This is a genomic window from Nocardioides sp. cx-169, from assembly GCF_021083605.1.
In the GTDB taxonomy this organism is placed as follows: Bacteria; Actinomycetota; Actinomycetes; order Propionibacteriales; family Nocardioidaceae; genus Nocardioides.
The window spans coordinates 1-56,525 of sequence record NZ_JAJNRO010000003.1; the positions used below are offsets into that span (position 1 = coordinate 1).

The 56,525-nt window shown below is 72.3% G+C and carries 50 protein-coding genes (1 of these 50 running past the window's edge); 27 read left to right on the forward strand and 23 right to left on the reverse strand.

Annotated features, from left to right (window positions below):
* Nucleotides 1-72: 72 nt before the first annotated feature.
* The 4 genes from LRP67_RS04530 to LRP67_RS04545 form a co-directional block, all read right to left on the reverse strand.
* Entirely contained in the window at nt 73-3,459 is a 3,387-nt protein-coding gene (locus LRP67_RS04530; RefSeq protein ID WP_231269008.1) for a heterodisulfide reductase-related iron-sulfur binding cluster, read from the reverse strand.
* Nucleotides 3,460-3,589: 130 nt separating this feature from the next.
* Nucleotides 3,590-6,163 (reverse strand): hypothetical protein, encoded by a 2,574-nt coding sequence (locus LRP67_RS04535; protein WP_231269009.1) that lies wholly within the window; start codon nt 6,161-6,163, stop codon nt 3,590-3,592.
* A gap of 29 nt (nt 6,164-6,192) precedes the next feature.
* Nucleotides 6,193-6,984 (reverse strand): IclR family transcriptional regulator, encoded by a 792-nt coding sequence (locus LRP67_RS04540; protein WP_231269010.1) that lies wholly within the window; start codon nt 6,982-6,984, stop codon nt 6,193-6,195.
* A gap of 47 nt (nt 6,985-7,031) precedes the next feature.
* Complete coding sequence (locus LRP67_RS04545; protein ID WP_231269011.1) at nt 7,032-8,297, reverse strand: choice-of-anchor P family protein; 1,266 nt, start codon at nt 8,295-8,297, stop codon at nt 7,032-7,034.
* A gap of 193 nt (nt 8,298-8,490) precedes the next feature.
* Here LRP67_RS04545 and hutH point away from each other — a divergent pair, with 193 nt between their 5' ends.
* The 3 genes from hutH to LRP67_RS04560 are packed head-to-tail and all read left to right on the forward strand — an operon-like array spanning nt 8,491 to nt 12,753.
* Nucleotides 8,491-10,050 carry a histidine ammonia-lyase gene (gene hutH / locus LRP67_RS04550; RefSeq protein ID WP_231269012.1) on the forward strand — a complete coding sequence of 520 codons (1,560 nt, stop codon included), beginning with the start codon at nt 8,491-8,493 and terminating at the stop codon, nt 10,048-10,050.
* The gene (hutU, locus tag LRP67_RS04555) at nt 10,047-11,735 is read left to right on the forward strand and encodes a urocanate hydratase (protein ID WP_231269013.1); all 1,689 of its coding nucleotides are present in this window, start codon (nt 10,047-10,049) and stop codon (nt 11,733-11,735) included. The genes hutH and hutU overlap by 4 nt, the downstream gene beginning before the upstream one ends.
* A gap of 4 nt (nt 11,736-11,739) precedes the next feature.
* Nucleotides 11,740-12,753 carry a M48 family metallopeptidase gene (locus LRP67_RS04560; protein ID WP_231269014.1) on the forward strand — a complete coding sequence of 338 codons (1,014 nt, stop codon included), beginning with the start codon at nt 11,740-11,742 and terminating at the stop codon, nt 12,751-12,753.
* 79 nt (nt 12,754-12,832) lie between these two features.
* On the opposite strand, the gene LRP67_RS04565 is transcribed toward LRP67_RS04560, so the two are convergent.
* From LRP67_RS04565 to LRP67_RS04580, 4 genes are all read right to left on the reverse strand, one after another.
* A complete protein-coding gene (locus tag LRP67_RS04565) occupies nt 12,833-12,976 on the reverse strand; it encodes a hypothetical protein (protein WP_231241831.1) in 144 nt (47 codons plus the stop codon).
* A gap of 131 nt (nt 12,977-13,107) precedes the next feature.
* Nucleotides 13,108-13,986, reverse strand: coding sequence for a CoA ester lyase (locus LRP67_RS04570; RefSeq protein ID WP_231269015.1), 879 nt, complete (start codon nt 13,984-13,986; stop codon nt 13,108-13,110).
* Nucleotide 13,987: 1 nt separating this feature from the next.
* A complete protein-coding gene (locus LRP67_RS04575) occupies nt 13,988-15,091 on the reverse strand; it encodes a CoA ester lyase (RefSeq protein WP_231269016.1) in 1,104 nt (367 codons plus the stop codon).
* Nucleotides 15,092-15,336: 245 nt separating this feature from the next.
* Nucleotides 15,337-15,873, reverse strand: a complete 537-nt coding sequence (locus tag LRP67_RS04580) for a DUF1992 domain-containing protein (protein ID WP_231269017.1) — start codon at nt 15,871-15,873, stop codon at nt 15,337-15,339.
* A gap of 56 nt (nt 15,874-15,929) precedes the next feature.
* On the opposite strand from LRP67_RS04580, the gene LRP67_RS04585 reads away from it, so the two are divergent.
* The gene (locus LRP67_RS04585; RefSeq protein WP_231269018.1) at nt 15,930-16,673 is read left to right on the forward strand and encodes a dienelactone hydrolase family protein; all 744 of its coding nucleotides are present in this window, start codon (nt 15,930-15,932) and stop codon (nt 16,671-16,673) included.
* On the opposite strand, the gene LRP67_RS04590 is transcribed toward LRP67_RS04585, so the two are convergent.
* The 3 genes from LRP67_RS04590 to LRP67_RS04600 all read right to left on the reverse strand — a co-directional run bounded on the left by LRP67_RS04590 (nt 16,630) and on the right by LRP67_RS04600 (nt 20,170).
* On the reverse strand, nt 16,630-18,129 hold the full coding sequence (locus LRP67_RS04590) for an MFS transporter (protein ID WP_231269019.1): 1,500 nt from the start codon (nt 18,127-18,129) through the stop codon (nt 16,630-16,632). The two genes, LRP67_RS04585 and LRP67_RS04590, sit on opposite strands and share 44 nt — an antisense overlap.
* The gene (locus LRP67_RS04595; RefSeq protein ID WP_231269020.1) at nt 18,126-19,466 is read right to left on the reverse strand and encodes a M20 family peptidase; all 1,341 of its coding nucleotides are present in this window, start codon (nt 19,464-19,466) and stop codon (nt 18,126-18,128) included. Before LRP67_RS04595 ends, LRP67_RS04590 begins: the two co-directional genes overlap by 4 nt.
* A gap of 95 nt (nt 19,467-19,561) precedes the next feature.
* The gene (locus LRP67_RS04600; RefSeq protein WP_231269021.1) at nt 19,562-20,170 is read right to left on the reverse strand and encodes a nitroreductase family protein; all 609 of its coding nucleotides are present in this window, start codon (nt 20,168-20,170) and stop codon (nt 19,562-19,564) included.
* Nucleotides 20,171-20,192: 22 nt separating this feature from the next.
* Here LRP67_RS04600 and LRP67_RS04605 point away from each other — a divergent pair, with 22 nt between their 5' ends.
* From LRP67_RS04605 to LRP67_RS04630, 6 genes are all read left to right on the forward strand, one after another.
* Entirely contained in the window at nt 20,193-21,389 is a 1,197-nt protein-coding gene (locus tag LRP67_RS04605) for an allantoate amidohydrolase (RefSeq protein WP_231269022.1), read from the forward strand.
* Nucleotides 21,386-22,753, forward strand: coding sequence for a formimidoylglutamate deiminase (locus LRP67_RS04610; protein ID WP_308189698.1), 1,368 nt, complete (start codon nt 21,386-21,388; stop codon nt 22,751-22,753). The genes LRP67_RS04605 and LRP67_RS04610 overlap by 4 nt, the downstream gene beginning before the upstream one ends.
* The gene (hutI, locus tag LRP67_RS04615; RefSeq protein WP_231269023.1) at nt 22,750-23,907 is read left to right on the forward strand and encodes an imidazolonepropionase; all 1,158 of its coding nucleotides are present in this window, start codon (nt 22,750-22,752) and stop codon (nt 23,905-23,907) included. The genes LRP67_RS04610 and hutI overlap by 4 nt, the downstream gene beginning before the upstream one ends.
* Nucleotides 23,908-23,919: 12 nt before the next feature.
* A complete protein-coding gene (locus tag LRP67_RS04620) occupies nt 23,920-24,657 on the forward strand; it encodes a phosphatidylcholine/phosphatidylserine synthase (protein WP_231269024.1) in 738 nt (245 codons plus the stop codon).
* A gap of 83 nt (nt 24,658-24,740) precedes the next feature.
* Nucleotides 24,741-24,881 carry a hypothetical protein gene (locus LRP67_RS04625; RefSeq protein WP_231269025.1) on the forward strand — a complete coding sequence of 47 codons (141 nt, stop codon included), beginning with the start codon at nt 24,741-24,743 and terminating at the stop codon, nt 24,879-24,881.
* Nucleotides 24,882-24,912: 31 nt separating this feature from the next.
* Nucleotides 24,913-27,858, forward strand: coding sequence for a helix-turn-helix transcriptional regulator (locus LRP67_RS04630; RefSeq protein WP_231269026.1), 2,946 nt, complete (start codon nt 24,913-24,915; stop codon nt 27,856-27,858).
* On the opposite strand, the gene LRP67_RS04635 is transcribed toward LRP67_RS04630, so the two are convergent.
* Nucleotides 27,855-29,264 (reverse strand): M1 family metallopeptidase, encoded by a 1,410-nt coding sequence (locus LRP67_RS04635; protein WP_231269027.1) that lies wholly within the window; start codon nt 29,262-29,264, stop codon nt 27,855-27,857. The two genes, LRP67_RS04630 and LRP67_RS04635, sit on opposite strands and share 4 nt — an antisense overlap.
* 55 nt (nt 29,265-29,319) lie before the next feature.
* On the opposite strand from LRP67_RS04635, the gene LRP67_RS04640 reads away from it, so the two are divergent.
* Both LRP67_RS04640 and LRP67_RS04645 read left to right on the forward strand, forming a co-directional pair.
* Nucleotides 29,320-30,183 (forward strand): hypothetical protein, encoded by an 864-nt coding sequence (locus LRP67_RS04640; protein ID WP_231269028.1) that lies wholly within the window; start codon nt 29,320-29,322, stop codon nt 30,181-30,183.
* A 21-nt stretch (nt 30,184-30,204) separates the two neighbouring features.
* A complete protein-coding gene (locus LRP67_RS04645) occupies nt 30,205-31,611 on the forward strand; it encodes a cytochrome P450 (protein ID WP_231269029.1) in 1,407 nt (468 codons plus the stop codon).
* Here LRP67_RS04645 and LRP67_RS04650 read toward each other — a convergent pair.
* From LRP67_RS04650 to LRP67_RS04670, 5 genes are all read right to left on the reverse strand, one after another.
* Complete coding sequence (locus LRP67_RS04650) at nt 31,592-32,032, reverse strand: hypothetical protein (RefSeq protein ID WP_231269030.1); 441 nt, start codon at nt 32,030-32,032, stop codon at nt 31,592-31,594. The genes LRP67_RS04645 and LRP67_RS04650 overlap by 20 nt on opposite strands.
* Before the next feature lie 91 nt (nt 32,033-32,123).
* The gene (locus tag LRP67_RS04655; protein ID WP_231269031.1) at nt 32,124-33,281 is read right to left on the reverse strand and encodes a sulfotransferase; all 1,158 of its coding nucleotides are present in this window, start codon (nt 33,279-33,281) and stop codon (nt 32,124-32,126) included.
* A 1-nt stretch (nt 33,282) separates the two neighbouring features.
* Nucleotides 33,283-34,125 carry an SDR family oxidoreductase gene (locus LRP67_RS04660; protein ID WP_231269032.1) on the reverse strand — a complete coding sequence of 281 codons (843 nt, stop codon included), beginning with the start codon at nt 34,123-34,125 and terminating at the stop codon, nt 33,283-33,285.
* Nucleotides 34,122-35,285 (reverse strand): hypothetical protein, encoded by a 1,164-nt coding sequence (locus LRP67_RS04665; protein WP_231269033.1) that lies wholly within the window; start codon nt 35,283-35,285, stop codon nt 34,122-34,124. Before LRP67_RS04665 ends, LRP67_RS04660 begins: the two co-directional genes overlap by 4 nt.
* Nucleotides 35,278-36,159: a TIGR03619 family F420-dependent LLM class oxidoreductase gene (locus LRP67_RS04670; protein WP_231269034.1), complete on the reverse strand. Its 882-nt coding sequence runs from the start codon at nt 36,157-36,159 to the stop codon at nt 35,278-35,280. Before LRP67_RS04670 ends, LRP67_RS04665 begins: the two co-directional genes overlap by 8 nt.
* A 46-nt stretch (nt 36,160-36,205) precedes the next feature.
* On the opposite strand from LRP67_RS04670, the gene LRP67_RS04675 reads away from it, so the two are divergent.
* Complete coding sequence (locus LRP67_RS04675) at nt 36,206-36,631, forward strand: nuclear transport factor 2 family protein (RefSeq protein ID WP_231269035.1); 426 nt, start codon at nt 36,206-36,208, stop codon at nt 36,629-36,631.
* 99 nt (nt 36,632-36,730) lie between these two features.
* The gene (locus LRP67_RS04680) at nt 36,731-37,303 is read left to right on the forward strand and encodes a hypothetical protein (RefSeq protein WP_231269036.1); all 573 of its coding nucleotides are present in this window, start codon (nt 36,731-36,733) and stop codon (nt 37,301-37,303) included.
* A 16-nt stretch (nt 37,304-37,319) separates the two neighbouring features.
* Here LRP67_RS04680 and LRP67_RS04685 read toward each other — a convergent pair whose 3' ends face one another.
* On the reverse strand, nt 37,320-38,165 hold the full coding sequence (locus LRP67_RS04685; protein ID WP_231269037.1) for an aldo/keto reductase: 846 nt from the start codon (nt 38,163-38,165) through the stop codon (nt 37,320-37,322).
* A 47-nt stretch (nt 38,166-38,212) separates the two neighbouring features.
* On the opposite strand from LRP67_RS04685, the gene LRP67_RS04690 reads away from it, so the two are divergent.
* Nucleotides 38,213-38,653 carry an NUDIX hydrolase gene (locus tag LRP67_RS04690; RefSeq protein WP_231269038.1) on the forward strand — a complete coding sequence of 147 codons (441 nt, stop codon included), beginning with the start codon at nt 38,213-38,215 and terminating at the stop codon, nt 38,651-38,653.
* 4 nt (nt 38,654-38,657) lie between these two features.
* Here the strand turns inward: LRP67_RS04690 and LRP67_RS04695 are convergent, their stop codons facing one another.
* On the reverse strand, nt 38,658-39,623 hold the full coding sequence (locus LRP67_RS04695; protein ID WP_231269039.1) for a M28 family metallopeptidase: 966 nt from the start codon (nt 39,621-39,623) through the stop codon (nt 38,658-38,660).
* 97 nt (nt 39,624-39,720) lie between these two features.
* Between LRP67_RS04695 and LRP67_RS04700 the strand changes: the two genes are divergently transcribed.
* The 8 genes from LRP67_RS04700 to LRP67_RS04735 all read left to right on the forward strand — a co-directional run bounded on the left by LRP67_RS04700 (nt 39,721) and on the right by LRP67_RS04735 (nt 49,803).
* Nucleotides 39,721-41,082, forward strand: coding sequence for an HNH endonuclease signature motif containing protein (locus LRP67_RS04700; protein ID WP_231269040.1), 1,362 nt, complete (start codon nt 39,721-39,723; stop codon nt 41,080-41,082).
* A gap of 364 nt (nt 41,083-41,446) precedes the next feature.
* The gene (gene dnaK / locus LRP67_RS04705) at nt 41,447-43,303 is read left to right on the forward strand and encodes a molecular chaperone DnaK (protein ID WP_231269041.1); all 1,857 of its coding nucleotides are present in this window, start codon (nt 41,447-41,449) and stop codon (nt 43,301-43,303) included.
* Nucleotides 43,300-43,938, forward strand: coding sequence for a nucleotide exchange factor GrpE (grpE, locus tag LRP67_RS04710; protein ID WP_231269042.1), 639 nt, complete (start codon nt 43,300-43,302; stop codon nt 43,936-43,938). Before dnaK ends, grpE begins: the two co-directional genes overlap by 4 nt.
* A 15-nt stretch (nt 43,939-43,953) precedes the next feature.
* Entirely contained in the window at nt 43,954-45,111 is a 1,158-nt protein-coding gene (gene dnaJ, locus LRP67_RS04715) for a molecular chaperone DnaJ (protein WP_231269043.1), read from the forward strand.
* Nucleotides 45,111-45,548, forward strand: coding sequence for a heat shock protein transcriptional repressor HspR (locus LRP67_RS04720; RefSeq protein ID WP_231269218.1), 438 nt, complete (start codon nt 45,111-45,113; stop codon nt 45,546-45,548). The genes dnaJ and LRP67_RS04720 overlap by 1 nt, the downstream gene beginning before the upstream one ends.
* Before the next feature lie 24 nt (nt 45,549-45,572).
* Nucleotides 45,573-48,167 (forward strand): ATP-dependent chaperone ClpB, encoded by a 2,595-nt coding sequence (gene clpB, locus LRP67_RS04725; RefSeq protein ID WP_231269044.1) that lies wholly within the window; start codon nt 45,573-45,575, stop codon nt 48,165-48,167.
* 24 nt (nt 48,168-48,191) lie between these two features.
* Complete coding sequence (locus tag LRP67_RS04730; RefSeq protein ID WP_231269045.1) at nt 48,192-49,217, forward strand: hypothetical protein; 1,026 nt, start codon at nt 48,192-48,194, stop codon at nt 49,215-49,217.
* Between the two features lie 28 nt (nt 49,218-49,245).
* Nucleotides 49,246-49,803 (forward strand): DUF4064 domain-containing protein, encoded by a 558-nt coding sequence (locus tag LRP67_RS04735; protein ID WP_231269046.1) that lies wholly within the window; start codon nt 49,246-49,248, stop codon nt 49,801-49,803.
* On the opposite strand, the gene LRP67_RS04740 is transcribed toward LRP67_RS04735, so the two are convergent.
* Nucleotides 49,804-50,973, reverse strand: coding sequence for a pyridoxal phosphate-dependent aminotransferase (locus LRP67_RS04740; protein ID WP_231269047.1), 1,170 nt, complete (start codon nt 50,971-50,973; stop codon nt 49,804-49,806).
* Between the two features lie 45 nt (nt 50,974-51,018).
* Here LRP67_RS04740 and pyrE point away from each other — a divergent pair, with 45 nt between their 5' ends.
* Nucleotides 51,019-51,555, forward strand: a complete 537-nt coding sequence (gene pyrE, locus LRP67_RS04745; protein ID WP_231269219.1) for an orotate phosphoribosyltransferase — start codon at nt 51,019-51,021, stop codon at nt 51,553-51,555.
* A 1-nt stretch (nt 51,556) separates the two neighbouring features.
* Here the strand turns inward: pyrE and LRP67_RS04750 are convergent, their stop codons facing one another.
* The gene (locus LRP67_RS04750) at nt 51,557-52,249 is read right to left on the reverse strand and encodes a DedA family protein (protein WP_231269048.1); all 693 of its coding nucleotides are present in this window, start codon (nt 52,247-52,249) and stop codon (nt 51,557-51,559) included.
* A 93-nt stretch (nt 52,250-52,342) separates the two neighbouring features.
* Here LRP67_RS04750 and LRP67_RS04755 point away from each other — a divergent pair, with 93 nt between their 5' ends.
* Nucleotides 52,343-52,981 carry a TrmH family RNA methyltransferase gene (locus tag LRP67_RS04755; protein WP_231269220.1) on the forward strand — a complete coding sequence of 213 codons (639 nt, stop codon included), beginning with the start codon at nt 52,343-52,345 and terminating at the stop codon, nt 52,979-52,981.
* Between the two features lie 46 nt (nt 52,982-53,027).
* Nucleotides 53,028-54,062, forward strand: a complete 1,035-nt coding sequence (fbaA, locus tag LRP67_RS04760; RefSeq protein ID WP_231269049.1) for a class II fructose-bisphosphate aldolase — start codon at nt 53,028-53,030, stop codon at nt 54,060-54,062.
* Here fbaA and LRP67_RS04765 read toward each other — a convergent pair.
* Nucleotides 54,052-55,548, reverse strand: coding sequence for a DHA2 family efflux MFS transporter permease subunit (locus tag LRP67_RS04765; protein ID WP_308189699.1), 1,497 nt, complete (start codon nt 55,546-55,548; stop codon nt 54,052-54,054). The genes fbaA and LRP67_RS04765 overlap by 11 nt on opposite strands.
* A gap of 37 nt (nt 55,549-55,585) precedes the next feature.
* On the opposite strand from LRP67_RS04765, the gene LRP67_RS04770 reads away from it, so the two are divergent.
* Nucleotides 55,586-55,996, forward strand: coding sequence for a DUF3151 domain-containing protein (locus LRP67_RS04770; protein WP_231269050.1), 411 nt, complete (start codon nt 55,586-55,588; stop codon nt 55,994-55,996).
* A 101-nt stretch (nt 55,997-56,097) separates the two neighbouring features.
* On the opposite strand, the gene LRP67_RS04775 is transcribed toward LRP67_RS04770, so the two are convergent.
* Nucleotides 56,098-56,525: the end of a type IV toxin-antitoxin system AbiEi family antitoxin domain-containing protein gene (locus tag LRP67_RS04775; RefSeq protein ID WP_231269051.1), read on the reverse strand. It continues 595 nt past the right edge of the window; 428 of the gene's 1,023 nt are visible here — the last part of the coding sequence; its start codon lies off the right edge, out of view; its stop codon occupies nt 56,098-56,100.

Consider the following 56,525-nt stretch of genomic DNA (forward strand, 5'->3'; position numbering starts at 1 on the left):
CCCCGCGCTGGTTGTTTAATGGTGGGGGGGCTACCCCCCTCACCTGTCCCGTGCCCCCCACCGCGTTGTTGCTCAGAGGTCGAAGAGGGACCCGGAGTCGCTGATGTCGACGTCGGTCTTCGGCTGGTGGGCCGCGCCGGAGCTGCTGGGCTTCGGCTTCTCCTCGGGCTCGGGCTCGGCTGCGGGCTCAGGCTGGGGCTCTGTTTCGGGCTCGGGCTCGGGCTCTGCTTCGGTCTCGGCCTCCGGCTCCGGCTCGGTCGGCTCGCTCGCGAGGGAGGTCGCGGCCGCGCTGAGGGCGGCGCCCGGCGAGGTCGTCGTGGGCTCCTCCTTCGCGGGCTCCTCCTCGACGACGTCCGGCTCCGGCTCGGCCGCTGCCTCCGGCTTCGCCTGGGCGGGCGGGACCGTCTTCGGGGCGGCGGCGGGCTCGGGCGCCTGGATGTCGAAGAGCGACCCGGACTCGGGGATCGCCGACGCGGGTTGCGAAGCGGCGCCGGACGAGGCGGGCTCGGGCTCGGCCCTTGCCTCCGGCTCGGCCTTCGCCTCCGGCTCGGGCTCGGGGTCCGGCTGGGCCTTCGCCGCGGGGGCGGCCGGCTCGGGGGCCTCGAGGTCGAAGAGCGACCCGGACTCGGGGATCTGGGTGGCGGGCTGCGCAGCGGCACCCGAGGAGGCCGGCGCGGGCTTCGCCTCGGGCTCCTGCGCCTGCTCGGCGACCTCGGGCTCCGGCTCGGCCTTCGCCGCGGGGGCGGCCGGCTCCGGGGAGGCGATGTCGAACAGCGAGCCGCCACCCGAGCCCAGGTCCGCGGCGGGCTTCGCCGCGGGCTCGGGCTCCATCTTCGCCTCGGGGGCGGCCTTCGCCTCTGCCTTCGCCTCTGCCTTGGTGTCGGTCTTGGCGTCGGGCTTGGCCGCCTCCGGCTCGTCGCCGCCGAGGTCGAAGAGCGAGCCACCCGTCTTCTCGGCGGGCTTCTCGGCGGGCTGCTGTGCCGGCTTCTCCGCCTCCGGCTCCGGGTCGTCGAACAGCGAGGACTTCTTCTCCGGCTCGGCCTTGGCCTTCGGCTCGTCGGCGGTGGCCGCGTCCGGGGCGTCGAAGAGCGAGGAGCCGCCCGAGGCCTTGGCCAGCGGGCCCGCGTCCTCGGTGTCGACGACGGTGTTCTCGGTGATGGTCTCGTCCCCGGCCTCGGGCTCGGCCTTGGTGGCCTCGTCCTTGTCCTGGGCAGGAGCCGCCTTGGCGGCGGGTGCGGCGGCCCCGGCGCCGGGGGCGAGCTTGGTGGCCTGCTCGCCCTTCACGGAGGCGAGCAGCATCTGCGCGACGTCGAGGACCTCGACCTCCTCGCGGGCCTCCCCCTTGGCCTGGGCCGCGGTGAGGCCGTCGGAGAGCATCACCCGGCAGAACGGGCAGCCCACGGCGATCTGGTCGGCGCCGGTGCCGACCGCCTCGTTGGTGCGGTTGACGTTGATCCGCTCGCCGGTGTTCTCCTCCATCCACATGCGGGCGCCACCGGCGCCGCAGCAGAAGGACCGCTCGGAGTTGCGCTCCATCTCGACGAACTCCGCGCCGGGCAGGATCTGCAGCAGCTCGCGGGGCGGGGAGTAGACCCCGTTGTGCCGGCCGATGTAGCAGGGGTCGTGGTAGGTGATCGAGCGCTTGTGCGCGCCGGCACCGTCGTTGACCGGGGTCAGCTTGCCCTCGCGCACCAGCCGGTTGAGCAGCTGGGTGTGGTGGACGACCTCGAGCTCGATGCCGAACTCGGAGTACTCGTTCTTCAGGGTGTTGAAGCAGTGGGCGCAGGTCGACACGACGGTCTTGGCCTTCGCCTCCTTCAGCGTCTCGACGTTCTGCTGGGCCAGGCCCTGGAACACGAACTCGTTGCCGGCGCGGCGAGCCGGGTCACCGCTGCAGGTCTCGCCGTTGCCGAGTACGCCGAAGCTGACGCCGGCGATGTCGAGCAGCTCCGCCACGGCGCGGGTGGTCTTCTTGGCGCGGTCCTCGTAGGCGCCGGCGCAGCCGACCCAGAACAGCCAGTCCACCTCGTCGAGCGACTCGATCGACTCGCCGACGACCTTGACCTCGAAGTCCAGGCCCTTGGCCCAGTCCATGCGCGCGTTGGGCGACATGTTCCAGGGGTTGCCCTTGTTCTCCAGGCCCTTGAAGAGGCCGTTGAGCTCGGCGGGGAAGTTCGACTCGACGAGGACGGCGTGGCGGCGCATGTCCATGATGTGGTCGACGTGCTCGATGTCGACGGGGCACTGCTGGACGCAGGCGCCGCAGGAGGTGCAGTTCCACAGCACCTCGCTGTCGATGACGGCGGCGCCGCTGTCGGGCATGTAGAACCAGTCGTCGCCGGTGTCGCCGACCAGCGGCCGCTCGACCTCCTTGGTGAGGGTGTCGTTGCCCTCGAGCAGGGCGGCGCGGGAGTCCTCCCCGTCGGCCTGGAGGTACGGCGCCTTCGCGAACGCGTGGTCGCGCAGCGCCGTGATGAGCAGCTTGGGGGAGAGCGGCTTCTCGGTGTTCCACGCGGGGCACTGCGACTGGCAGCGGCCGCACTCCGTGCAGGTCGCGAAGTCCAGGATCCCCTTCCAGCTGAAGTCCTCGACCGCGCCGACGCCGAGCTTGGCGTCCTCGTCGAGGTCGTCGATGTCGTCGAGGGTGATCGCCTTGCCGTCCGAGGTGAGCGGCTTCATGGCGCCGAGCGCCGTACGGCCCGACACCTCGCGCTTGAAGAGGATGTTGAACGGCGCGGTGAAGCGGTGCCAGGCCACGCCCATCGTGGCGTTGAGGCCGAGCACGATCATCCAGGTCATCGAGATGACGATCTTGACCATGGCGACCAGCCAGATCAGGTTCTCGAGGGTGCTCGGGTCGGTGTCGACGAACGCCTGGCCCAGCCACTGCGTCAGCGGGAAGTGCAGGGCGCTCTGGTACTTCTCCTCGGCGAGCCCGTACTCGAGCAGGCGCAGGCCGAGGATGCACAGGCCGACGGTGAGGATGACCCACTCGACGAAGTAGCCCTGCCACATCGTCGAGCCGTAGAGGCGCCCCTTCTCGCCGCGCACCCGCTCCTTGGGGCGCGTGGCCCGGTAGACCATGAACGGGATGATCGCCGCGAGCATGCCCCACGCGAAGGCCTCGGTGAGCCACTCGAACGGCGGGAAGTGCCCGATCAGCGGCAGGATGAAGTGGGCGTCGAAGAGCTGGCCGTAGGCGTTGACCAGGGTGAAGAAGAGCAGGCCGAAGCCGACCATGATCACCCAGTGGGCGACGCCGACCTTCGTCCACTGGAGCATGCGCGTGTGCAGCAGCATCTCCTTGAGCATCGTCAGCACGCGCGCACCGAGCTGGTCGGTGCGCCGTGCGGGCTGCCCGATCCGGACGGTGCGGACGATGAAGGCGATGGTGCGGGTGAACAGCGCCAACCCGACGGCGGTGAACGCCAGCGAGACGACGATGGCGACAATCTGCATGCGCGAGAGCTCCTCGACGGTTCGGTGCCCGCGCGAAGCCACGGGCCGTGGCGAGCCTAAGGCTCCGAGGGCCCCACGTCAGTGCCGCCTCTCGTGAGATGAATCTTACCGGCGGGTAACCAATGCGGCGTCAGCGCAGCCGGACGACTCGTCCCGCGCGGTTGAACCTCACCGTCATGACCGCCTTGCGCTTCGTCGCCGTCGTGGCGCAGAAGCGGTAGTCGAGACCGAGCCGCTGGTAGGGCTGGCCCACGGCGCGCATCACCGCCCGCGTCGTCATCCCCGGGCGGAGGAGACGCTTCACCCGGGACATGCTCATGCGCAGGCCCGGGTTGCGGCACGAGTCGGGGCGGATGCCCTGGGCGCGCTCCCACATCTGCAGGTAGGCCTCGGCGCCGCGCGACATGTCGTCCACGATCGCCGAGCCCTGGCGGCCGGCGACCTTGCGCAGGTCCTCGACCCAGTCGGGGTACAGGCCGTACTGCGCGACGCCGTCGCGGTTGATGTCGAAGACCCGCTCGCCGGCCCTTTGGCGTTTGACGCTGACGCCGCCCAGCCCGCGGAACGGATAGCGCACCTTGTTGGCGACCGTCGCCCCACGAGGGGCGCCTTGCGCGCCTAGCCCGTTGATGTCGGCGCCGAAGCCGAAGCCGAAGTAGTAGCGCTTGTCGGCCCACCCGAGGTGGCGGCGCCACTTGCCGACGAACCCGGTGGAGTCGCCGGCGTACGGCGTGATGAAGCCGCCCAGCTTGTAGATGCGGGGGTAGGTGTCCGGCGTGGACCAGGAGTGGCTCGAGATGATGCCGGGGTAGTTCATCCGGTCGATCTGGTCGACCGCCGCCTTGCGGGCCTTCACGCTGAGGTGGTCGGGGTCGAAGATCATCCGGCGTTTCGCCAGGCCGGAGATGGTGTGCTCCCCGAGCGTGGTGAGACCGCGCGCGTTGCAGTGGGCCGGCGGCCCGTACACCGGCACGGCGGGCAGAATGCCGCCGAAGACCTGCCCGATCGCGCCGAAGAGCGCGTCCTGCTGCTGGGCGTCGATCTCCGGGACGGCGTACTGGGCGTTGTCGTGGCTCTCCCCGTCGGCCGGCTCGCAGTGGCGCATGTTCCAGAAGGTCCCGGTCTCCAGGAAGTTGGCCGCGTTGACGATCACGCCGGTCGTGCCGGCGTCGCCGGCGACCCCGGCCAGGGCGTTGTCGAACTTGTTGACCAGCTCCATCTGGCGCACGCCCATCTGGTGGACCTCGTCGAGCTGGCGGTCGATCTCGGCGGCGCTGCACGCGGCGACGTCCTGCGTGCCGACCTGCTTGAACGTGCAGCCGAAGGGGATGCTGGTCTCGATGCCCATCACCACCGCCATGCGACCGGAGTTGATGACCTTGCGGGCCTGGAACGGGTCGGTGACGATCCGGTAGAAACCCTTGCCGGGGCCGCCGTACTGCGCGTCGATGTAGTCCTGGAACTTGCGCATCTGGCGGGCCTGCAGGCGGATCGAGTCCATGTCGTCGCAGGAGTTGCGCTTGAGCGGGTAGATCTCGCAGAGCTTGTTGTTCTCGACCAGCAGGTTGACGAAGAGCCGCTGTCCGCCGCGCCAGGCGCGCTCCATCCACCGGTAGTAGGTGCCCTCGTGGGTCAGCGAGTCGGGGGCCGGCCAGTCCCTGAAGGTCGGCCAGCCGACCGGGTCGTGGCTGGGCTCGCCGGAGAGCACGGTCTCGAGCAGGGAGCCGTTGCCGCCGGTGACCCGGTGGTCCTCGCAGTCGACCAGCGCGTACGGCGCGCCGTAGCGGTCCCAGGGCTTGCCGCAGTGGGCCTCGCCGCCCAGGAACTCGAACGCCATCCCGTGGGTGTGGGCATCGACGAAGCCACGCACCTCCTGGATCGAGGAGACGCCGCCGTGCGGTTTGCCGGTGATGTCGATGCCCGACTCGGGATAGGCCGCGCAGCCCGTCACGCGCTCGAGCCGGAAGCCGGTCGGCGCGGTGCCGACGTCGAGACGCCCGTCGGTGATGCGCAGGTGGCGGCCGCCGCCGAGCGAGAAGGTGAAGTGACGCCCCGGCCTGCGCACGGTCCAGTCGGCCTCGGGGCTGGGCGAGGCGGCCAGCCCGGCGCCGCCGCCGGCGACCCGGGCCAGGAAGTCGCGCTTGGCGCCGTAGACCAGGTAGCTGCCCAGATCGGTGGCCTTGAAGTAGAACGGCGCCGCCTTGGCGCGCCGGACGTTGCGCAGCGCCAGCCCGGAGGACGTGCGCGTGACGTAGCGGCCGGTGACGGAGTGCATCGCGTAGCAGCCTCCGGCCATCGCGTAGCGCGTCTGCGGGAGCACGGTGCGCTTGCCCATGAGGGAGACCCGGGTGAGCTGGGGGTCGGGCAGGCGGCGCTGGGCGGCGGCGTAGGCCGCGTTGGCGCGGCGCTCGTCGGCGGTGGTCGGGTCCTGGGTGTCCGCGCCGGCCTCACCGGCCCGGGAGACCGCGTTCTTCGTGGCCGGGTCGTCGTGCGAGTGCGGCGGGGTGCCCGGCGGGTCCACGTGCGGCAGCGACTCCAGCGCGGCTCGCAGGGCGCTCGCCCGCTGGGCGTCGTACTCCGCGCGCAGCGTGCGTTCCCGGTGCCCGAACGACGGCATCGACTGCAGTGCCCCGACCAGCAGCGCCCCGGAGGCCACGGCCGCGCAGATGAGCTGACGGCGAGCTCGGGGATCGGTGCGGCGCATCAGCTCTCCTGGGTCGGGTGGCCACAGGATCACCCACGGGGTGGCTCCTGTCGAGGGACCAACGGGCGAGTCGGCGCGACGTCACGCCCGCCGATCCGGCGCGTCAGGGACGCCGCGACCGACCGGACCTCCTCGCTGAGCCCCGCACGCGCTCCGGGGTAGGTCAGGGCGACGGCGGCCACCGGGTGAGCGTTGTGGTCCAGGACGGCGGCCGCCACGCTGGACATGCCCAGCGTCACCTCGCCGTCCTCGGTGGCGTGCCCGGCCCGGCGTACCTCGCTCAGCAGCGAGCGCAGCGCCGCGGGCGTGCGGGGACCGCGGCCGGTGCGGTCGACGAAGTCGGCGGCCCCCGGATACAGCGCACGGACCTGGGCGGGCGGCAGCGCGGCCAGCATGGCCCGGCCGCTGGCGGTGAGGTGCGCGGGCAGGCGGACGCCGATGTCGGTCACGAGCGGGGGCCGGGCAGGGGCGCGCTCCTCGAGCACGTAGAGCACGTCGCGGCCGTGCAGGACCGCCAGGTGGGCGGACTCGCCGGTCCGGTCGACGAGCGCGGCCAGCGGGTGCCGGGCGAGGCGCTGGAGCGGGGCCTGGCGGGAGTAGCCGCTGCCCACCTCGAACGCGGCGAGGCCCAGGCCGTAGCGCCGCTCCTCGGCGAGATGGACCACGAAGCCCTCGGCCACCATCGCCGCCAGCAGGTGGTACGCCGTGCTCCGCGGGAGGCCGCAGGCCCGGCTGATGTGCTCCAGGGGGACCGGGTCGGGCTGGCTGGCGAGGTAGCGCAGGACCCGCAGCGTGCGCGTGGCGGCGGGCACCTGGGGCATGCCAGGAGTCTGCCCGACCCTGGCGCGCCGGGTCGGGCAGACTCAGGTCAGCGGCGGATCTGGAGCTCGGCGACGCCCAGGTCGATGACCGCGCCGGAGCCGTCGAGCAGCGTCAGGCGGGCGCCGACGACCGCGAGGCCGTTCTTGATCCGGCGGACGACGCCCCGCTGGATCTTGAGCACGCCCGGGATCTCGATGACGCCGGACTCGGGGAACTCCTGAGCCTCGCCGTTGACCACCAGGTTGCCGATGCGGCTGCCCTTGGCGTTGCGGATCAGCCGGTCGCCGACCCGGGTCACGTTGGCCCGGCCGACGACGCCGTTGAGGATCACCGCGCCGTCGGCGGCGACCACGCGTCCGACCGTGCCCTGCTCGTAGGCGGTCGCGCGTCGCTGGGTCTGGCGGCCCATCTGCCGGGTGCTGAGGGCCCGCGCGCTGAGCACATCGGGGATGCCCACCCGGGCGGTGGAGTTGCCCAGCTCCTTCCCCTTCGTACCGGGGCAGGGCAGGATCGCGAGCGGCGTGCGCCCGACCTTGACGGTGTCGTCCAGGCCGGTGGCGCGGATGCCGGCGGAGAAACCGCGGAAGGTGCCGAATTTGGCGCCACCTTGGATCTTGGCCCTGGCGTGGGCGATCGTCGTGCGGGTGGCGGTGGGCAGCACCGAGATGTCGATGCCGTCGGTGGTGGCCTGGACGCCGTTGGTGAGCCTCTTGGTGACGCCGCTCCCGATCCGGATCGTCGCCAGGCCGGGGATGACCACCGGCTCGCCGGGCGCGGGCAGGTCCAGGACCTGCGGCTCCCCGGTGGCCGGCGTGAAGACGATCCTCGCCACGCTGGACCGGGTCTCGGTGCGATAGCGGCGGCCGTCGTGGAAGGCCCGCGCCTGCGAGCGCACGCCCTCCAAGGTGAGCGAGCCGAGCCCGCCCTGCGCGATGACCACCTCGGCGACCCGCTGGGTGGCGTACGACGAGACGACGCGGCCCTTCTTGGCCGTCCAGAGGCGGGTGCGGATCCCGCTGAGCGTGCCGAGGCCGGGCAGGGCGGTGTCCTCCACGAAGTTGCCACGGGCGACGCCGGCCCGGTTGGTGCAGCCGATGACCGAGTAGGCGGTCGCGTCGCCGGAGCCCACCGGCACCTCCCCGCCGCTGGCCCGGCTGCCGAAGCCGGAGGCGAAGAGGGCGAAGTCGGTCGGCACCGGTTTGGCGGCCGCGGCGGGCGCCGGTGCGGCCGAGGTCGTCGGGCCGGCGGCGGTCAGGGCGGCTGCGAGGCCGATCGCCAGCACGGCGGATGGAATGCTCAGAGGTCGCTTCATGGGAGCTCCTAAGCGGGAGAGGGGTCCCGTGCCCGAAGAACGGTTCAAGGGGGTCAACGAGCGGGACGAGGTTGCGTTACCCACGTCGTTCGGTGAACGTGCGTCCACCCGACCTCGGTGTCGTCTCGGATCCGAGACGCTCGCACGTCGCGCGGGGCTGTCGCTGGTCCGGCGCCGGGCGTTGGATGGCGGCATGAGCAGCTCCCCGGTCGTGGTCGAGGTCGGTCCCCTCAGCATCGAGGACGTGGTGGCGGTCGCCCGGCACGACACCCCGGTGATGCTCGGCGACGCGGCCCTGTCGGCGCTGGCTCGTGCGCGCGAGGTGGTCGAGCGCCTCGCCTCGGCGCCCACCCCCGCCTACGGCATCTCGACCGGCTTCGGCGCGCTGGCCACCCGGCACATCCCGAGCGACCTGCGCGCGCCGCTGCAGCGCTCGCTGGTCCGCTCCCACGCGGCGGGGTCGGGGCCGGAGGTCGAGCGTGAGGTCGTGCGGGCCCTGATGCTGCTGCGCCTGTCCACCCTGGCGACCGGCCACACGGGCGTCCGGGTCCAGACCGCCCGACTCCTCTCGGACCTGCTCAACCACGGCATCGCACCGGTCGTGCGCGAGCACGGCTCGCTTGGCTGCTCCGGCGACCTGGCCCCGCTGTCGCACTGCGCGCTCGCGCTGATCGGCGAGGGCGCCGTGCGTGACGCGGCCGGCGTGGCGATGCCCGCGGCGCAGGCCCTGGCGGCGGCGGGACTGGCGCCCGTCGAGCTGGCGGCCAAGGAGGGTCTCGCGCTGATCAACGGCACAGACGGGATGCTGGGGATGCTGGCGCTCGCCGTGTCGGACCTGCGCCTGCTGCTGCGTACGGCGGACATCGCGGCCGCCATGTCGGTCGAGGCCCAGCTCGCGACCGACCGGGTCTTCGCCCCGGAGCTCCAGGCGATCAGGCCGCACCCCGGCCAGGCGCGATCCGCCGCGAACCTCCTGCGGCTGCTGGGCGGCTCCGGCGTCGTCGCCTCGCACCGAGGGCCGGACTACCACCGGGTCCAGGACGCCTACTCGCTGCGCTGCGCCCCTCAGGTCCACGGCGCCGCGAGGGACACCGTCGAGCACGCCGCGGTGGTCGCCGGGCGGGAGCTGGCCAGCGCCGTGGACAACCCAGTGGTCCTCGCCGTGCCCGGCGAGGAGGGGCGCGTGGAGTCCAACGGCAACTTCCACGGCGCGCCGGTCGGCTACGTGCTGGACTTCCTCGCGATCGTGGCGGCCGACGTGGCGAGCATGAGCGAGCGCCGCACGGACCGGTTCCTCGACCGGGCGCGCAGCCACGGGCTGCCGCCCTTCCTGGCGCACGACCCCGGAGTGGACAGCGGGCTGATGATCGCGCAGTACACGCAGGCCGCCGTCGTCTCGGAGCTGAAGCGGCTGGCGGTGCCGGCCTCGGTCGACTCGATCCCCTCCAGCGCCATGCAGGAGGACCACGTCTCGATGGGGTGGGGGGCGGGGCGCAAGCTGCGCCGCGCCGTCGACGGGCTGACCCGCGTGGTCGCCATCGAGGTGATGACCGCAGCCCGGGCGCTCGACCTGCGCGCCCCGCTGACCCCGGCGCCCGCCACCGCTGCCGTCGTACGGCTGCTGCGGGCACACGGGGTCGAGGGGCCGGGTCCGGACCGGCACCTGTCGCCGGAGATCGAGGCCGCCGTGGCGCTGGTCGGCTCCGGCGCGGTCCTGAGCGCCGTACACGACGTGATCGGAGAGCTCGCATGAGCGACAACCCCCGCCTGCCCGTCCGGGCCGCCCGCGGCAGCGCGCTGACCGCGAGGTCGTGGCAGACCGAGGCGCCGCTGCGGATGCTGATGAACAACCTCGACCCCGACAACGCCGAGCGGCCCGAGGACCTCGTGGTCTACGGCGGCACCGGCCGGGCCGCGCGGTCGTGGGAGGCCTACGACGCCCTGGTGCGCACGCTGAGCACGCTCGAGGACGACGAGACGATGCTGGTGCAGTCGGGCAAGCCGGTCGGGGTGATGCGCACGCATCCGTGGGCGCCGCGGGTGCTGATCGCCAACTCGAACCTGGTGGGGGACTGGGCCAACTGGGAGGAGTTCCGCCGGCTGGAGGACCTCGGCCTCACGATGTACGGCCAGATGACGGCGGGGTCGTGGATCTACATCGGCACGCAGGGCATCCTGCAGGGCACGTTCGAGACGTTCGCCGCCGTTGCGGACAAGCGGTTCGGGGGCACGCTGGCCGGGACGATCACCGTGACCGCCGGGCTCGGCGGCATGGGCGGTGCGCAGCCGCTCGCGGTGACGATGAACGACGGCGTGGTCATCTGCGTGGAGTGCGGCGCCGAGCGCATCGCGCGCCGCCTCGAGCACCGCTACCTCGACGTGCGCGCCGGCTCCGTGGCGGAGGCCGTCGACCTGGCGGTGGCGGCGCGCGACGAGCGGCGGGCCCTGTCGATCGGGCTGCTCGGCAACGCCGCCGAGGTGCTGCCCCGGATGCTCGCGGACGACGTACCGGTCGACATCGTGACCGACCAGACCTCCGCCCACGACCCGCTGTACTACCTCCCCGTCGACACGTCCGTCGACGAGTGGGCGGCCGAGCGGGAGGCGGACCCCGCCGGCTTCACCGCGCGTGCGCGCGAGTCGATGGCGGCGCACGTCCGCGCGATGGTGGGCTTCCAGGACCGGGGTGCCGAGGTGTTCGACTACGGCAACTCGATCCGCGACGAGGCGCGCCAGGGCGGCTGTGAGCGGGCCTTCGACTTCCCCGGGTTCGTGCCGGCCTACATCCGGCCGCTGTTCTGCGAGGGGAAGGGGCCGTTCCGCTGGGCGGCGCTGTCGGGCGACCCCGCCGACATCGCGGCCACCGACCGCGCCCTCCTCGACCTGTTCCCCACCAACGAGCGGCTGCGGCGCTGGATCACGATGGCCGGCGAGCGGGTCGCGTTCCAGGGACTGCCCGCTCGGATCTGCTGGCTGGGCTACGGCGAGCGCCACCTGGCAGGGCTGCGGTTCAACGAGATGGTCGCCTCGGGCGAGCTGACGGCGCCGATCGTGATCGGCCGCGACCACCTGGACTGCGGCTCGGTCGCCTCGCCGTACCGGGAGACCGAGGCGATGCTCGACGGCTCGGACGCCATCGCGGACTGGGCCGTGCTCAACGCGCTGGTCAACACCGCGTCGGGGGCCAGCTGGGTGTCGTTCCACCACGGCGGTGGCGTGGGCATGGGCCGCTCCCTGCACGCCGGGCAGGTCTGCGTCGCCGACGGCACCGACCTCGCCGCCGCCAAGATCGAGCGGGTCCTCACCAACGACCCCGCCATGGGCGTCATCCGCCACGTCGACGCCGGCTACCACCGCGCCGTCGACGTCGCCGCCGACCGTGGCGTCCGCATCCCGATGGCAAGCCACCTCAGGGACAGGCCGCCCGTGACAGAGTGACGCCGTGACCTCTCAGCCGGCCCGGTCGCGGGCGACTCTGACCGACATCAGCTCCCGGGCCTGGGAGCACCCCGCGGACCGGGGGGCGCTGGTGGCGCTGCGGCGGCTCAAGGGGTTCGACACCGTGCTGAAGGCGGTGTCGGGGATGTTCAACGAGCGGGCGTTCCGGCTGGTGTTCCTCGGGTCGGCGGTGCGCGTCGACGAGCGGCAGTTCCCGACGCTGCACCACCTGCTGCTGGACGTGGCCCGGGTCCTCGACGTCCTGGAGGTCCCCGAGCTGTACGTCGCCGCCAACCCGATCCCCAACGCGATGACCGTCGGCATGAACAAGCCGTTCATCGTGCTCAACTCCGGGCTGGTCGACCTGCTCGACGAGGACGAGCTGCGTTTCGTCATCGCCCACGAGGTCGGTCACGCCGTGAGCGGTCACGCGGTCTACCAGACCCTCCTCCAGCGGCTGCTGCAGCTGACCGGGCTGCTCAACAGCCTGCCGCTGGGCGCGCTCGGCGTGCGCGCGATCGTGGCCGCGCTCTACGAGTGGTCGCGCAAGGCCGAGCTCTCGGCCGACCGCGCCGGCCTGCTCGCCACGCAGGACCCGGCGACGGCGTTCCGGGTGCACATGCAGCTGGCCAGCGGTGGCCACCTCGACGAGCTGGACACCACCTCGTTCTTCGCGCAGGGCCAGGAGTACCTCGACGCCGTCGACCTGCGCGACTCGGTGCTCAAGCTGCTGCTCGTCGAGAACCGCACCCACCCCTTCGCCGTCGTCCGCGCCGCCGAGCTAAGGCGCTGGGTGGACTCGGGCGAGTACACCCGCTTCCTCGCCGGCGACTACCCGCGCCGCAGCACCGACGGCGACGCCAAGGTCAGCGACGCCGCCAGGGCGGCCGCGGCCAGCTACGCCGAGGCCTTCCAGCAGACCCAGGACTCCCTGGGCAAGCTCGTCCACGACCTCGCCGGCGTCGCGGGCAGCGTCAAGCTCTGGCTGGACGAGAAGCTGCGCCGCGACACCGACTGAGGGAGCCGCGTCGGGGCGCCGCGCGTACGCAAAAGACCCCCGGCCGACAGGCCGGGGGTCCTCGCAGGGTGGAGCTGGGTCAGAAGACCCGACGACGCGAACCGCCGATCGGGACCAGGTTCAGGATCAGCCCGACGACGAGCAGGATCGCACCGATCGTCGTGAGCACCGGGATGCTCGCGACGAGGCCGATGATGAGCAGGATCAGACCGAGTACAACCATGGAGATAACCACCCTTTCAAGAAGTGTCACCCAAGCGTTGCCCGGTGGCGAACCGCTTGAAACACTTTTGTGGGACTTTTTGTCCGCTCAGCGTAAGGTGGTGATCCAGATCATCGTTATCCGGACAGATTTTACTCGTCTGGATGTAACGCCTGGATGGTCTCGTGGATCGCGAGCGTGCGGCGCGCGGACTCCACGTGCAGGCTCTCGACCATGCGCCCGCGGTAGGTGACCACGCCGGAGCCGCGGCCGTCCTCCCAGGCCTGGAGCACGCCGCGCGCGTCCTCGACCGCCTGGTCCGAGGGCGCGAACGCCGCGTTGGCGCCCTCCACCTGCCCGGGGTGGATGAGGGTCTTGCCGTCGAAGCCCATCTCGCGTCCCTGCTGGCACTCGGCCAGGAAGCCCTCGGTGTCCTTCACGTCGTTGTAGACCCCGTCGAGGATCGCCTTGCCGGTCGCTCGCGCCGCGAGCAGCGACAGCGACAGGCCGGTGAGTAGCGGGTGCCGGCCGGGCACGTGCTCGGCGTACAGCTCCTTGGCGAGGTCGTTGGTGCCCATGACCAGCGCCGTGAGCCGCTCCGAGGCGCCCGCGATCTCCTCGGCGTGCAGCATCGCGACCGGCGTCTCGACCATCGCCCACAGTGTGGTCCGCTCGGGTGCGCCGTGCCTCTCCATGGCGTCGACCAGCGTCCGTACGGCGTCGGCGCTGTCGACCTTGGGGACGACGATCGCGTCCGGGCCCGCGGCGCAGGCGGCCGCCAGGTCGTCGGCGTGCCACTCGGTGTCGGCGGCGTTGACCCGGATCGTCACCTCGCGGCGGCCGTAGGCGCCGCTGGCAGCGGCCGCGCAGGCGGCTTCGCGGGCGTCGGGCTTGGCGTCGGGGGCGACCGAGTCTTCGAGATCGAGGATCAGGCCGTCGACCGGCAGGGTCTTGGCCTTCTCCAGCGCCTTGGCGTTGGAGCCCGGCATGTAGAGGACCGAGCGGCGGGGCCGGAAGGTGGGGGTGTCCATGTCAGGCCTCCGCGGGGGGGATGGCGTCGTACTGCGCCTTGAGCTCGGTGTCGATCTCCGAGAGCTGCTCGGCGAGACGCACCATCACCAGGCACTGCTTGAGGGAGGCATCGTCCTCCATCTTCCCGTCGAGCATCACCGCGCCGGTGCCGTCACCCATGGCGGCCACCACCCGCCGCGCGTGCGCGACGTCCTCGACGCTGGGGCTGAAGACCCGGTTGGCGATGGCGATCTGCTTGGGGTGCAGGCTCCAGGTGCCGACGCAGCCCAGCAGGAACGCGTTGCGGAACTGGTCCTCGCACGCCACCACGTCCGCGATGTCCCCGAACGGCCCGTAGTAGGGGTAGATGCCGTGCATGGCGCAGGCGTCGACCATGCGCGCGATCGTGTAGTGCCACAGGTCCTGCTGGTACGTCGCCCGGGGCGCCTCCAGGTTGGCGACGCCGTCGGCGCGAGGCGGGTCCTCGCGGACCAGGTAGCCGGGGTGGCCGCCGCCCACGCGCGTGGTCTTCATCCGCCGGTCGGCGGCGAGGTCGGCCGGGCCGAGGCTCAGGCCCTGCATGCGGGGGCTCGCGCCGCAGATCTCCTCGACGTTCGCCACGCCGCGGGCGGTCTCGAGGATCGCGTGGACGAGGATCGGGCGGTCCAGGCCGGCCTTGGCCTCGAGCTGCGCGAGCAGCCGGTCGACGTAGTGGATGTCCTCGGCGCCCTGCACCTTGGGCACCATGATGACGTCGAGCTTGGCGCCGATCGCGGGCACCAGCGTGGTCAGGTCGTCGAGCGCCCACGGGCTGTCGAGACTGTTGATGCGGGTCCACAGCTGGGTCGGCCCACTCTGCCCTCCGAGGTCGGCGGTGTCCTGGGCGATCCTCACGAGACCCTCGCGGGCGGCCACCTTGTTCTCGGCCTTGACCGCGTCCTCGAGGTTGCCCAGCAGCACGTCGACGGTGCCGACCATGTCGGGGATCTTCGCGGCCATCTTGGCGTTGCTCGGGTCGAAGAAGTGGATGGCCCGGCTGGGCCTCGCCGGGATCTCGGTCAGAGGGGTCGGCGCCCCCACGGCGAGCGGGCGGAAGAAGTCCTTGGCGCTGCGTGACGCGGTCATGGCCCGGAAAGTATCAGCGGCCGGTCGCTGCGGGTATGACCCATCTCTCGCGCGGTGGCGGGGCCGTGGGGTTGAAAGGGGGGCCCGGGCACAAAACCCCACCACCCCCCCACAACAAAAACCGGTTCTCACCCTTCTCTGGGGGGGTGGGGGGGCCGTGCGTTTCCCCGGGTGCCCGGTGAAACTCACGCCTCCCGCACGAAGCATCACACCGACAGCGTGAGTTCCATGCCCACGGTGGGACGTCAGAGACGCCGGCGCCGCCACCAGCGACGGGGCGGGGCCGGGGACTCCGGCTCTGCCGCCACCTCTGCCGCTCGGGCCGTACGGCGGTCGGCGCGGCGCCGGTGCCACGCGGCGACGGTCTCGTCCACGTCACGCGGCATGGTGACCAGCGGCGGCTGGCCGTCCTGGGGGGAGTAGCGGGCCCGCATGACGCGGGCGTTGAAGTCCTCGACCTCGCGCCGTACCTCGGACTCGGCGAAGAGCCCGTCGAGCAGGGCGTCGAGTTCGGCGTCGTCCTTGCGCAGCTGCAGCGAGGGAGGGAGGACCGCGATCCGCTCGCGCTCGACGAGCTTCTTGAGCCACCAGTCCGGGTCGTGGTGGGCGCCCAGGTCCTGGATCGGCTTGCCGGCGCCGGGCAGGTCGTCGAAGGCGCCCTTCTCCATGGCGACGCGGATCTGCTGGTCGACCCAGGTGTGCTGGTGGTCCATGCGCGCGCGGGCGGCGGCGCGGTCGCGCTTGCGCTGGTCCTGCTCGGGACGGTCGGTCGGCTCCGGCATCTCATCACCCCGACCCCCAGGATAGGAGGGGGCCGGTCGCCCCTAGCGTGGACGACATGGACCTTCTCGACCTGCCCGCGGCCGACGGCACCGCCGAGGCCTACCTCTCGCGCCCCGCGTCGGGCTCCGCCCCGGGCGTGCTGCTCTTCATGGACGCGATCGGGCTGCGACCGCAGATCCAGGAGATGTGCGACCGGATCGCCGGCTGGGGCTACGTCGTGCTCGCGCCGAACGTCTTCTACCGCGAGGGCTCCGTGGCCGAGCTTGCGCCGCGCGTCGACCTGCGTGAGCCCGGTGGACGCGAGGAGTTCTTCGCCGGCGCGATGCCCCGGGTGCACCGACTCACCTCGGACCTGGCCGTGCCCGACATCGCCGCCTACGTGCAGACGCTGCGCGGACTGCCCGGGGTCGCGGAGGGGCCGATCGGGGTCACCGGCTACTGCATGGGCGCGCGGCTCGCCGTGCGTGCCGCGACCTCGCACCCGACGCTGGTCACGGCCTGCGCCGGCTTCCACGGGGCCGGCCTCGTGACCGACGCCCCCGACAGCCCGCACCTTGGGCTCTCCGCGGCGCGTGCCGAGTTCCTCTTCGGCCACGCCCACGAGGACGCCTCCATGCCGCCCGAGGCGGTCGAGGCGCTGGGCGCGGCCCTGGTCGAGCACGGCCTGACCGCGGCCAACGAGGTCTACCCGGCGCCGCACGGCTACACGATGGCCGACACCTCGGCGTACGACGAGGCCGCCGCCGAGCGGCACTTCACCGAGCTGCAGGCGTTGTTGGCGCGGGCCCTTCCGGCGTGAGCCCGTCCCCCGGGTGAGCCCGGTCGGAGAACGCGTGCTTCGGGGCCGCCAGGAGCGAGAGCGCCGCGAGCAGGGCGGCGACGGAGCACACGGCCCAGACCGTGAGGTAGCCCGAGAGGGGCGCCTCCGCCTCGGTCACGCCCTCGATGCCCTTGCTGGCCAGGGCGATCGCGAAGATCGAGGAGGCGATGGCTCCGCCGACGGTCTTGGTCGCGTTGGTCATGCCGGTGGCGAAGCCGGTGCGGTCCGGCGGCGCGGCGGCCGCGGCGGCGGCCGGCAGGGCGGCCACCAGGGCCCCCGAGCCGAGGCCGGCGATCGCCATGTTGAGCAGCGCCTGAGCGGTGCTGTCGTGGAAGGGGATCCACAGCGCGTAGCCCAGCGCCACCAGCAGGCACGACACCATCAGAGCGCGACGCACGCCCAGCCAGCGCGAGGTGAGCGGCAGGGTGAACGCCCCGATCGCCAGCGTGACGACGTAGACGCCGATGAGCGTCGAGACGAACGCCGAGTCCGCGCCGAGGCCGTAGCCGCGCTCGGCCGGGTCGGCCTGGGCGAAGGTCGACAGCGGGATCTGCCCGCCGAGCACGGGGATGCCGAAGAGGAACGCCGTCGCCTGGATCGGCCACTGGCGAGCGGTGGCGAGCAGTCGGACGTCGACGATCGGCTCGGCCTGGGCAGACTCGTAGTGCCAGAACGGCACCAGCGCCACCAGCCCGGCCAGCACCAGCAGCCATGCCACCGGGCTGCCGACCCCTTCCAGCCGCAGCACCACGAAGCCACCCATGACCAGCGCCAGCGCCAGCGTGATCAGGCCCAGGCCGGTCCAGTCGATGCCGCCCGTCGCCTCCCCCGGGGTGTGCTCGACGCCGGCCCAGATCACGAAGAACACCGCGGTGACCACCATGGCCGGGACCGCGAGGATCAGGTTCATGTCCAGGGACTCCACGAGGATCCCGCTACTGAGCGCGCCGACGATCACCGAGAGCTCCAAGGCGCCCACCAGCACGGCGGCCCCGCGCCGGGTGAGCAGCTCCTGCCGCCCCGAGTCGCGGGTGCGGCGGTGGATGATCGAGACCTCGAGCGGCAGCCAGACGACGTACGCGCCCTGCAGCGCCCAGCCGATCAGGAAGGTCTCGAACGACGGCGCGAACGCCAGCGCCCACGAGCCCACCGCCGTCACCGCGGTCGAGAGCAGCAGCACCCGCTGGTGGCCGATCAGGTCGCCGAGGCGCGAGAGCAGGGGCACGCACAGCGCGCTGACGATCAGCTGGGCCGCCTCGAACCAGTTGACGTCGCCCTCGCTGATGCTGAGGTGGTCGGCGATCTGCGGGAAGATCGGCGTGTAGTAGCCCTGGAGCACGCCGCTTGCCACCTCGACGGCGACCAGGAAGCCGACGACCAGTCCGAGGCCCTTCGCCGCCTGCCTGGTGCGTGGGTCCGGGGTAGGACCGCTCATCCGGGGATCCTCTCGATCAGACGCTGGTACCAGCGGACGCCGTCGACGAAGGCCTCGACGCCCAGGTGCTCGTCGTAGGAGTGGATGGACTGGCGCTGGGCCTTGGTCATGCGAAACGGCGCGAAGCGGTAGACGCGCTCGCAGATCCCCGTGAAGAAGCGCGAGTCGGTGGCCGCCATCATCACGTACGGAGCCGGCACGGCGTCGGGGAACACCTCGGCGATCGTCGCCTCCAGCAGCTCGAACGCGCCGTCCATGGGGGAGACCGGGCTCGGCTCGTTGCGCTCGACGACGTCGATCTGGACCTCGTCGTCGGCGACGGCGGCGCGCACGTGCTCGAGCACGTCGGCGACGGTGTCGCCGACCATGATCCGGATGTTGACCCCCGCGCGCGCCGTGGCGGCGATGACGTTGAGGGCGGGCGAGCCGGACAGGGTCGTGACCGCGAACGTCGTGCGGGTCATGGCGCTCGTCTCGGGGCCGGCGGCGAGCAGAGCGCGCGTCAGGAGCGGCTTGAGGCGGGCGGCGTTGGCGAACACCGGGCGCAGCGGCAGCGGACCGTGCGGCGCCATGCGGCGGAACAGCTCGATCGTGGGCGACGGCGTCCGTGGTGCCATGGGGACGCGGTCGAGCCGCACGATCGCGCGGGCGATCCGCGCGGTCGGGCCCATCCGGGTCGGGGTGCTGGCATGGCCGCCGCGGCCCTCGACCCGCAGCTCGAGGGAGGTGACGCCCTTCTCGGTCAGGCCGATGACGCCGATGGGCGCCTGTACGCCGGGGAACGCCTCGCTGGCGACGGCCCCGCCCTCGTCGAGCACGAACCACGGCCGTACGCCGCGGCGCGTGAGCTCCTCGACCGCCAGGACCGCCGACGTGCCGGACACCTCCTCGTTGCAGCCGAAGGAGAGCCAGAGGTCCTGGGCGGGGACGAAGTCGCGCTCGAGCAGGGTCTCGACGGCCTCGCAGATCGCGACCAGGGAGCCCTTGTCGTCGAGGGTGCCGCGGCCCCAGATGCTGCCGTCGACGAGATCGCCGCCGAACGCAGGGTGCTGCCAGGTGCCCTCGACCGGGACCACGTCGAGGTGGGCCATGAGGACCACGGGCCGCGCGGCGCTCGTCCCGGGCCAGTGGAAGAGCAGCCCGTGGGAGTCGACGCGGGTCAGCTCGAGCCGCTCGTGCACCACCGGGAACTGGCGGGCGAGCTCGGAGAGGAAGGCGTCGAATGCCGCGGTGTCGACCCGGTCCGGGTCGCGGTCGCTCACGGTGGGGATCCGCACCAGGGCCTGCAGCTTGCCGACGGCGCGCGACGGCTCGGGCTCACCCTCCCTCAAGGACATGGCCGGGAGGCTACTCGCTGCCGTCCGGTCTCGGATGCGAGACGGCTGCGCGGGGCCGGGGCTTGCCGGCGGTGGCCCAGGGGCGGAACGCTGGGTCAGTGCCCCCAGCGACCGCGATGGACCACCTCGGTCCACGGGGTGCGCGTGCGCCGCGCGGGGGAGCCGGCGCTGCCGGTGTCGGGCTGCCGGTGGCCGATCGTGATGACGCCGACCGGGTCGTAGTCCCCAGGGATGCCGAGGGCCTCGCGGAGCTCCTGCTCGCGGTCCTTGACGGTGCCGAAGAAGCAGGCGCCGAGGCCGGCGTCGGTCGCGGTCTGCAGGATGAGCAGGGAGGCCATCGCGGCGTCCATGTGCCAGTACGGCATCGACCAGGGGGACTCGGCGCGGTCCGTCCAGCCCTTGTCGGGCTGGGCGTAGCGCTCCAGGTAGGCCGCCTTGCTCGAGCAGGGCACGATCACCACCGGCGCCGTCATCAGCCCGGCCAGCCAGTCGCCGGGGTGCTCGACGTCGTCGCTGGAGGCGGCCCAGAACCGGCGTACGTCCTCGGGGGTGTCCAGCCGCAGGAAGGCCCAGCCCTGGCTGAACCCGGCGCTGGGAGCGTGCGTGGCGTTCTCCAGCGCGCGGTCGACGATCGCCGGGTCGACCGGCCGGTCGGCGTACCGGCGGACCATGCGGCGGCGCCGTACGACGTCCTGGAACTCCATGTGGACAAGTATGGGCGTGACGATGACTGACGACTTCGAGCGGATGTGGGCCGACCTGGCGCCGGTCGGACGGTCGGCGGTCTCCGGGGGGTACTTCCGCCAGCCCTACCTGGCGGCCGAGACCGAGCTCCGTGCCTGGTTCGCGGAGCAGGCGTCCGCGCGCGCGCTGAGGGTCGAGGCCGACGGAGTGGGCAACGTGATCGCGTGGTGGGGCCCGGCCTCGGGGCCTTCGGTGCTCACCGGGTCGCATCTGGACTCCGTCCTGGACGGCGGCGCGTACGACGGCCCGCTCGGCGTCGTCTCGGCGCTGGCCGCGATCGACGTGCTGCGCTCGCGCGGGTTCGTGCCGGGGCGGCGGATCGGGGTGTCGGTGTTCGCCGAGGAGGAGGGCTCGCGCTTCGGCGTGGCCTGCCTGGGCTCGCGTCTAGCCGCCGGAACGCTGCCGTGGGCGCAGGCGCGCGAGCTGCGTGACCGCTCGGGCGTGCTGCTGCCCGACGCGCTGGAGGCCGCAGGGCTGGACGGCACGGTGCTGTCCCTCGCCGACGTCGCGACGTTCGTGGAGCTGCACGTGGAGCAGGGCCGCGACCTGGTCGAGCGCGACGCTGCGGTGGGTGTGGCGAGCGGGATCTGGCCGCACGGGCGCCACCGCTTCGACTTCACCGGCGAGGCCAACCACGCCGGCACCACCCGTATGGAGGACCGCGCCGACCCGATGCTGACCTACGCGATGACCGCGCTGGCGGCGAACAAGCAGGCGCGGCTGGCCGGCGCGCGGGCGACCTTCGGGAGGGTGGAGGTCGCCCCCAACGGCACGAATGCGGTGCCGTCGCGAGTCACCGCGTGGCTGGACGCGCGCGCGCCGAGCGAGGAGGCGCTCTCGGCGTTGGTGGCGGCGGTGTCTCAACAGGGGGCGGATCGCGCGGGTCGCGACGGGACGGCGCTGACGGTGACGGCGGAGTCGGTGTCCGGGTCCGTGGCGTTCGACGCCGACCTCGCCGGGCGGCTGGCCACCGACCACGACGGCGGCGACTGGCCGGTGATCCCCACGCAGGCCGGCCATGACGCGGGCATCCTGTCGGCCGCCGGCATCCCCAGCGCGATGCTCTTCGTGCGCAACCCGACCGGCGTCTCGCACTCGCCGGCTGAGTCGGCGCAGATGTCGGACTGCCTGGTCGGCGTCTCCGCGCTGGCCGACACCCTCGAGCGGCTCGCGAGGTGACCGGCCCGGCGTCGTACCTGCTCGAGCGGGCGTGGGTCGACGGCGCCGTGGTCGACGACGTGCTGGTGACGATCGAGGCTGGCCGGTTCACTGGCGTCACGCGGGGTGCGCGAAACTCACGGCTCCCGGATGAAGCTTTGTCGGGGAACCGTGAGTTTCACCGGGCACCCGGTGAAACTCACCGACTCCCCGGCCTCACCCTCCCCGGCCTCGCGAACTGCCACAGCCACGCGTTCCACCGGGCGCTGAGGGGCAGGACGCAACGGGAGCGGGGGACGTTCTGGACGTGGCGCGAGCAGATGTACGCGCTGGCGGGGCGGCTGGGCCCGGACTCCTGCTTCGCGCTCGCGCGGGCGACGTACGGCGAGATGGCGGCGGCCGGGATCACCAGCGTGGGGGAGTTCCACTACCTGCACCACCAGCCCGACGGGACGCCCTACGACGATCCCAACGCGATGGGGCACGCGCTGGTGGCGGCGGCGCGTGAGGCGGGGGTCCGGATCGCGCTGCTCGACACCTGCTACCTCAGCAGCGGGTTCGGCGCGCCGCCGCGCGGGGCGCAGGTCCGCTACTGCGACGGCGACGCCGAGCGCTGGGCCGCCCGGGTCGCGCGGCTGCGGCCTGACGACACCACCGTCGTCGGCGCCGCCATCCACTCCGTCCGCGCGGTCCCCGACGACCAGCTGCGCACGGTGGTCGAGGCGAGCGCGGGGCGCCCGCTGCACGTCCACGTCTCCGAGCAGACGGCGGAGAACGACGACTGCGTCGCGGCGTACGGCGCCACGCCCACGCAGCTGCTCGCCGAGCACGGCGTGCTCGGCCCGCTCACGACCGCGGTGCACGCGACCCACCTGACCGAGGACGACGTGGCGCGCCTGGGCGGCACCGGCACCCACGCTTGCCTCTGCCCCACCACCGAGCGCGACCTGGGCGACGGGGTCGGGCCGAGCCGTCACCTGCGCGACGCCGGCAGCCCGCTCACCCTGGGCTCGGACAGCCACGCGGTGGTCGATTTGTTCGAGGAGATGCGCGCCGTCGAGCTGGACGAGCGCCTCGCGACCCGGACCCGCGGCCACTGGGCCGCCGCCGAGCTGCTCGCGGCGGCCACGGCCACCGGCCACGCCAGCCTCGGTTTCGCCGACGCGGGGGCGATCGCCGTCGGGCAGCGCGCCGACCTGGTCACCGTGGACACGGCGAGCCCGCGCACGGCCGGCACCGGCGCGGACGCCCACACCGCCGTCTTCGCCGCGACGGCCGCCGACGTCACCCACGTCGTGGCGGACGGGCAGGTGATCTACGAGCAGGGCGACGGCGCGCGGGTAGGCCACGATCTCGCCGCCACGATCGAGAGGATCTGGGCATGAGCAGCACCCTGCTGACCGGCATCGGCGAGCTCACGACATTCGCCGAGGACGGCCCCGAGGTCCTCGAGCAGGCCGCGCTCGTCATAGACGGGGCGATGCTCGCCTGGGTCGGCCCGTCGGCGGCCGCGCCGGACGCCGACGAGCGGGTCGATGTCGGCGGCCGTGCGGTCCTGCCGGGCTTCGTCGACAGCCACAGCCACCTGGTGTTCGTCGGCGACCGGGCCGCGGAGTTCGTGGCCCGCATGGCCGGCGAGCCGTACGCCGCCGGCGGCATCCGCACGACGGTCGCGGCCACCCGCGCCGCCACCGACGAGCAGCTCACCGCCCACGTCGCCCGGCTGGTGCAGGAGATGCGACGCCAGGGCACCACGACCGTCGAGATCAAGTCCGGATACGGACTCACCGTCCGCGACGAGGCCCGCAGCCTGGCGGTCGCCAGGCAGTTCACCGAGGAGACCACGTTCCTCGGCGCCCACGTCGTGCCCGAGGGCGACCCCGCGGCCTACGTCGAGCTCGTGACGGGCCCGATGCTGGACGCGGCGGCGCCGTACGCGCGCTGGGTCGACGTGTTCTGCGAGGCCGGCGCCTTCGACGTGGACCAGGCGCGCACGGTCCTCGAGGCGGGCCTGAGCCGCGGGCTGCGCGGCCGGCTGCACGCCAACCAGCTCGGCCGCGGGCCGGGCGTCCGGCTGGCTGCGGAGCTCGGGCTCGTCGCGGTCGACCACTGCACCTACCTCGGTGACGACGACGTCGACGCGCTGCGCGACTCAGGCACGATCGCGACGCTGCTGCCCGGCGTGGAGTTCTCCACCCGCCAGCCCTACCCCGACGCCCGGCGGCTGCTCGACGCCGGCGTGCGCGTCGCGATCGCCTCCGACTGCAACCCCGGCTCGAGCTTCACCAGCTCGCTGCCGCTGTGCGTCGCGCTGGCGGTGCGGGAGATGGGGATGACCCCGCTGGAGGCGGTCCGGGCCGCCACGGCCACCGGCGCCGCGGCCCTCGACCGTGACGACGTCGGCGTCGTGGAGCCCGGTCGGAGGGCGGATCTGGTCGTCCTCGATGCGCCCAGCCACGTCCATCTGGCCTATCGTCCTGGTGTCCCGCTGGTCAGCAGCGTCTGGCTGGGTGGCCGCCTGCTCACCCCTTTCGCCTGAGGAGATCCGCTCATGTCCGGCGCCAAGCTGGCCGCCTACGCAGTCCACGCCTACACGGCGAGCGGCTCGGTGCTGGCGCTGTTGATGGTCCACTACTCCTACCGCGGCGACGTCGAGACCGTGCTGTGGCTGTTCCTCGCCGCGATGGTGGTGGACGGAAGCGACGGGATCCTCGCCAGGCGGTTCCGGGTCAAGGAGCTGGTGCCCGGCTTCGACGGCGCGCTGCTCGACAACATCGTCGACTACATGACCTACGTGCTGGCGCCGATGGCGCTGCTGTGGGCCAACGGCTACCTGCCCGAGGGACTCTTCGGCGGGATCTGCGCGGTGGTGCCGCTGCTCGCCTCGTGCGTGCAGTTCTGCCGCACCGACGCCAAGCCGGTCGTGGCCGGCGAGCACTTCTTCCTGGGCTTCCCGAGCTACTGGAACATCGTCGCGTTCTACGTCGTCGCCACGGGCCTGGGCACGGACGCGACCGCGGCGATCTTGCTGATCTGCACGGTGCTGGTGTTCGTCCCGATCCGCTACGTCTACCCCTCCCGCACCGAGGCGCTGTGGCAGCTGACCTTCGTGCTCACCGTGCTGTGGTTCGCGGCGTACGCCGTCATCGTGGCCGAGCTGCCGGACCCGCACTCCCTCGTCGTGGCCGGGTCGGTGGCCTACCTCGTCTACTACCTGGGCCTCAGCCTGTGGCTCACCCTGCGCGCCGACACGGCCGCCGCGGCTGAGGTAGCCGCCGAGCCGATCTAAGGCACCTGCCCGATGTGCGGGCCTACCTCAGGGAGCGAGTCTCGTCTCACCGAAGAGCCAGAGACCCTGAGGAGACACACACCATGGACTACACCATCTTCGTCCAGGCCGAGACCGACTACCGCGCCGAGCGGATCCGCCGCGGCATGGCGCGCCGCCGCCCGCGCCGGACCCGGCGCCCGTTCGTACGCCGCCCCGCGGGGAGGACCGAGCTCGGCGGCTGAGGTGGGCCCTGAGGTGAGCCAGAATGAGCCCATGCCGCACCCCAGCACCACCCTGGTCGGCCGCGACGCCGAGCTGACGGAGCTCGCTTCGTCGCTCGGCGTCCGTGCGTCCGGCCCGCCGGTCGACACGGTGGCGCGGCCCGGCGGCGGGATCGTGCTGCTCTCCGGCGACGCGGGGGTCGGCAAGACCCGGCTGCTGCTCGAGCTGCGCGACCTCGCCCTCGCCGAGGGCTGGCAGGTGGTCGCCGGGCACTGCCTCGACTTCGGCGACAGCGCGCTGCCCTACCTGCCCTTCTCCGAGGTCCTCGGCCGCCTCGCCACGGACCTGGCCGACGTCGTCGGCTCCGTCGCCGCCGCCCATCCGGCCCTGGGGCGACTCCAACCCGGCCGCCGCGTGCTCTCCGCGGCCGCCGCCGGCGAGGGGCACTCGCTCGATCGCGCCGACCTGTTCGGCGCCGTCCACGCGCTGCTCGAGGCGGCCGCGGAGCACTGTCCGCTGCTGCTGGTCATCGAGGACGCGCACTGGGCCGACCGCTCCACCCGCGACATGCTCGGCTTCCTGTTCTCCCGCCCCTTCGACGCGCCGGTCGCGATCGTGGCGTCGTACCGCTCCGACGACCTGCACCGCCGCCACCCGCTGCGCCGTCAGGTCGCGGAGTGGTCGCGCCTGCGCGGGGTCGACCGGATGGCGCTCGCCCCGCTGGGAGACGACGCCGTACGTGCCCTGGTGGGGCAGCTCGTCCCGGAAGGGCTGGGCGAGCGCGAGCTCGCCGACATCGTGGACCGGGCCGAGGGCAACGCCTTCTTCGTGGAGGAGCTCACCAGTGCCGCGGCCCAGCCCGGCAACTGGGTGCCCGCCGACCTCGCCGACGTCCTGCTGGTCCGCCTGGACCGGCTCGACGAGTCGGCGCGGCAGGTCGTCCGCGCCGCCAGCGCGAGCGGTCGCCGGGTCGCCCACGACATGCTCGAGGCCGCGTCGGGGCTTGAAGCCGAGGCGCTGGAGGAGGGCCTGCGCGGGGCGGTGGAGATGAACGTCCTGGTGGCCGAGCACGGCCGCTACGCGTTCCGCCACGCGCTGCTCGGGGAGGCCGTCTACGACGACCTGCTGCCCGGCGAGCGGGTGCGGCTGCACCGGCAGTACGCCGTGGCGCTCAGCGAGGGACGCGCCCGCGGCACCGCCGCGGAGCTGGCGCGTCACGCCCGCCTCGCCAACGACCTCGACACCGCGCTCAGCGCGAGCATCCGCGCCGGCGACGAGGCCTCGACCGTCGGCGGCCCGGACGAGGCGGCCTACCACTTCCAGCAGGCACTCGAGCTGCTCGCCGACCCCGCCCGGAGCGCCGACGCCGACCTGGACCTCACCAAGCTGGTCGTGGCGACCGCCGACGCCCTGACCGCCAGCGGCGACCCGGAGCGGGCGGTGGCCGTCATCCAGGAGCAGCTCGACCGCCTCCCGGCCGACGCGAGCGACGCCGGTCGCGCCCGGATGCTCAGCGCCCAGGCCAACGCCCTCTACGTCACCGAGTCAGAGCACGACCCGACCGCGCTCTCGGCGCGGGCCGTCGAGCTCGCACCAGAGGGCGAGAGCCCGCTGCGCGCTCGGGTCCTGGCCACGCACGCGCGGATCCTCGCCGCCTCCGGACGCTACGACGAGGCCCAGGCGGTGGGGATGGACGCGCTGGGGCTTGCCGAGAGGCTGGACCTCCACGAGCTCGCCTCCGACGCGATCACCACCCTCGGCGGGCTGAAGAAGGCCGGCCCCAAGGAGGGCCTCCGGGCGGCCCTTGACGAGGCGGTCGTCCGTGCCCAGGAGGCCGGCGCGGTCCACGCCGAGCTGCGCGGACGGTTCTTCCTCGGCCGCTCCTTCCAGGACTGGGCCGAGTTCGACGACTCCGTGGCGTGGTTCGCCTCCGCGATCGAGCGGGCCGCGGAGGCCGGCCTGCCCTGGGCGCCGTACGCCTTCGAGTCGCGCTACCAGCTCGCGATGGTGCACCTCACCCGCGGCGAGTGGGACGAGGTCCTCCGCCTCACCGAGGTGCCGGACCCCCACCCGCCCCCGATCCCGCAGGGGATGCTGCTCACCGAGCGTCTCCACGTGCAGCAGGCGCGCGGCGCCGACGTCGCCGCCGAGGCCGCGAGGCTGCGCACGCTCTGGTCGCGGGAGGGCTCGGTCGCGATCCACGCCGCGGCGCTCGAGATGGTGGCCGCCACGCGGCGCGCCGACGCGGCCGCCGTGCTCGCGGTCTACGACGACGTCGTGGAGGTGCTGAGCCGGATCTGGCGCGGCTGGTTCAGCGCCCGGATCCGCCTGGCCGCGGTGGCGGTCGCCGGGGTGGCCGCCGCGCTGCCGCGGCTCAGCGCCGTCGAGCGCGAGCGGTACGCCGCCCGCGTCGACCGCCTCGCCGAGGACGGCCGCACGGTCCTCGACCGCTACACCGACCCTTCGGGCCACTGGGGTCCGGAGGGCCGCGCCTGGGTCAAGCGGCTCGAGGCGGAGGCCCTGCGGGCGCACTGGCTGGCGGGGGTCGACCCGCCGCCCCAGGAGACGCTGGTCGAGAGCTGGCGTGAGGCGGTGGCGCTGTTCGACGCCTTCGGCCACGTCCACGAGCGGGCCGCGTGTCAGGTCGCCCTCGCCGGCATCCTCCGGGCGGCCGGCGACGTGGCCGGTGCCCGTGAGGTCGGCGACCTGGCGCGGGAGACCGCCCACGCGCTCGGCGCGCAGCCGCTGCTCGACGAGCTGCGCGACCTGGGTGGCGTGCCGCAGCGCACGGAGTCGGTCCCGGACGCCTTGACGGCCCGGGAGCGCGAGATCCTCGCGCTCGTGGCCGACGGCCGGAGCAACGGCGAGATCGCCAAGCTGCTCTTCATCAGCGCCAAGACGGTCTCGGTGCACGTCTCGAACATCCTCGGCAAGCTGGGTGCCGCCGGCCGCACCGAGGCCGCCGCGATCGCCCGTCGCCGCGGCCTCCTCGACTAGTAGCCCGCAGGCCTGCCGTCCAGCTCGAGCCAGTCGGCGAACAGCGCGTCGAGCTGCTCGCCCGACACTCGCTCGGCGACGGCGACCAGCTGGGCGGTGCTCGCGGTGCCGTGGCGGTGGGTCCGGGCCCAGGTCTTGAGGAAGGCGAAGAAGTCCGCGTCGCCGATCCGCTCGCGCAGCGCCTGCAGCGTCATCGCGCCGCGCAGGTAGACGGGGTCGCCGAACAGGTCCTGGGGGCCGGTGAACTGCGTGGGCGCCGGGCGCCACAGCGGCGCGGAGGCCGGCCTGGCGTACAGCGCGTCGAACCGCTCCGCCGGGCCCTCCTCGCCCTGCGCCTCGCCCCACAGCCACTCGGCGTACGTCGCGAAGCCCTCGGCCAGCCAGATGTCGTGCCAGTCGCGGAAGCCGACCGAGTCGCCGTACCACTGGTGGGCCATCTCGTGCACGAGCGTCCCGGAGTCCACGTCGAAGGGGTAGAAGGGCCGGGTCTGGGTCTCGAGCGCGTAGCCCACGTCGGCGTCGTCGACGACCATGCCGGTGGAGGTGAACGGGTACGGCCCGAACAGCCGCTCCTCGAAGCGCATCACCCGGGGCAGCGCCCGCCGCACCGAGAGCGGCACGTCGTGCCGGGGGTCGGCGAAGGTCCACACCGGGACCTTGCGGCCGGTGATCGAGCGGGCCGTCGAGCGGTAGACCTTGAAGCGCCCGACCGCGACCATCGCCAGGTACGTCGCCATCGGGTCGCGCGCCTGCCAGGTCCACGTGGTGCGCGCGCCGTGCCGCGCCCGGCGCGCGAGGTTGCCGTTGGCGACCGCCTGCACGCCGCGCGGCACGGTGACCCGGAAGGTGTAGCGCGCCTTGTCGCGGGGGGTGTTGTTCGAGGGGATCCAGGTCATCGTGCCGACGGGCTCGCCCAAGGCGATGGCGCCGTCCTTCGTGGGCACCCAGCCCTCTTTCGAGCCGTCGGCGTCGAAGTAGGTCCGCGGCACCCCGGCGTACTCGACGACCACGGTGAAGCGGCCCCGCACCGGCGCGCGCGGGACGACGACCAGCTGCTGCCCCCGCCGGTGCCAGCGGGCAGCAGCGCCGCCGACGCGCACCGCGCGGACCCGCATCCCGACGAGGTCGAGCGCGAAGGACCGCAGCCGGGTGGTGGCGACGGCCCGGATCCGGGTGCGCGCCTTGAGGCGGTTCGTCGCGGGGAAGTAGTCGAGGCTGACGTCGTAGTGACGGACGTCGTAGCCGGAGTGACCCAGCGACGGGAAGAGGGTGTCGGCGCTGCCGGCCCGTGAGTCGGCCCGCGAGTCGGCCCGGGGGGCCGCGGGGGCCGGGACGGTGGCGAGGGTGAGCACGAGCGGGACGACGGCCAGCACCGACAGCAGCCGGGCTCGGAGAGAGGGGCGCACCTCACGAGCGTAGGTCGCTCGTGTGAGCGGGCGGCGGGACGGGTAGTAAGGGTCCGTGACCCAGGCACCCACCCCGTTGACCTTCAACGACTCCGGCGCGGGCTGGCACCTGCGCCCGCGGCGGCGCTACCTGCTGCTGGTCGGCGCGCTCCTGGTGGCGGCGATGCTGACCGCCGCCGCCGTCCAGGCGCTGGTCGACGGCAAGGTCTGGGCCGCGGTGCTGCTGCTCGTGCTCGCCGCAGCGGTCGCGGCGCTCCCGTTCGACAACTCCCGGCGACGCCTCGCCCCCACGACGTACGACGGGCCCGAGGGTCGGGGCACGCTGCTGCCGGTGCACGGGGTGCGCGTCGTCAGCATCCTCGCGATGCTGGTCTTCGGGCTGCTGCTGTTGCTGGTCCCGGTGTTCGCGTTCACCGAGGGCCTCGACGGCAGCACCGGCGACCACGTCCTCATGGTCGTGATCTCGCTGTTCCTCCTGCTGTTCGGCCTGCTCATGCTCGTCGGCGCGTACGGCGGCGTCCGCAGCCGGCTGACGCCGTCCAAGGGCATCCTGCTGACGCCCACGCGCATCGTGCTGCGCACCCAGGCGCAGCAGATGTCGTTCGGCTGGGAGGCGGTGCGCGGCGTGTGGCCGCACTGGACCCGGCACCGCGGCTGGACCGACCTGGTCCCCACGCCCGAGGACCCCATCCACAACTGGCTGTCCTTCGACGTGGAGCCGGGCCGCTTCGATGGCGAGAACCCGCTCGGGCCCGGGGCGCGCACCTCCTCGCCGACGCTGGACGCGGAGAAGCTCGCGAGCGACCCGGACGCCGTCCTGGGGCTGTGCCGTCTCTACCTGGACCACCCCGAGCTCCGCGAGGAGCTGGGGATGCCGGCGGCGCTCGAGCGCTTCCGCGCCCTGGCCTCCGGGGGTTGACGCGCTCGTAGCATGGCGAGGGTGGTCCTCCACGACGACGTCTCCGAGCTCACCGCCCGGCGCTTCCGCAAGATGAGCTCCGGCGGCCGCGGCGCGCTGCCGAGGGTCGACCCCTCCCTGCTGCCGCCGGGCCCTCGCTGGCCGGCGCTGGTGCAGAGCGTCGCGCTGATGCGACTGCGGCACTGGTTCCACCCCTACCTCGCGCGCCGGTTCGGGGGCGTCTACACGATCCGGCTCGTGCCCGCCGGCAGGCCGCTGGTGCTCTTCACCAGGCCGGAGCACATCCGCGAGATCTTCGCCGCCGACCCGGAGGTCTTCCACGCCGGCAAGGGCAACGCGATCCTCGGTCCCGTCATGGGCAGGCACTCGCTGCTGCTGCAGGACTCCCTGGAGCACCAGCGGGCGCGCCGACTGCTGATGCCGGCGTTCCACGGGCAGGCCCTGCGCGAGTACCGCACGCTGGTGGGGGAGCTGGCGCGCGCGGAGGTGGCCGGCTGGCGCGACGGCGCGGAGCTCCGCTCGCTCGACCGGATGAACGCGCTCACGCTGGAGGTCATCTTGCGGGTGGTCTTCGGCGTCACCGACGAGGAGCGGCTGGCGCGACTGCGCCCGTGCGTCAACGCCACGGTCGACATCAGCCCTGCGATCCTGCTCGGCTGGGGCTACCCGCGGCTGCAGCGCTACGGCCCGTGGAAGCGCACGGTCGACAACCAGTACGCGCTGGACCGGCTCATGTACGCCGAGATCCGCGAGCGCCGCCTCGCCCCCGACCTCGCCGAGCGGACCGACGTACTCTCGCGGCTGATCGTGGCCGGCGCCGACGAGGCCGGCGCCCCCAGTGACCGACTGAGCGACACCGAGCTGCGCGATCAGCTCGTCACGCTGCTGCTGGCCGGCCACGAGACGACCGCCACGGCCCTGTCGTGGGCCCTCTACGAGGTGGGCCGGGACCCCACGCTGCTCGCGCGCACGCAGGCGGCCGCCGACGCGGCCGACGCCGACGGCGACGCGTGGCTGGAGGCCGTGCTCAAGGAGTCGATGCGCCTGCACCCGGTCATCCCCATGGTCGTGCGCACCCTGATGCGGCCCGCCACCATCGGCGGGCTCGAGCTCCCGGCCGGCACGACCGTGGGCCCGTCGATCATCGTCAGCCACCAGCGCTCCGAGGCGTTCGGTGACCCGGAGGCCTTCCGGCCCGATCGCTTCGTCGGCGCCAACCCGCCGCCCCACACCTGGATCCCCTTCGGCGGTGGTGCCCGGCGCTGCATCGGCGCCGGCTTCTCGCTCATGGAGGGCGTCGCCGTGCTGCGCGAGGTGTTCTCCGCGTACGCCGTCGAGGCGCTCGGCTCCGACGAGCCGCGAGTCCGCAACATCACCAGCGTGCCGCGCCGGGGCGCGCCGATCCGGGTCACGCGGCGAGCGGGGTGACGTCGACGGTCTCGGCGATCGCCTCGAACACGTCGCAGTAGTCCCAGTAGTCCTCCCGGGCGACCGAGCAGGTGAGGGTCACCCCCACGGACCCGACCCGCCACGCCCACTGGTCACAGAGCAGGTCGGCGGTGCCGAGCCGGTGCGCGAAGCGCCGATAGGCCACGTCGTGGCCGAAGAGGTCGAACTCGTCGTCGTCCTCGAGGTCGAAGTCCTCCAGTCGGGCCTCGAGCTCGCGCATCGCCTCGGCGCGCCACTCCTCGAGCGGGAGGTCGACCGGGACGCAGGCGAGCGTGAGCTCGGGGCGCACGCCGCTGGCGGGCAGCGACGGCGCGCGGGCGGTCACGAGCACGCCGTGGTCGGGGTCGGCGCGCTGCGGCCACGACGGCGGCAGCGCGATCTCGAGGTCAGCGGCGGACATGGGGCTGGGTGGTGGTGGTGAACATGCCCGGAGGCTGCTCGCGACGGCGTACCCCGCAAACCGGGGCCCGCGCCGTCTGTGGACGGGAGCGTCAGCGGTCGAAGGCCTGACGCACCTGAGCCTCGTCCAGGCCGTAGTCGGCGAGGTCGTAGCGGTGGGACGGCTTGGCGGAGCCCGACCTCGACTCGCGGTCGATCTCGGTGATCGCCGTCTGGGCCTGCGGGGTCCAGTCGAGGTCGAAGCGCTCGTAGACGCCGCGCATCGTGCCGAGCGGGTCGGAGACCAGGTCGGTGAAGGCGACGTCGGCGAACTGCGCCTGGTCGTAGGTCGGTCGCGCGTCGTGGAAGGCGTGGAAGGCTCGCGACCACAGGTCCAGCTGGGTCCGGCCGATCACGTCGCCGACGTACGTCGTCGAGTGGCCGGCCGTGGTCTCGGCCGACAGCGAGCAGGACGAGGCGAGGCACACGACGGGGTCGCGGTGGGTGTAGACGACCAAGGCATCCGGGTAGACGGCCATCAGCGCGTCGAGCGCCGTCATGTGCGAGGGGTTCTTGAGCACCCACCGCTTGTCGGGGTCGTGGAGCCCGACGAGCTGGAGGTTCGCCCTGTGACGCGCGTAGGCGTCGGTCCAGTCCTGCTCGGCCAGCCAGGCGGTGTAGCGCGGGACGTGGGCCAGCGACTCGTAGGAGTGGGACTTGCCCGTCTGACGCAGCAGCCGCCAGCACTCCTCGACCGTGGTGGCATCGATGTAGTGGATGCCCATGAACTCCGGCGCCTCGACATGGTGGGCCGCGAAGGCCTCCTGCATCGCGGTGAAGATCGGGTCTGCCTCCCAGGTCTCGCGTGGCGGTCGCGGCTGCGGGTACTGCGTCAGCCACATCTCCAGCCCCTGCGCCGCAGGGTCCGCGTGCAGCAGCCGGTGCAGCGCGGTCGTGCCGGTGCGTGGCAGCCCCATGACGAACACCGGCCGCTCGATGGGCACGTCGGCGTGCTCGGGGTGGGCGGCGAGCTGGGCCTGGGTGAGCAGCGCCCCGACCAGTGCCGACTTCACCTCCGAGCGCTGGAAGTAGTTGCCGCGCGGCGTCAGCCCCGCCTCCGCCGAGGCCAGGTCCTCGACCAGGACCCGCAGCCCCTCCTCGTGCGCGCTGCCCCCGAAGTCCGACAGTCCGGTGGTCCGCACGGCGGCCGCGACGATGTCGTCGTACGAGCCGACGTCGGGCCGCTCGCGCGCCATGACGTTGTCGCTCATGTCAGCGGTGGAATTCGCCGCAGTCGACGCTCAGCATCTGCCCGGTGACCGCGGAGGCCAGGTCGCTGGCGAGGAAGAGCGTGGCCCGCGCCACCTCCTGCGGCGAGGCCAGCCGCTTGAGGTCGGTGGGCGCGGCCCGCTCGGCGTAGACCTCCTCGTGGGTCTTGTCCTCGACGGCGGCGAGGTAGTCGAAGTAGCCGCGGTTGACGTCCTCGTAGATGTAGGACGGCGCGACGCTGTTGACCCGGATGCCGCGCGGCCCCAGCTCGGTGGCCAGCGACGACGCGAGGTGCTCCAGCGCCCCCTTGGACAGCTTGTAGCCGGCGTACTCGGGCTGGGAGCTGAACGAGACGCAGGAGTTGAGCATGATGATCGACCCCCTGCTCTCCGACAGGGCGTCGGCGAAGAGCGCCGAGAGCCGCAGGGGGGCGAAGACGTTGGTCTCGTTGACCTTCGCCAGCCTGCGGGGCTCGATCTGGGTGATCGGGTCCATCGGCGGGATGGTGAACGCGTTGTTGATGAGGCAGTCGACGCGGCCGAGCGCCTCGAGGGTCCGGTCACGCAGCTGGACGCGCGAGCCCTCGTCGGTCACGTCGGTGACCACGCTGACGACCGTGCCCCCGTGGGCCTCGAGCTCCTCCTGGAGTGCTCGCAGGCGGGACTCGGTCCGGCTGGCGATCACCAGATCGGCGCCCATCCTGGCGGCCTCCTCGGCCAGCGACCGGCCGAGTCCGGGACCGATGCCGGAGATCACGAGGACCTTGCCCCTCAGCAGGGGTGCCGGGGTGTAGCGCTCCTCGATCGAGGTGTCGTGCGCGGCTGCGAGGCCCAGGTCCTGGCTCAACTGATCATCCTTCGGGCGACGGAGCGCTGGCGTGCGGTGACGCGCGCGGCGTACTCCTCGGGGGTGATGGGCATGTAGTGCGGGAGCCGGTCCACCACGTCGGCGAGCGGGACGCGCTCGACGGTCGGGCCATCGGCGTCCTGGGTGAGGTCGCGCTCGAGGCGCTGCCAACGCAGCATCATCGAGCCGGTCCGGTGGCCGGTGGTCTCGAGCCAGTTGGCGATCGCGCCGCCCTCGCCGGCGGGGGAGCGCTCGGAGATGACGAAGCGCATCTTGCCGTCCGGGTCGGTCACGGCCTGCGCCTTGGTCAGCGAGGTCTGGTGGGTCTCGTAGTCGGTCGAGGCGTACCAGTCCGAGCCGATCTGGATGCCCTGGTAGCTGCAGTCGGTGCACTCCGGCACCGTGACCACCAGCGCCTCGTCCTCGGCCAGCCCGTAGTGGCCGATCGACGAGCGCTGCGACGCCAGACCGCCCGGGGTGGACTGCGGCGCGGTCAGGGTGTTGACCGGCTCCTGGTACTGGAAGAACTGCGGGAACGCGAACCAGGTCTGGATGCTGCCGACCAGGCTGCGCGCCGCGACCTCGTACTGCTTGCGCAGCAGGTCCTGGGTCAGCGGCCGGGCCGGTCGCCCGAGTCGGTCGGGGCGCTCGATGGCGAGCAGCCCCCGCTCCTCGGTGTCCCAGTCGTTGAACACCTCCCGGACGATCATCGTCGTGGCCCCGGGCTCGGCGACGTAGGTGAACTCGAACGTCCCGTCGTCGCCGATCTCGAGCTCGCGATCGTCGAAGGCCAGCAGCGAGGTGGCCGCGGAGTCGGCGGTGTAGGCGCCGCCCATGACCTGGAAGGACAGGTCGGCGCTCGTGCCGCGCCGACCGCGCACGACGTACTCCACCCCCTCGCGCAGGTAGGCGTGGAGGTAGATCGCGTCGGGGTTGTCCAGGCCCTGTCGGGAGAACTGGTGGGTCGGGTTGAGGAACAGCGGCCGCTCGAGGTCGTAGTCGAACGCCGTCTGCATGGCCATCCGGATCCGCCCGGCCAGGTAGTCGTAGCCCTCCAGCCGGTCCTGCTCGGTGCGGATGAACGGGGCGTTGGCGACCAGCTCCTCCGCCTCCGCGATCGCGTCCTGCAGGACCGTCGTCAGGCCGAGCGACTCAGACATCGCCGACCTTGCCGATGATCTGGTCGGCGTAGCGGTTCAGGTGGTCGATCTTGTCCTGCAGGGGCTCGGGGTCCGGCCCCATGACGTAGGGCACGCGGAAGCCGACGATGCAGTCGGTGACGCCCTTGTCCTCGAGGCGCTTGACGCCGTCGAGGTCGTAGGCGTCGTAGGAGATGACATGCACCTCGAAGTCGTCGCGCGTGTCCTCCTCTTCCCGGCGGATCTCGGCGAGGCGGGTGAGTAGCCGGTCGAGCTCCTCGCCGTCGCCGCCGGCGTGCATCCATCCGTCGCCCTTGAGCACCGCGCGTCGCAGGGCGTTGTCGACGTGGCCGCCCACGAGCAGCGGGATCGGCTTGCTGGCGCCGGGGGTCTGCTTGAGCTCGTCGATCGTGTAGAAGTCGCCGTCGTAGGAGAAGAACTCTCCCGCGGTGAGGCCGCGCAGGATGTCCATGCACTCGTCCATGCGCTTGCCGCGACGGGCCCAGTCGACTCCCAGGTTGGCGAAGTCCTCGGGCCACGGCGAGATGCCGACGCCCAGGCCGAGGCGGTTGTCGGAGAGGAAGGCCAGCGACGAGGCCTGCTTGGCGACCAGGACCGGCGGGCGCACCGGCAGCTTGAGCACGAACGGCGTGAGCCGCAGCGTGGTCGTCACCGCGAACAGGTGCGCGCACAGCACCATGGTCTCGATGAACTCCTTGTCCTCGAGGAACGCCCGGTCGCCGGTGTCGGTGTAGGGGTAGCGGGAGTCGGAGCTCTTCGGGTAGATCAGGCTGTCGGCCACGGTCATGCTCGTGTAGCCGGCGGCCTCCGCCGCCTGGGCCAGCGGGGCGTAGAACTTCGCCTGGGTCATGGCCTCGGCGTAGGTGAACCTCATGAGCCACAGAGTAGAACGTGTTCCAGTTCTGTGCCAGAGTGCCGTCGTGGACCTCCAGACGCTCTGCGACCGGGCCGAGATCAGCGACGTACTGACTCGCTACACGCGTGCCATCGACACCGGCGACTGGGATCGCCTCGACACGGTGTTCACGCCCGGCGCGCAGATCGACTACACGCAGTCGGGCGGGATCGCCGGGGCGTACCCGGAGGTCAAGGCGTGGCTGGCCGAGGTGCTGCCGGCCTTCTTCCCGCAGCGCATGCACACGCTCGGCCAGCTCGACATCCGGATCGACGGGGACGCCGCCGCCTGCGTGGCGTACTTCCACAACCCGATGCCGATGAGCGACGGCGCCGGCGGCGAGCGGATCGTCGAGCTCGGTGGGATCTACCACCACGCGCTGGTGCGCACGCCGGGCGGTTGGCGCAGCGAGCGCCTGCGCGAGGAGGTCGTGTGGAAGCGCGGCCTGTGATCGGGGCCGGCTGAGACCCGAGGCGGCGGGGTCGTGTGGTCCCCTTGACCCGGTCCCCGACAATGGGCGCACCGCACCACCATCCAGGGGAGACCGTACGTGGCTGACGAAGAACCAACCCCGCGCGAGGGGCGCCCCGTCCTGGAGGGTCTCGTCGCCCTGGTCGCCGTGGCGCTCGCCGTCGGCCTGATCCTCGGCGGTGGCGCGCTCCTGGTGAAGAGGCTGGTCGGCCTGGACGGCGACAGCGCCACGAGCGATGGCAGCAGCGGTGGGGGCGGCGAGACGATGTACCTGCCGACCCCCTCGCCCACCGAGCGCGACACCGGCCCGCAGATCACGCTGGCCCCGGACCCCGGGGGAGAGGGAGGCCCTCCACCGTCGAGCAAGTCGGAGGAGCCGGAGACCGCGATCTCGCTGACCTCCGACGCCTCCGAGGTCGGATCCATGGAGCGGATCTACCTGCGGGGCACCTACCCCGACGGCGAGGGCGCGATCCTGCAGGTGCAGCAGTGGGAGGGCGACGACTGGGGGATCTTCCCGGTCACGGCCTCGGTGAGCAACGAGACGTTCACGACCTACATCCAGACCAGCCAGCTGGGCAAGAACCGCTTCCGCGTCGTCGACACCGACAGCGGCGAGGCCTCCAACGAGATCCGCGTGACGATCCGCTGATCTGACCGAGCCGAGCTCAGCTCGGGATCCAGTCCATCGTCTCGGGGTTGGGGCCGATGCGGCCGGCCTCGCCCTGGTCGAGGCGGCGGATGGCCTCGACCTCGTCCGGGGAGAGCTGGAAGTCGAAGATCTCGAAGTTCTCGCGCATCCGCTCCTCGTGCATCGACTTGGGGAAGACCACGTCCCCGCGCTCGATGTGCCAGCGCAGCGTCACCTGTGAGGGCGTCTTGCCGTGGCGCTGGGCGAGCCTCTGGATCACCTCGTCGTCCATGACCTTGCCCTGGGCGATGGGTGACCAGGCCTCGACGGTGATCCCGCGCTCGTGCGAGGCGGCCCGGACCTCGTCGTTGGGCAGGTAGGGGTGGGCCTCGATCTGGTTGACGGCGGGCAGGACCCCCGTCGCGTCGATGATCCGGTCGAGGTGCTCGGGGTGGAAGTTGGAGACGCCCACGGAGCGCAGCCGGCCGTCCTGCGTCAGCTCGGTCATGGCCTTCCACGTCGAGACGTAGTCGCCGTCGTAGCGCGTGGGCAGCGGCCAGTGGATGAGGAACAGGTCGATGTAGTCCAAGCCGAGTCGCTCGAACGACTCCTCGAAGCTGCGCCGCACGTCGTCGGGCCGGTGGTTGTTGTTGTTGAGCTTGGTGGTGACGTAGAGCTCCTCGCGTGGGATCCCGGAGGCGGCGATGCCCTGCCCCACGCCCTCCTCGTTGCCGTACATCTGCGCCGTGTCGAGGTGGCGGTAGCCGACCGAGATGGCCGTGGCGACCGTGGCCGCCGTCTCCGCCGGCGGGACCTGGAAGACGCCGAAACCGAGCTGGGGGATGGTGGTCTGGTTGTTGAGGGTGATCGTCGGGACGCTCATAGGAGGCCGAATACCCGGTGGGGCGCCGTCGTATTCCATGATGGGGTGTGCACTACACCGAGTACGACACCCGGCTTGCGGCCTACGCGGTCATCGTCGACGACCGCGACCGGGTCCTCCTCGCCCTGTGGAACGAGGGTGAGGAGAAGCGCTGGACGCTGCCCGGCGGCGGCGTCGACCTCGAGGAGCAGGCCGCCGCGGGCGCGGTGCGGGAGGTCCGCGAAGAGACCGGCTACGACGTGGAGCTGGGCGCGCTGCTCGGGGTGGACTCCTACGTGATCCCCGTCGAGCGCCGCATCGCCGACACCGACCGGCCGATGAAGGCGGTGCGGGTGGTCTACGAGGCGCGCATCGTCGGCGGGGAGCTGACTCCCGAGGTCGACGGCAGCACCGACGAGGCGCGGTGGATCCCGTTGGCCGAGGTCGCCGGCCTGCCGCGCGTGAGCCTGGTCGACGTCGGCCTTGGCCTCTGGCGCGCCTCGCGCTGAGGCCTCACCCCAGCCAGGCGAGCACCGTGCGTGCGGTCCGCTCGAGCTGGGCGCGCTGCACGACCTCGGGGGTGTCGGTGCGGTCGTGGTAGGCGGCGTACGGCGTGCTGCCGAGGCGGGCGCCCGGCAGCCCCTCGCGCACGAACGACCAGTGGTCACTGGACGTCTGGAACGGGTCGAGGACCGTCTCCACCCCCGCCCTGCGCGCCGCGGCGACGAGCTGGTCGGTCAGCGCGTTGGGCTCGGCGGGGCTGCCGACCGGTAGCACCTCTCCCACACCGACCCGGTCCAGTGAGACCATCCCGGCGAGGCTGCGCCGCTGCTGCGTGGTGAGGGAGGCGACGTAGGCGCGTGAGCCGTAGTGGTGGTGGGCGTCGCCCTCGCCGCGGGGCTCCTCGGAGCCGAACGCGACGAGCACCACGGGCAGCCGGCTGCGAGTGTCCTGGAGGGCCTCGGCGACCGCGAGCAGGACCCCGACCCCCGACGCGTTGTCCTCCGCGCCCGGCGCGTCCACCACGGTGTCGAGGTGGGCGCCGACCAGCAGCCACGGCCGCCCCGGCCGCGGTGTGCCGTGCGTGGCGATGAGGTTCACCGAGGGCCCCGCCTCGACCGGCCCGTTCCACGAGTAGCCCGCCGGTGTGGGAAAGCGCTGCCGCTCCACCCGCCACCCGCTCGCGGTGAAGCGGCGCTCGACCCACGCGGCCGCCCGGAAGTACGCCGGGGTCGTCCCGGGCCGCGGCCCGATCTCGCCCGCCAGGTGCCGCACCGCGCGCGCCGCGGTGCTGACGTCCAGGTCGTCGGGCGTCACGAGCGGTTGCGGCGTGGGAGTGGGTGTGGGCGAGGCTGTGGGCGACGGGCTGGTGGAGCCGGTGCCTGCGGAGCGGGCCGCCGGAGACGGCTCGGCCTCGGGCTCGGTCTGGCTCGTGCAGCCGGACAGCGCCACCACCATGACCACCCACGCCCACCTCATCCCCCCATCCTGCCCTCGCGCGCCCCTCGGTGGTCGAGGTGCGACTTCCTCTTCAGGGACTCTTGATGTACGAACATACGTTCGGTTAGTATGGACCATGTTCCTCGCGCACCTCGACGCCCGCCGGCCGAGCGCCGATGGCGCAGGCGCGCCCGAGGACCTGATCGCCGCCGTCCGCGAGACCCGGGCCCGTGCCGACGCCGCCGAGGTCGACCTCCTGCGACTCGGCGTGGCCTGGGCCCACACCCACCTCGAGGACCCCGCCGACGACACCTGGCACGCCGCCCGCAAGCGCGGCGCCTACGACGACGGCGCACCAGCCCTCGAGGACCTGAGCGAGCCCGAGGAGCTGGAGTGGTTCGGGATCCCGCGCCTGGCCTGGGACGCCCCGGCCGCGTTCGCCGCGGCCAACCAGATGACCACCAGCGCCGGCAAGGCCTACCTGCGCGACGCCCTGATCCTGGCCCACCGCCTGCCACGCGTCCACGCCCGCGTGCTCGCCGGCGAGGTCCCCGTCTGGCGCGCCCGTCGCATCGCCCAGGCCGTGCTCGGCAAGCCCGCCGACGTGGCCGCCTACCTCGACCTGGAGGTCGCCGACCGCGCCCACCAGGTCGGCGCCACCATGCTGGACAGGCTCCTGGACGAGGCGATGCTGCGTCTCTATCCAGAGCAGCGCGAGGCCGAGCAGCTCGACGCCCTCGACCGCCGCCACGCCACCCTGCACGAGGACTCCCTCAACCACACCGGCGTCGCCGAGATGACCCTGCGCGCCGATTGGACCGACCTCAAGGACTTCGACCGCGCACTCTCGCTGGTGGCCGCCGCGCTGCGGCGTGACGGCTGCACCGAGCCCCTCGACATACGCCGCGCGATGGCGATCGGCATCCTCGCCGACCCCGCCCGCGCCCTCGCCCTGATCAACGGCGACGAGGCGCCCGTGCCGACCAAGGGCATCGTGGCCTACCTCCACCTGGGCGACGACGCGCCCCTGGGCTGCGACCCCGTCGTCGCCGACGAGCAGGGTCACACCTGGCTCGTCGACACCGTGCACGAGTGGCTCGCCCGCGACGACCGGTTCGTCACCGTCCGCCCCGTCATCGACCTCAACGACCACTGCGACGGCACCCGCCACCACGCGCAGCCCACCGGCCCCGACCCCTACGCCCCCTCCCCGCTGACCGCGGAGAAGGTCCGCCTGCGCGACCGGACCTGCGTGTTCCCCTGGTGCACGCGCCCGGCCCGGTCCTGCGACCTCGACCACATCACGCCCTACGACAGTGGCGGGCCGACCTGCGAGTGCAATCTCGCCGCCCTGTGTCGACATCACCACCGCCTCAAGACCCACGCCGGCTGGCGATACCAACTCCTCGGCCCCGGGACCTTTCTCTGGGCCGAACCCCACGGCCAACGGTTCGTCCGCACCCGACACGGCACCCTCGACCTCACCGACACCGCCTGACCGTCGGCGCCGCGCTCTTGCGTGCGGAGCATGGGCTACCCGGAGCCACGGGACCGAGGCCGACACGTTGCTGGGCTCGTGGGAGGGCCAGCGCGCGACGTTCGCGTGGAAGTGCGCCGATCTGGACGACGCGGGGCTGCGCGCGACGGTGGGGCGAGCCATCTCTTCCGGATGGACCCGCCGGGCGGGCGTACCCCTACGGCGGCTAGGACAGAAAAATCCGCAAGCCGGGAACACCTGTGCCGTCACCTCTGTTGAGCAGGTGACTGGAACTTGAGTTGAGACGACTCAATTTACCTGCCAGACTTAGACCCACAAGTCTTCAACCCAGGCCCTCCGGGGCCTCATCACGGAGGTACAACTCATGGCACGTGCTGTCGGCATCGACCTCGGGACGACGAACAGCGTCGTTGCGGTCCTCGAGGGTGGCGAGCCCACCGTCATCGCCAACGCGGAAGGTGCCCGCACCACTCCGTCGGTCGTCGCCTTCGCGAAGTCCGGCGAGGTGCTGGTCGGCGAGGTCGCGAAGCGCCAGGCGGTCACCAACGTGGACCGCACCATCCGCTCGGTCAAGCGCCACATGGGCACCGACTGGAAGCAGCGGATCGACGACAAGGACTTCACCCCCCAGCAGATCAGCGCGTTCGTGCTGCAGAAGCTGAAGCGGGACGCGGAGGCCTACCTCGGGGAGCCGGTGACCGACGCGGTCATCACCGTTCCGGCGTACTTCTCCGACGCGCAGCGCCAGGCCACCAAGGAGGCCGGCGAGATCGCGGGCCTCAACGTGAGCCGCATCGTCAACGAGCCCACCGCGGCCGCGCTCGCCTACGGCCTCGACAAGGGTGACGACCAGACGATCCTGGTCTTCGACCTCGGTGGCGGCACGTTCGACGTGTCCCTGCTCGAGATCGGCGAGGGCGTCGTCGAGGTCAAGGCGACCTCGGGAGACAACCACCTCGGCGGTGACGACTGGGACAACCGCGTCGTGGAGTGGATGGTCAAGAAGTTCAAGGACAACAACGGCGTCGACCTCGCGGCCGACAAGATCGCCAAGCAGCGCCTCCAGGAGGCCGCCGAGAAGGCGAAGATCGAGCTGTCCTCCTCGAGCGAGACCACGATCCACCTGCCCTACATCACCCACGGCGAGTCCGGCCCGCTGCACTTCGAGGAGCGGCTGACCCGCAGCGAGTTCCAGAAGATGACCGCGGACCTGCTCGACCGCACCAAGGCGCCCTTCCAGAACGTCCTCAAGGACGGGGGCGTCGCGATCGACAAGATCGACCACGTCGTGCTCGTCGGCGGCTCCACCCGGATGCCCGCCGTGAGCGAGCTGGTGACCGAGCTCCTCGGGGGCAAGCAGCCCAACAAGGGCGTCAACCCCGACGAGGTCGTCGCGGTGGGTGCCGCGCTCCAGGCCGGCGTGCTCAAGGGCGAGGTCAAGGACGTGCTGCTGCTCGACGTGACCCCGCTGTCGCTGGGGATCGAGACCAAGGGCGGCGTCATGACCACCCTGATCGAGCGCAACACCACGATCCCGACCAAGCGCTCGGAGATCTTCACGACCGCCGATGACAACCAGCCCTCGGTCGAGATCAAGGTGGCCCAGGGCGAGCGCCAGATGTGGTCGCAGAACCAGCCGCTGGGCAACTTCGAGCTCACCGGCCTGCCCCCGGCGCCGCGCGGCATCCCGAAGATCGAGGTCACCTTCGACATCGACGCCAACGGCATCGTGCACGTGTCCGCAAAGGACCAGGGCTCCGGCAAGGAGCAGTCGATGACGATCTCCGGCGGCTCCGCGCTGTCGAAGGACGAGATCGACCGCATGGTCAAGGAGGCCGAGCAGTACGCCGAGGAGGACGCCAAGCGTCGCGAGGCCGTCGAGGCCCGCAACCAGGCCGACCAGCTGGTCTACACGACCGAGAAGTTCCTCGCCGACAACGCCGAGAAGCTGCCCGAGGACGTCAAGACCGAGGTCCAGGGCGACGTCGACGCGCTGAAGACGCTGCTGGAGGACCCCGAGGCGTCCGCCGAGACCCTCAACGCGGGCGTGGCCAAGCTCGGTGAGTCCAGCCAGAAGATGGGCGCGGCCATGTACGCCGCCGCGGAGGCCGAGCAGGCCGCCGCCGGTGGGTCCGACGGCTCGACGGGCGAGGCCGACGACGACGTCGTCGACGCCGAGATCGTCGACGAGGGGCCGGCTGACGAGGGTCAGTCCAAGTGAGCGACCCGCACGTGAACCGCGACGAGGAGCCGGTCGAGTCCTTCGGCGACGCCGCCTCCGAGATGGCCAACGAGACCGAGGTCGAGGAGGAGCCCGTCGCCGATGGCGCCGCCTCCTCGGCCTCGGCCGGCGAGCCCGGCGAGTCCGGCCGGGCCGAGGACGACGTGATCTCGCAGGACGAGCTGGTCGTGACGCAGATGGCCTTGGCGGAGCGGACCGCGGACCTGCAGCGACTGCAGGCCGAGTTCCTCAACTACAAGCGCCGCGTCGAGCGCGACCGCGACCTGCTCCGGGAGAACGCGACCTACGCCGCGCTGGCGCCGATCACCGAGGTGCTCGACACCATCGACCGGGCCCGCGAGCACGGCGAGCTAGACGGCGGTTTCAAGGCCGTGGCCGAGCAGCTGGAGCGGGTCGTGGCCGGCCTGGGCCTGATCCGCTTCGGCGAGGTCGGCGACCCGTTCGACCCGACGGTCCACGAGGCCCTCTCCCACATCGGGGAGGACCCCGAGGTCACCGTGACGACGTGCAAGGTGATCGCCAAGGCCGGCTACAAGATCGGCGACCGCGTGGTCCGCGCGGCGCAGGTGCTCGTGGTCGACCCGGCGACGAGCCCCACCACCGACGGGGAGTGAGAAGGGAGGTGTGCGATGAGTGACGAGGGGGTCCGCGCCGATTGGGCGCAGAAGGACTTCTACCAGGTGCTGGGCGTCAAGAAGGACGCGACGGCCGACGAGATCAAGAAGGCCTACCGCAAGCTCGCGCGCGCCAACCACCCCGACTCCAACCCCGGGGACACCGCCAAGCACGAGAAGTTCAAGGCGGTCGCCGAGGCCTACGACGTGGTCGGCGACACCGAGAAGCGCAAGAAGTACGACGAGCTGCGCGAGCTCTACGGCTCGGGCGCCCGTGGCGGCTTCGGTGGCGGAGCGGGGGGGTTCAACCTCGACGACCTGCTCCGCGACCGGGCCGGCGGAGGGGGCGGCTTCGGCGACATGTTCGGTGACCTCTTCGGAGGTGGCCGCCGCACCCAGCAGGCGCGGCGGCCGACCAAGGGCGCCGACGTGGAGACGACCGCGACGATCAGCTTCACCGACGCCATGGACGGCGTCACGATCTCGCTGCGGCTCACCTCCGACGCCCCCTGTCCCGACTGTCAGGGCACCGGCGGCAAGCCGGGCACGAAGCCGCACATCTGCCCCCAGTGCGAGGGCGCCGGCTACGTCACCGTCTCGGCGGGCGGCGCGTTCTCCATGAACGAGACCTGCCCCCACTGCGGCGGGCGCCAGCTCGTCTACGACGAGCCGTGCCCCACCTGTCAGGGCAGCGGGCGCGGGATGTCGGCGCGCTCGATCCAGGCGCGGATCCCCGCCGGGGTCAAGGACGGCCAGCGCATCCGCCTGCGCGGCAAGGGCGGGGCGGGCGAGAACGGCGGCCCGGCCGGGGACCTGTTCGTGGTCGTCAAGGTCAGGCCGCACCGGATCTTCGCCCGCAAGGCCGACAACCTCACGCTCACGGTGCCGGTGTCCTTCGACGAGGCCGCGCTGGGCGCGGAGATCAAGATCCCCACCCTGGGGGGCGCCCCGGTCACCCTCAAGATCCCGGCGGGCACCCCCAACGGGCGCACCTTCCGGGTCCGCGGCAAGGGGGCGCGCAAGTCCGACGGCACCTACGGCGACCTGCTGGCGACCGTCGAGGTCCAGGTCCCGGCCGTGCTCGACGAGGCCGCTCGCGCGGCCGTCGAGGCCTACCGGGAGGCGACGGCGAGCAAGCCGCTGCGGGCCAACCTCTTCGAGGCGGGCTCGTGATGGCCGCCCGCGACCCGTTCGCGGTACCCGGACCCGACGCCGCGGTCTTCGTCATCAGCGTCGCCGCCGAGCTGACCGGCCTGCACCCCCAGACGCTGCGCACCTATGAGCGGCTGGGCCTCATCAACCCCGTGCGCACGGTCGGCGGTGGGCGCCGCTACTCCGCGCGGGACATCGAGCGGCTCCGCGAGATCTCCGAGCTCACCGCGGCGGGCATCGGCATCGAGGGGGTACGCCGGATCCTCGAGCTGGAGAACCAGGTGGCCGCGCTGTCGGCGCGCAACGAGGAGCTGCACGCCGAGCTCGAGAGCACCCGCGACACGCTGCGGCAGGCGCTCGCCGGCCCGCCGTTGGGCCCCGCGTCGCCCAACAAGCTGCCCGTGCTCCGCAAGACCCACAGCGGCCAGGCGGTCGTCGTCTGGCGTCGCGGCCGCTGAGCAGAACCCTAGGAAGGAGATGTCATGAGCCAGTTCGGCGCTGACAAGTTCACCACCCGAAGCCGCGAGGCGATCGAGGCCGCCCAGCTCACGGCCACCACGGCCGGCAACACCACCACCGAGCCCATCCACCTGCTCGCGGCCCTCCTCCGCCAGGAGGGCGGCATCGCGCGCAGCCTGGTCATCAAGGCCGGTGTCGACGCCGATGCGCTGACGGCGCGCGCGGTCGCGGCCCTCGACACCCTGCCCAAGGCCAGCGGCGCCACCGTCCAGCAGCCCGCGGCCTCGGCCGCGCTGACCCGGGTGCTGGCCGGCGCGATCGACCTGGCCGCCTCCATGAAGGACGACTACGTCGCGACGGAGCACCTGCTGATCGCGATCGCCGGGACCGAGAGCCCCGCCCAGAAGGTGCTCACCGACGCGGGCCTCACCGAGGCCGGGCTGCGCGAGGGCCTCACCGCCGTGCGCGGCAACCGGCGCGTCACCAGCCAGGACGCCGAGTCGACGTACGAGGCGCTGGAGAAGTACTCCGTCGACCTCACCGCAGCCGCCCAGGAGGGCCGGCTCGACCCGGTCATCGGGCGCGACGCCGAGATCCGGCGCGTCGTGCAGGTGCTCTCGCGCCGCACCAAGAACAACCCGGTCCTCATCGGCGAGCCCGGCGTCGGCAAGACCGCCGTCGTCGAGGGCCTGGCGCAGCGCGTGGTCGCCGGCGACGTCCCCGACTCGCTCAAGGGTCGCCGGGTGCTGAGCCTGGACCTGGCCGCGATGGTCGCCGGAGCCAAGTACCGCGGCGAGTTCGAGGAGCGGCTCAAGGCGGTCCTGGAGGAGATCAAGGACAGCGGCGGCCAGATCATCACCTTCATCGACGAGCTGCACACGGTCGTGGGCGCGGGCGCCGGCGGCGACTCCTCCATGGACGCCGGCAACATGCTCAAGCCGATGCTGGCCCGCGGCGAGCTGCACATGATCGGGGCGACGACCCTCGACGAGTACCGCGAGCGGATCGAGAAGGACCCGGCGCTGGAGCGCCGCTTCCAGCAGGTCTTCGTCGGCGAGCCCAGCGTCGAGGACACCATCCAGATCCTGCGCGGCATCCAGGAGAAGTACGAGGCCCACCACGGCGTCCGCATCACCGACGCCGCCCTCGTGGCCGCGGCCACGCTCAGCGACCGCTACATCCCCGGCCGTCAGCTGCCGGACAAGGCGATCGACCTGATCGACGAGGCGTCCTCCCGGCTGCGCATGGAGATCGAGTCCTCGCCCGAGGAGATCGACCAGCTCCGGCGCCGCGTCGAGCGCCTGCGCATGGAGGAGTTCGCGCTCCAGCGCGAGAGCGACGAGGCCTCTGCCGAGCGCCTGGAGCGCCTGCGCGCCGATCTGGCCGACCGCGAGGAGGAGCTGCGTGGCCTGGAGGCCCGCTGGGAGCGCGAGAAGTCGACCCTCGAGGGCGAGGGCGAGCTGCGCCGCCAGCTGGACCAGCTGCGCATCGAGAGTGAGCGGCTCCAGCGCGAGGGCGACTTCGAGAAGGCCAGCGAGATCCTCTACGGACGGATCCCGGCGCTCGAGGAGCAGATCCGCGAGGTCGAGGCCGCCGAGCGCACGGACATCGAGCCGCTGGTCGGCGAGGAGGTCGGGGCCGAGCAGATCGCCGAGGTCGTGGAGGCCTGGACCGGCATCCCGACCGGCCGCATGCTGCAGGGCGAGACCGCCAAGCTGCTGGAGATGGAGTCCGTCGTCGGTCAGCGCCTGATCGGCCAGCACGAGGCGGTGCGCTCGGTGAGCGACGCCGTACGCCGCGCGCGCGCCGGCATCGCCGACCCGAACCGGCCGACCGGCTCGTTCCTGTTCCTGGGCCCCACCGGCACCGGCAAGACCGAGCTGGCCAAGGCGCTGGCCGACTTCCTCTTCGACGACGAGCGCGCGATCGTGCGCATCGACATGAGCGAGTACTCCGAGAAGCACTCGGTCTCGCGCCTGGTCGGGGCGCCCCCGGGCTACGTCGGCTACGACGAGGGCGGTCAGCTGACCGAGGCGGTGCGCCGCCGTCCGTACTCGGTGGTCCTGCTCGACGAGGTGGAGAAGGCGCACCCCGAGGTGTTCGACATCCTGCTCCAGGTGCTCGACGACGGGCGCCTGACCGACGGCCAGGGCCGCACGGTCGACTTCCGCAACACGATCCTGATCCTCACCAGCAACCTGGGCTCGCACTTCCTGGTCGACCCGCTGCTGGACCCGGAGAAGAAGAAGGAGTCGGTGCTCGCCGTCGTGCGGCAGAGCTTCAAGCCGGAGTTCCTCAACCGTCTCGACGACATCGTGATGTTCGACGCGCTGACCCGCGAGGAGCTGGCGCAGATCGTCGATCTCCAGCTGGACCTGCTGGAGCGCCGGCTCGCGGTGCGGCGCATCGACATCGACGTCACGCCCGAGGCCAAGACCTGGCTCGCCGACACCGGCTACGACCCGGCCTACGGCGCCCGCCCCCTGCGCCGCCTCGTCCAGACCGCGATCGGCGACCCGCTCGCGCGGATGTTGATCGGGGGAGAGGTGACCGACGGCGACACCGTCAGGGTCGAGGTCGCGGACGGCGGAGGGCTGACCCTCGCCGTCGCGACCTGAGTACGACACTGATGGAATGGGGGCATGACCGACGCGCCCCATCGCCCCCGCCAGGTCACCCTGGCCGCCTGGATGATCATGGGCGGCTCCGCGCTGATCGTGGCGCTGGTCTTCGAGCGCGTGGCCGGCCTCGGCTCGCTCGAGACCCAGCGCTCGATCGAGACCTTCCTCTCCGAGCCCCCGGGTGAGGGGCTCGGCCTCGACCTCGACGGCGTCACCACGATCCTGCGCATCCTGGCCATGGTCGCCGGCGCCTGTGCCACCGCCGCGGCGATCCTCGGCTTCCACGTCCTGCAGCGCTCCCGCGGCGCGCGACTCGCCCTCGCGGTGCTGGCGGTGCCGCTCTTCGTCAGCGGCATGGCCGCGGGCGGCCTGCTGCCGGCGGTGGTGGTCGCCGCCGCCGTGATGCTGTGGTTGCAGCCGGCGCGGGACTGGTTCGACGGCATCACGCCGGCCCCCGAGGAGCGGGAGGGCGAGCCGGTCGGGCCGTCGATGTTCCAGTCCCCGCCGCCGCCTCCCCCGCCGGTAGAGCCGCGCGCCATGTCCGGCTTCGGATCGACGCCCGCCCCCACGACCGTGCGCACGCCGGCCCCGATGTCCTCTCGCCCGCCGGCCGACCGCGCCGCTGGGCGACCCCCCGCGTTGCTGTGGGCCTGCGTCCTGACCTGGACCTTCTGCGGGCTGGCCATCCTGGTGATGGGGCTCAGCGCGCTGGTCCTTCTCGCCGCGCCCGACGTGGTCTTCGAGGAGCTGTACCGACAGAACCCGGACCTGCGCGACGAGGGCATCAGCGACTCCGAGGTCCGCACCGCCACGCTCGGCCTCGCCGGCGTGCTGCTCGTGTGGGGCGGCGCCGCGATCGGGTTCGCCGTCCAGGCGTTCCGCCGGGTGCGCTGGGCCCGCACGGCCCTGCTGGTGTCGGCCGCCGGGGCGGCCGCGGTGTCGCTCGTGGGCGCCGTGGTCAGCATCGCGATGGCGTTGCCTCTCGTCGCCTGCCTGGTCACCATCACGCTGCTGGTGCGGCCCGAGGTGCGGGCCTGGTTCTCCTGAGCGGGACCGCCATGGAAAAGTTGGACGCATGAGCGACCCGAGCAACCCCTACGGCGAGGCGCCGCCTCCCCAGCCCTATGGCCAGCCCTATGGCCAGCCCTATGGCCAGCCCTACGGCCAGCCGCAGCCGGGCGCCTACCAGCCGGCGTACGCGCCGTCGATGCAGCAGGACCCGGGCCGGCGCCCCGGCACCGTGACCACCGCCGCCGTCCTCACCTGGGTGGGCGGCGCGATCGCGCTGCTGTGCCTGCTGTTCCTCCTGGTCGCGGTCCAGGCCGGGACCGACGAGTTCTACGACGGCTTCCAGGACAGCGCGTCGGGCTGGTCGCGCGACGAGGTCAAGACGTTCACCACGGTCTTCGCGGTCATCGGCATCGTCTGGTCGATCGCGGCCATCGTGCTGGCGTTCTTCGTGATGCGCCGCCGCAACTGGGCGCGGATCCTGCTCACCGTCTCGGCCGCCCTGGCCATCCCGGTCTCGCTGGTGATGGCGCTGGCGATCGTGCCGCTGCTCCACGCGATCCTGTGCATCGTCGCGATCGTGATGCTCTACGTCGGCGGCGCCAACCGCTGGTTCAAGGGCTAGTCAGGCCTGGAGCTCGGCGGCGGCGAGGCGCCGCATCGCCTCGTCGATGACGGGGCGCTCCTTGCAGAAGGCCCAGCGCACCAGGTGGCGACCCTCCTCCTGGTGGTCGTAGAACACCTGCGCCGGGATCGCGACGACCCCGGCCCGCTCGGGCAGCGCGAGGCAGAAGGCGAGGCCGTCGTCCCAGCCGAGGGCGCGCACGTCGGTGGTGGCGAAGTAGGTGCCCTCGGGGACCCGCACGGCCAGCCCGGCCGCATCCAGCCCGGCGCAGAGCAGGTCGCGCCGCTCCTGGAGGTCGGCGGCCAGCTCGCGAGGGAAGTCGGGCAGCTCGTCCAGCGCGTGGGCCACGGCCGGCTGCAGCGGCGAGCCCGAGGTGAAGGTCAGCCACTGCTTGGCGGCGAGGAGCGCTCCGACCAGCGCGGCCGGGCCGGTCGCCCAGCCGACCTTCCAGCCGGTGAACGAGTAGGACTTGCCGGCGCTGGACAGGCTCAGCGTGCGCTCGGCCATGCCCGGCAGGGTCGCGATCGGCACATGCGCGTGCTCGTCGAAGACCAGGTGCTCGTAGACCTCGTCGGTGATCACGACCAGGTCGTGCTCGGTCGCCAGGTCGGCGACGGCCTGCAACTCGGCGCGGTTCAGCACGGTGCCGGTCGGGTTGTGTGGCGAGTTGAGCAGCACGAACCTGGTCCGCGGCGTCACCGCGGCCCGCAACTCGTCGAGGTCGAGGCGGTAGTCGGGGGCGCGCAGGGTGACCGGGCGCCGTACGCCGCCGGCCATCTGGATCATCGCGACGTAGGAGTCGTAGTACGGCTCGAGCACGACGATCTCGTCGCCCGGGTCGACCAGGCCGAGCAGGGCCGCGGCGACCGCCTCGGTGCAGCCGGTGGTGACCACGACCTCGGTGTCCGGGTCCACCTCGAGCCCGTAGTGGCGCTGCTGGTGCCGGGCAATGGCCTGCCGCAGGGCGGGCACGCCGATGCCGGGGGCGTACTGGTTGGCCCCGCCCTCCAGCGCCGCCACCGCGTGGGCGATCGCCTCGGGCGGGCCGTCGACGTCGGGGAAGCCCTGGCCCAGGTTGACCGAGCCGGTGCTCGCGGCCAGGGCCGACATCCTCGAGAAGATCGTGGGTGGGATGCCGTCGAGCCGGTGCGCGAGCCGAGGAGCAGACATGCGCCCGAGGGTACGGCGGGGGCCCGATAGCCTGCCGTCGTGACCATGGACCCGACCCCCGATCCCGCGCTGGCCGCCGACGTCGACACCTGCTGCCGCCTGACCGGGGAGTTCACGCTGCGCTCCGGCCAGGTGTCCTCGGAGTACTTCGACAAGTACCTCTTCGAGGCCCAGCCCGCGCTCCTGGCCCGGGTGGCCGCGCAGATGGTGCCGCTGCTGCCCGAGGACACCGAGCTGCTGGGGGGCCTGGAGCTCGGGGGGATCCCGATCGCCACGATGGTGAGCAGCCGCACCGGGACGCCCGCGCTGTTCGTGCGCAAGCAGGCCAAGGAGTACGGCACCTGCAAGCTCGCCGAGGGCCCGGACGTCGCCGGACGGCGGGTGACGCTGGTCGAGGACGTGATCACCACTGGCGGCGCGGTGCGGGACGCGACGAAGGCTCTGCGGGAGGCCGGCGCGGTGGTCGAGGTCGTCGTCTGCGCGATCGACCGCAGCCCGGAGGGGGAGAACCCGCTGGCCGACGTCGGCCTCGAGGTGCGCGCCGTGCTCACCAAGGCCCAGCTGGACGCCGCCCGCGGCTAGCTCAGGTCAGGTCGTCGACCGTGCGCTCGACCTGGCGGCGGTGCTTCCACCACTCGTAGATGATCGGGATCACCGAGAAGGCCAGGATCAGGGCGATCGCCTTGTCGATGTTCTCACCGAGGCCGGGGAACGCGGACCCGAGGAAGTAGCCCAGCGCCAGGATGCTCGCGACCCACAGCACGGCGCCGACCAGGCTCCACTTGAAGAACCGCTGGCGGTCCATGCCGGTCACGCCGGCGACCACGGTGATGTAGGTCCGCACGAACGGCACGAAGCGGCCGATGACCAGGGCCTTGCTGCCGTGCTTGTCGAAGAAGACCTGCGTCTGGTCGAAGTACTTCTTCTTCAGGATGCGGCCGTCGCGGTGGTAGAGCGGGGGGCCGATCGCGCGGCCGATCTCGTAGCCGGCGACGTTGCCGAGCACGGCCGCGCTCGTGAGCAGGGCGAAGGCGATCAGCACCTCGACGAAGGGCCCGCCGGGGAACATGTCGATCTTCTCGCCGGTGATGAAGAGCCCGAGCGCGAAGAGCAGGGTGTCGCCGGGCAGGAACGGGAAGAACAGCCCGCACTCGACGAAGACGATCAGCAGGCTGATCCAGAAGAACGCGCCCCCGAACTCCTGCAGCAGCCAGTTGGGGTCCATCCAGTCCATGCCCAGGAGCAGCGGGTGGAGCTCGAGCAGGAGCGGAGTCACGGTCAAACCGTACCCGGGTCACCTTCGCCTCGGGTCGGTAGTCTCGCCGCCGTGGTGGAGGAGAGCGAGGACCGTCGGGCGCCGTACGACCCGATGCCGCACGGCCCCGAGGAGATCGGCGTCGGTCCGTGGCAGGGGCCGCTCCCGACGGGGGAGCAGTACGACCCCGTGCTGCTCGCCGAGGGCGACCGGCGCAACGTCGTGGACCGCTACCGCTATTGGAGCGTGGCGGCGATCGTGGCCGACCTCGACCGTCGGCGCCACGACTTCCACGTCGCGATCGAGAACTGGCAGCACGACTTCAACATCGGCACGATCGTCCGCACGGCCAACGCCTTCCTCGCCGCCGAGGTGCACATCGTCGGCAACCGGCGGTGGAACCGCCGGGGTGCGATGGTCACCGATCGCTACCAGCACGTGCGCCACCACGAGACGGCCGCCGACCTGGCGGCGTACCTCGCGGAGCGCGACGTGCGACTGCTCGGCATCGACAACCTGCCCGGCAGCGAGCACCTGGAGACCATGACCGTGCCGCGGCGGGTCTGCTTCCTCTTCGGCCAGGAGGGGCCGGGCCTCTCGGAGGGCGCCCGGGCGGCGTGCGACGGCACGTTCTCGATCGCGCAGTTCGGCTCGACCCGCTCGATCAACGCCTCCGCCGCCGCCGCGATCGCCATGCACGCCTGGGTGCGGGAGTACGCCGACCTGTCGGGCGAGGATGCCTGGCGGGGCTAGTCGGCTGCCTCCAGCCTCCGTGGCCGATAGCCACTAGGCTGGCCGCATGCCCATCGCGACTCCTGAGACCTATGCCCAGATGCTCGACACCGCCAAGGCCAACGCCTTCGCGTTCCCGGCGATCAACGTGTCGTCCTCGCAGACGCTGAACGCCGCGCTGAAGGGCTTCGCCGACGCCGGCTCGGACGGCATCATCCAGGTCTCGACGGGAGGTGCGGAGTACCTCTCGGGCCCGAGCGTCAAGAGCATGGTGACCGGCTCGGTCGCGTTCGCCGCGTACGCCGCCGAGGTGGCCAAGAGCTACCCGGTGCAGATCGCGCTGCACACCGACCACTGCCCCAAGGACAAGCTCGACGGCTTCGTGCGCCCGCTGGTCGAGATCTCCGCCGAGCGGGTCGCGCGCGGCGAGCTGCCGCTCTTCCAGTCGCACATGTGGGACGGCTCCGCCGTGCCGCTCGACGAGAACCTCGAGATCGCCCGTGACCTGCTGGCGCGCTGCGCCGCGGCGCGCATCATCCTCGAGGTCGAGATCGGGGTCGTCGGCGGTGAGGAGGACGGCGTGGCCAACGAGATCAACGAGCAGCTCTACACGACTCCGGAGGACGCGCTGGCGACGATCGAGGCGCTCGGCAACGGCGAGCAGGGCCGCTACATGGCAGCCCTGACGTTCGGCAACGTGCACGGAGTCTACAAGCCCGGCAACGTCAAGCTGCGCCCCGAGATCCTCAAGTCCGCCCAGGAGGCGGTCAGCGAGCGCCTCGGCCTGGCGGCGGGCAGCAAGCCCTTCGACCTGGTCTTCCACGGCGGCTCCGGCTCCACCGCGGAGGAGATCGGCGCGGCGGTCGACTACGGCGTCGTGAAGATGAACGTCGACACCGACACGCAGTACGCCTTCACGCGGCCCGTGGCCGCCCACATGTTCCAGAACTACGACGGCGTGCTGAAGGTCGACGGCGAGGTCGGCAACAAGAAGGCCTACGACCCGCGCGCGTGGGGCAAGGCGGCCGAGGCCGGCATGGCCGCCCGCGTGGTGGAGGCCTGTGAGAACCTGCGCTCCGCCGGGAAGTCCGTCAGCGCCTGACGAAACCGTCGTGCTGGGGCCGCTGGAAGCACAGCGACGCGGCGAGCCCCAGCACGAGGACGGCGGCCGGCAGCAGCATCGCCTGCGCCATGGCGTCGGCGAACGGCCCCTGCGCCACCTCGGGGAGCCGGCTCCCGCCGCCCTCGGGGGTGAAGCTCGTCGGGAGCCCCTGGGCCGTCAGCCGGGCGTCGATCAGGACGGCGATGCCGGCGGCTCCCAGCACGGCGCCGACCTGGCGGGTCGCGTTGTAGACGCCCGCGCCGGCCCCGGCCTGGTGAAGAGGCAGGTTGCGGTTGGCCGTGGCGGAGTTGGGCGACCACACGAACGCGTTGCCGAAGCCGAGCAGGGTCATCGGGAGCAGGATCTCCCAGACGGCGCTGTCGGCGGTCATCACCGACGCGAGCCACGCCAGCGACGTGATGATGGCCGTGAACCCGACGCCGGTGAGCAGGCGCGGGTGGATCGTGTCGGTGAGCTTGCCGACGAGGTTGGCCAGGCCGAGGGTCATCAGCGCCATCGGCACCAGCAGCAAGGCCGCCTTCGCGGGGCTCAGCCCGCGGACCAGCTGTGCGTAGAGCATCAGGGGAATCGCCATGGCCGTCATGGCGAAGCCCATGGTGGTGATCGCGACGTTGGCGAGCGAGAAGTTGCGGTCGCGGAACAGGGCGAGCGGCACCAAGGGCTCCTGGCGGTTGAGGCGCTGCCAGAGCACGAACGCGGTGAAGACCACGAGGCCGAGGACGATCATCCGCCAGACGGTGATCTCGCCGGTGATCGTGCCCCAGTCGTACTGGTTGCCCTCCTGGATGCCGAAGACCAGCAGGAACATGCCGGCGCCGCTCAGCGCCACCCCGAGCCAGTCGAAGCGGTGGGTGCTGGTGCTGAGCGTGGGCACCAGGCGCCAGGCGAGCACGAAGCCGATGATCCCGACGGGGATGTTGATGAAGAAGATCCACGCCCAGCCGAGTCCGTCGACCAGGACGCCGCCGAGGATCGGCCCGACCAGCGTCGCCACCCCCGCGGTCGCGCCCCACAGCGACATGGCCTTGCCGCGGCGGGCCGCGGGGAAGATCCGGGTGATGATCGCCATCGTCTGCGGGGTCATCATCGCGGCGCCGAGCCCTTGGACGACGCGGGCGAGGATCAGGCCCTCGATCGAGTCGGTGAGGCCGCACCACAGGCTGGCGAGCGTGAACACCGTCAGGCCCGACAGGTAGAGCCGCTTGGGGCCGAAGCGGTCACCCAGCCGTCCGGTGATGAGCACCGGCACGGCGTAGGCCAGCAGGTAGGCGCTGGTCACCCACACCACGGTGTTCACCCCGGCATCGAAGTCCTCGATGATCGCCGGGGTCGCGACGCTCACGATGGTCGAGTCGACCAGGATCATGAAGAAACCCAGGCACAGGGCGAAGAGCGCCGGCCACGGGTCCTTCTCGCCGATCGCCGGTGCGGTGGGGGGCTCGGCGGTCGGTCGGGTCTGGGTCACGGGCTGAGTCAACAACCCGCCTGCGACACTCATTCCCATGAGTCACATGGATCTGATGGCCGGCCCCCCTCCCACCTATCTCCCGGTCGACCCGGCGGTCGCCGAGCTGGCGGCCTCCTCGCCCGCTGACGTCGTACGACGCCACCCGGAGTCGCCCGCCGCCTGGGCCGCCCTGGCGAGCGAGGCGCGCGAGTCCGGCGCCGACGACGTGACCGTCTACGCCTACGCCCGCGTCGGCTACCACCGCTCCCTGGACCACCTGCGCCGCAACGGCTGGAAGGGCCACGGCCCGGTCCCGTGGGAGCACGAGCCCAACCGCGGCTTCCTCACCAGCCTCGCCCTCCTGGCCATCTCCGCCCGCAACATCGGCGAGACCCACGAGTGGGAGCGGTGCTCGGAGTTCCTGCGCGACTCCAGCCCGGCGGCGTACGACGAGCTGCTCGGCTGAGGGATGCCGCTGGACCTTGTAACTCAGTGTTGCGTTCGCCTGCAGGGTGACTGGTCACCGTGGAAGCGAGCCAAACACTGAGTTACATCGAGTGCGGGCCGTCAGGCACCGCGCTGAGCCCGGATCGCGGCGGCGGCGCGGACCAGGTGCTCGGGGAGTCGCGTGCCGAAGCGCGCTCTGGTCACCTCCCACTCAGCGCGTACCCGCACCTTGGCGGCCTCGCGCCGTTCTCCCCAGAAGTCCTCCCAGATGAGCCGGGAGACGCCGAGGCCCTCGGCGGCGATCAACCGCTCTCTCTTCTTCTCCGCCCAGATGACGTCCTCGGGTCTGTCGGCGAAACCACCCTCGTCCGCGCGTCGATACTTGACCCGGCCGTCGAACTCGAACACGTGACAGCCGACCCGGAGGTCGCACCAGGCGACCCGGTCCTCGATCCACAGCGGGAACTGCGTCTCCGGCCATTCCGGCGAGAGCGCGAGCTCGATGACCAGCTCGCGCAGGAGTCCCTCCCCGGGGTTCTGAGCGCCGC

Bases quoted from the DNA above. Each gene is read 5' to 3' on its own strand.
- LRP67_RS04530 (WP_231269008.1), bottom strand. From the start codon at position 3,459: ATGCAGATTGTCGCCATCGTCGTCTCGCTGGCGTTCACCGCCGTCGGG.
- LRP67_RS04535 (WP_231269009.1), bottom strand. From the start codon at position 6,163: ATGCGCCGCACCGATCCCCGAGCTCGCCGTCAGCTCATCTGCGCGGCC.
- LRP67_RS04540 (WP_231269010.1), bottom strand. From the start codon at position 6,984: ATGCCCCAGGTGCCCGCCGCCACGCGCACGCTGCGGGTCCTGCGCTAC.
- LRP67_RS04545 (WP_231269011.1), bottom strand. From the start codon at position 8,297: ATGAAGCGACCTCTGAGCATTCCATCCGCCGTGCTGGCGATCGGCCTC.
- hutH (WP_231269012.1), top strand. From the start codon at position 8,491: ATGAGCAGCTCCCCGGTCGTGGTCGAGGTCGGTCCCCTCAGCATCGAG.
- hutU (WP_231269013.1), top strand. From the start codon at position 10,047: ATGAGCGACAACCCCCGCCTGCCCGTCCGGGCCGCCCGCGGCAGCGCG.
- LRP67_RS04565 (WP_231241831.1), bottom strand. From the start codon at position 12,976: ATGGTTGTACTCGGTCTGATCCTGCTCATCATCGGCCTCGTCGCGAGC.
- LRP67_RS04570 (WP_231269015.1), bottom strand. From the start codon at position 13,986: ATGGACACCCCCACCTTCCGGCCCCGCCGCTCGGTCCTCTACATGCCG.
- LRP67_RS04575 (WP_231269016.1), bottom strand. From the start codon at position 15,091: ATGACCGCGTCACGCAGCGCCAAGGACTTCTTCCGCCCGCTCGCCGTG.
- LRP67_RS04580 (WP_231269017.1), bottom strand. From the start codon at position 15,873: ATGCCGGAGCCGACCGACCGTCCCGAGCAGGACCAGCGCAAGCGCGAC.
- LRP67_RS04585 (WP_231269018.1), top strand. From the start codon at position 15,930: ATGGACCTTCTCGACCTGCCCGCGGCCGACGGCACCGCCGAGGCCTAC.
- LRP67_RS04590 (WP_231269019.1), bottom strand. From the start codon at position 18,129: ATGAGCGGTCCTACCCCGGACCCACGCACCAGGCAGGCGGCGAAGGGC.
- LRP67_RS04595 (WP_231269020.1), bottom strand. From the start codon at position 19,466: ATGTCCTTGAGGGAGGGTGAGCCCGAGCCGTCGCGCGCCGTCGGCAAG.
- LRP67_RS04600 (WP_231269021.1), bottom strand. From the start codon at position 20,170: ATGGAGTTCCAGGACGTCGTACGGCGCCGCCGCATGGTCCGCCGGTAC.
- LRP67_RS04605 (WP_231269022.1), top strand. From the start codon at position 20,193: ATGACTGACGACTTCGAGCGGATGTGGGCCGACCTGGCGCCGGTCGGA.
- hutI (WP_231269023.1), top strand. From the start codon at position 22,750: ATGAGCAGCACCCTGCTGACCGGCATCGGCGAGCTCACGACATTCGCC.
- LRP67_RS04620 (WP_231269024.1), top strand. From the start codon at position 23,920: ATGTCCGGCGCCAAGCTGGCCGCCTACGCAGTCCACGCCTACACGGCG.
- LRP67_RS04625 (WP_231269025.1), top strand. From the start codon at position 24,741: ATGGACTACACCATCTTCGTCCAGGCCGAGACCGACTACCGCGCCGAG.
- LRP67_RS04630 (WP_231269026.1), top strand. From the start codon at position 24,913: ATGCCGCACCCCAGCACCACCCTGGTCGGCCGCGACGCCGAGCTGACG.
- LRP67_RS04650 (WP_231269030.1), bottom strand. From the start codon at position 32,032: ATGTCCGCCGCTGACCTCGAGATCGCGCTGCCGCCGTCGTGGCCGCAG.
- LRP67_RS04655 (WP_231269031.1), bottom strand. From the start codon at position 33,281: ATGAGCGACAACGTCATGGCGCGCGAGCGGCCCGACGTCGGCTCGTAC.
- LRP67_RS04665 (WP_231269033.1), bottom strand. From the start codon at position 35,285: ATGTCTGAGTCGCTCGGCCTGACGACGGTCCTGCAGGACGCGATCGCG.
- LRP67_RS04670 (WP_231269034.1), bottom strand. From the start codon at position 36,159: ATGAGGTTCACCTACGCCGAGGCCATGACCCAGGCGAAGTTCTACGCC.
- LRP67_RS04685 (WP_231269037.1), bottom strand. From the start codon at position 38,165: ATGAGCGTCCCGACGATCACCCTCAACAACCAGACCACCATCCCCCAG.
- LRP67_RS04695 (WP_231269039.1), bottom strand. From the start codon at position 39,623: ATGAGGTGGGCGTGGGTGGTCATGGTGGTGGCGCTGTCCGGCTGCACG.
- LRP67_RS04700 (WP_231269040.1), top strand. From the start codon at position 39,721: ATGTTCCTCGCGCACCTCGACGCCCGCCGGCCGAGCGCCGATGGCGCA.
- dnaK (WP_231269041.1), top strand. From the start codon at position 41,447: ATGGCACGTGCTGTCGGCATCGACCTCGGGACGACGAACAGCGTCGTT.
- dnaJ (WP_231269043.1), top strand. From the start codon at position 43,954: ATGAGTGACGAGGGGGTCCGCGCCGATTGGGCGCAGAAGGACTTCTAC.
- LRP67_RS04720 (WP_231269218.1), top strand. From the start codon at position 45,111: ATGGCCGCCCGCGACCCGTTCGCGGTACCCGGACCCGACGCCGCGGTC.
- clpB (WP_231269044.1), top strand. From the start codon at position 45,573: ATGAGCCAGTTCGGCGCTGACAAGTTCACCACCCGAAGCCGCGAGGCG.
- LRP67_RS04730 (WP_231269045.1), top strand. From the start codon at position 48,192: ATGACCGACGCGCCCCATCGCCCCCGCCAGGTCACCCTGGCCGCCTGG.
- LRP67_RS04735 (WP_231269046.1), top strand. From the start codon at position 49,246: ATGAGCGACCCGAGCAACCCCTACGGCGAGGCGCCGCCTCCCCAGCCC.
- LRP67_RS04740 (WP_231269047.1), bottom strand. From the start codon at position 50,973: ATGTCTGCTCCTCGGCTCGCGCACCGGCTCGACGGCATCCCACCCACG.
- pyrE (WP_231269219.1), top strand. From the start codon at position 51,019: ATGGACCCGACCCCCGATCCCGCGCTGGCCGCCGACGTCGACACCTGC.
- LRP67_RS04755 (WP_231269220.1), top strand. From the start codon at position 52,343: ATGCCGCACGGCCCCGAGGAGATCGGCGTCGGTCCGTGGCAGGGGCCG.
- fbaA (WP_231269049.1), top strand. From the start codon at position 53,028: ATGCCCATCGCGACTCCTGAGACCTATGCCCAGATGCTCGACACCGCC.
- LRP67_RS04770 (WP_231269050.1), top strand. From the start codon at position 55,586: ATGAGTCACATGGATCTGATGGCCGGCCCCCCTCCCACCTATCTCCCG.